Raw genomic sequence first — 55,701 nt, 5'->3', positions numbered from 1 at the left:
CGCCCATAGCGCGTCCGAGGTCCGGGTCGCGTTCAGAAGCAACAGCTGCTCGGCATCGATGTCCCATCCGCTCCAGGTTGCGATGTGCGGCGTGAAAGGCGGCGCCAGCAGCGCCACGCGCCGGGTTTTGGCCAGCGCCGCAAGGGCGGGGCGCAACAATCGCATCTCGCCAATGCCATGTTTCTGGAGCAGCAGCTCGGTCAATGTCGAGTGCGGCCAGCCGCCATCGGGCAGCTCCGCATCCAGCGCAGCGAAACCCGTGCTGAGCGTGCGGCTTGGCGCATGGCCCAACTGGTTGGCTTGCCATACCGCTTGCGCCATATGCTGATCCAGCGCATCGACGATGGATGTTATTTTTTTGTTCGGTAAAGCCATGACAGAGCCTGCCGCGATGACATGCAGCATCTTAACTGTATATGCATACAGCATAGAGGCAAGGCAAGCCGGTGTAAAGCGTCGGCCACCGCGCCCGCTCCCCATTCGGGACGAGTGCTTGGGGAATGACCGAAGCGTTCAAAATTTTGAAAAATCTTGAGGTGAGCGCGAGTTCTCTATAAACTTTCTGTTAGGTAGTGGCTCATTCCAAAAAAAGCCCCGCGAGCCGCCACAGCTCACAGGGCTTTGGAACGTCAACACCAGAATGTCAGCACAGCCAAGATGACTGCCTTGTCGATGCTGATGTGACAACTGAAGCGACCAAGCTTGATCTTTACCGTCATCGCTCACCCCTCCTTTCCGGGGTGAAGATTTCGGCAAAAAGCGGCACCCGAACTGTCCAGGTCCCGGGTGCCGTTTCTCTTTTTACCGACACCCCTTTCGCCTTTCGACGACGCGCTGCTCTGCGCTTGATTGCAGGCAACGGAATCTATTTTACTGGCGCTTTGTAGGGTTATCCACAGGCAGCGCGCGAATGCGCAAGAATTTTGCGGGAACGTGATGTGAATTCAGCCACCCGTGAGTTTGTGCGGGCAGCCCCGCTTACCCGCGTAAGGAAGCCTTTCACTCCCTTCAACATAATTCATAAACGATTATGAGATATGTTGGTCGAGGGCCTTATGGGTCCTGTCTCAGCTTCAGCAATTTGTGATGCGCGGGGCAGCAGCACGCACCTGGTTGCGCCCGCCCTCCTTGGCGGTGTAGAGCGCCGTATCGGCCGCATCGACCAACGATTGCGCGGAGGAAGAATCGAGACCGGGACCGCAAGCTGCGGCACCGACGCTCACCGTCACCATCCCGATCGGACTGCCCACATGCAGCATCTCCAAAGCATGGATGGCGATTCGGAACCGTTCGCCCATCGCGATCGCGCCGGCTTCATCCGTATCGGGAAGCAACACGGCGAGTTCTTCTCCGCCATAACGCACCGCCACATCGCCTGGCCGGCTCCCGGTGCGCAGCAATGCGTCGCCGATCTGGCGCAGACAGGCATCGCCGGCCGGATGGCCGTACTCGTCGTTGTAGCGCTTGAAGCAGTCGACGTCGATCAGCAGCAGCGCCAGCGACGTACCGCCGCGCACCGCCCGCGCAAATTCTTCGGCCAGCGCGGTGTCGAACAGGCGCCGGTTGCCCAAGCCGGTCAGGGCGTCTTGCAGAGAGAGGCGCTCCAGCGTTTTGTTCGTTACCTCAAGTGCGGCCTTGGCCTGTCGCAGCTCCTCCTGCGCCCGTTCACGTTCATCGATGAGCCGGATGAGCCGATAGCCCACCACGCACAGCACCGCCAGCACGACTGCTTCGATGGCCGTGGTGCGTTGCTTGTCTTCGCGCCAGTGCGCCAGCACATCGTCGACAGCCAGGGCGCTGGAAACGATGACGGGATAGTCCGCTAGCCGCTGGTAGTTGTATAGCCGCTCCTTCCCATCCAGCACCGCGGTCAGCACCGTGCTTCCCTGCTCGCCCGTTCTAAGGTAAGCGCGGTAAAGCCGACCCTTGCTGAGGTCGGCTCCGATGAGCGCCGGGTCGTAGGGACGACGCACGATGACCGTGCCGTTATCCATCATCAGGAGAATGGCGCCGTTCGAGCCAATGTCGAACGTGTTCTGATACTGCGCGAAATAGTCGATTTCGATGGTGGCCACGGCTACGCCGGCGAAGGAGCCGTCAGGATGGTTGATGCGGCGCGACACCGGCAAGACCCACTGCCCGGAGGTCACGCTGCGCACCGGCTCGCTGACGTGGGCGGTCGCGTCCCCGTGGCTGGCGTGGTAGCGAAAATACTCCCGGCGGGGTATCGCGAATTTGCCAGTGATGACCGTACGGGATGTCGCCAGGCCTCGACCTTGGCTGTCATAGATCGACACGGTATTTAAAGCCGGGAACCTGACGACTGTGCGCTGCAGCAGCGTTTTGATGTTCGGCTTGGCAGCTTCATCCATGCCGTCGTTTTCCAACGCTTCAACCACGCCCACCAGGGCGATATCGGCGGCCTGAATGGTGTCGTTGGCGTGCTGGGTCAAGGCGCGCGTCATGTTTATCGTGGTCACGCGGGCGCTGTCCAGGCAATCTTGACGCGCCTGCCAGACGCTCCAGCCTTCGGCGCCGACGAAAGAGAGGATTACCAGCGCAACGAAGGCGAAAGCCACCGCCCGGACGGTCCTGGGCCGGAGGTGATGGGTACGCCGGAGCAGCTTGCGCAGGCGCGACAGGGAACCATGCATGTTGAAAAGAGCGGTTAGGGCAGGCACAACATAATGCAATCTCATAGTCGATTATGACTTCTTCCAGGAGGCAACTGAGCAAAATCAAACTTTTTGCAGGCATGCCTTTTTTGCCTGCAAAGCCCCTTTACGCTGAGTCGAGATAGCAGAACCGATCAGAAAAAGAGGGAATCGATGGCGCTGCATGCCCGGTACGCCGATGTGCGCCGCAACGACAAGCGGGTTCAGGTGAAGTTTCTTCGCCACGATTTGCTCTGGAAAACCGATACGCCGCTGACCTCGCCCTATACCGGCAAAGAGATTGCTGGACTCCCTCTGCGCGTGGATGGCAAACCGCTCGTTGTCGGGCCGAGCATCCTCGACATGATGGTGCGAAGCGTGCGGCCGAAAAAGGCCCTGCCGGGACGCGTGCAAGCGCAGGTTCCCGCGGGAGCGCCGGGCGCGGCGATCTGGGAAGTGCGGGATCCACGGACCCTGTGGCGCGATCCGAACGAGCCGCCGCGGCCTCCGAAAGAAGTGGACGACATGATGCGCGATCGCATTCCGGACCACCCGTTCAAGCTGGCGTTGGCAGCGGGTGGGAGTTTTCTGGAAGAGCGCGATGACTTTATCCTCGTGCAGAAGACAACCACGGTGACGCTTGGTGAAGTCGCCTTCAAACTGGCCATCGGCATGGAAGGCAGCCTCGATGCGGCATACCTCTGGATTTCCCGCATCGCCGCGCAGGAGTGGACCGATGACCTGCAACGGGCACACACCCTATGGCAGCACCTCCAGGCGGCTGACGGCGCACTGATCGAGGACAGCCAGATTGCTGCGTTGCGGCCGCTCTCCAGCGTCTCGCAGGAAGTCGAGCGCCAGATCCTGGAGCGCGCGTGCGGCTGGCTGGGCGTGTCCGACGTGGTATCCCGGCGCAAGACCGGCAGGCCAAGCCGGGCGGGCGATGAGGGAAAAATCATCGCCATCACGATTAATGCGGCCAACCAACTCTTCGGCAAGCTGAAGAAAGACTTTCTTGGCCATGCCGCCGACACCGATCTGGCGGACATCGGCCTCATCCAGCTGATCGCGCTGCTTGGCGCGCTGCGCACAAGTGAACTGGACGTCGATGCCGATCTGCTGGAAGCCTATCTCGATGTGATGGCGCCGGACTGGCGGGAGCAGGCAGCCGCTTCCGCCGCCGGCGACGAGCAGGGCGAAGCCGTCACGCCGGACCCGTACGAGGTGCTGGGCGTGGCGCCGGATGCGCAAATGGACGAGATCACCAAGGCCTACCGGCGAATCATGCAAAAGGTCCATCCGGATGTCGCCAACTTCAGCGGCTGGTTCGCCCGTGTGGCCAGCGCTGCCTATCGCACCATCCGCCAGCAAAGAGGGGAACCATGAGCCGATCCAACGAACCGCCGAAACCGCCGGCGCGCATCGGCAAACCGTCCGGGCCCGCTAAGAACGGAACCGCACTGGATCGCATCCGGGCGGCGAAGCCGGCAAAGCCCCTGGCATCAGGGCTGGCGAAAGGCGATCTGCTGCATGCCGCGCTTGCGCCATCGCAGCGCCCCCGGCTGGTCTTCGCATTCGATGCCACCGCCAGCCGCGAATCCGAATGGGATACGGCCCGTCAGGTCACCGATGGCCTATTCTCCGCCTTGCCTGGTCAACTGGATGTGGCGCTGGCGGTGCACGGCGGTGGAAGGGTGCATACGTTCACCGAGTTTTCGTCGGATAGCGCGCTGTTCCGGGACAAGGCGGCGTCGGTCCACTGCCAGGCCGGGCCGACAATGCTGGTGCCGCTGATGGAAAAAGTACGCTCACAAACCGGCGTGAAAGTGCTGATCTACATCGGCGACTGTTTCGAAGAGGATGCCGACGCCGCATTCGCCGCGGCTGACGCGCTACGGCTGCGCGGCGTGAAGGCGATCATGTTTCACGACGCTTCCAGCGGCGATCACCGTGCCCGCACCGTGTTCGAGGAGATTGCGCGGCGCACGGGCGGCGCATGCCTGGATTTTAATGGGGTGCGTCACGACGACCTGCGCGACATCCTGCAAGCGATTGCCGTGCTCGCGTATGGCGGCGTGAAGATGCTCGAGCAAAGGAAGGCGCAGCTTCCCGGCGCGCGCCGGCTGCTTCCCTTTCTCGGTTAACCGGGAAAACACGCGGGTGGCATTCGGCCGCTGCTACTCCTGACCATTCGATTCAGACCCACCAGACGGCGTCTCATCCGCTTTCTCTTTCGGCAGGCCCTGCTGCGGGCTGATGCGGAACTTCTTGCGGCGATCGCCCAATTGCCGGCGCAGTTCGGCCACCGGCAAGTCAGACACTTCGTGCATGCGGATCAGAAGCGACGCGCCCACCGGCATGCGGCGATGGCGAATCTTGCTGATGACCGGCGGGGCGACTTCCAGCGCACGCGACAGCGCGGCGTCGTTCTTCAATCCCAGTCTCTTGATCAAGAAGTCCAGCAGGTTGTCCGGATTGAAGTGGTCAGGCGCAGGGCTTTCATCTGATACATCCATTACGTTCCTCTGAAAAAATCATTGGCAAATATACATGCGTTTGACTGCGCTCGATTGCCATAGCGCAAATCGCCGGCCATTTCCCCCGCATTGTGTCCCCGCTTCCGTCCGTTCCTTTCTCCACGGTTATCACCGCGTGTTTCGCATCCCCAAGAGCAACGCGTAATCCGGCATCCGCCGGTACTCAACGACTAACTGATTGGAGAATTGAAATGACTCATCCCTCTTTGGTGTCCCTCAGCCTGATTTCCATGGGCCGTAACCCGCGCACCTACTTCGACCCGGCAGAAATGGCGGAACTCGAAGCGTCGGTGGCAGCGCAAGGCGTGATCCAGCCCATTTTGGTTCGTCCTTTCGGGGATGCGTACCAACTGGTGGCTGGCGAACGCCGCTATCGCGCCGCAAAAAAGGTCAAGGGTGACGACTACGAAATCCCGGTACTGGTCAAGGATATGACCGACGCCGAGGCTGACGAAGTCGCCCTGATCGAAAACGTGCAGCGTGCGCAGATGTCGCCGACCGAGGAAGCTGTCGCAGCCGCCCGCGTGTTGGGAAGCTGTGCCGGTGACCACGACGAGGCAGCCAAGCGTCTGGGCTGGTCCCGCGCCACGCTGATCAAGCGGCTGGCGCTGACCAACTGTTCGGAAGCGGTTCGCACCGCCCTGAACGAGCGCAAGATCCAGCTCGGTCATGCGGAGCTGCTCGCAGCAGCCGAAAAGGCGGTGCAGGACAAGGCGCTATCGGCCATCCTCGAGCACAACCTGACGGTCGCGGCGGTCAAGCAGCAGCTGCAAAGCATCTCCAAGAGCATGGCAGCGGCGATCTTCGACAAGTCGGACTGCGCTGGCTGCCAGCACAACTCCGACAACCAGCAAGCGCTCTTCGGCGAAGCGGTCAGTACAGGCTCCTGCACCAACGGCGCTTGTTATACCGAGAAAACCGAAGCGGAACTGATCAAGAGGAAGGAGTCGCTCGCCGACGAATTCCCCGAAGTCAGGATTGTGCGACCGGGCGACCAGTACACGATCATCAAGCTGGTTGCTGAAGGCGCTACCGGTGTGGGTGAGGAACAGGCGAAAGCCTGCCGCGCCTGCAAGAACTACGGTGCCGCAGTCAGCGCCATACCGGATGCCATGGGGAAGATGTACAAGAACCAGTGCTTCGATACGGCGTGCAACAGCAAGATGGTCGCCAAGCGCATCGCGGCGGAAAAAGCAGCGGAAAAGGCGGCGGCTCCGGCAACGGAGAAGCAACCGGCAACCGCAGCGCAGTCCTCGGCCAGCACGGCGAAGACCACCGCAGCAGCAACGACCGCTTCCACGACGAAGACGACGACTGCGCCGACCACGGTGCAGGACTCGAATCGCGTCAAGGAATACCGGGTCAAGCAATGGCGCACCTTCACCAAGAAGGAGCTGATGCAAAACCCGGAGAAGAACCTGCTGGTGATGCTGTCGATGGCGGCGACCGGTGAATTCCGGCACGTCAGCAGCGGCAAGCTCTCCGAAGCCCTCGGCAAGATGAGCGGCACTAAAGAAAGCTTCTCGTGCATGGGTTTGACCAAGGCGATCGATGCCGCGGGCACGCTCTCGGAGGAGTATCGCAAGATGATGACGATGGGAATCGCTGCCTCGGCGATGGATGCCATCGAAGAGCGGCGCCTGGTCGAAATCATGCAGTTCCTGGAACTGGACCTGAAAAATCACTGGCAGTTGAACAGTGAGTTTCTGGACCTGCTCACCAAGAGCGAAATCGAGGTGCTGTGTGAAGAAATCGGCCTGAAGGCGGTCCTTGGAAAGAACTTCTCCAAGGTGCTCGGCCAGAAGAAAGACGACATCATCAAAGCCCTGCTGAAGGTGGAAGGTTTCGAGTACAAGGGACGCGTTCCCCGCTCGATGCAATACACCAAGTAACAACCGGGAACGGCAGCCGCCGTTCTCGTTTCCCCTCTCTCCAATGCCCATCCGGGCGCAACGCAATTCAATCCAAAGGAAATCCCATGTTTGTCGCACTCAAGCAGCTGCTGTCCCAAAGCCCGTCCCTGACCATGAGCATTACCGGCCAGGGAAACGACCTGACCGTGGTCGTGATGCCCAAGCCCACCGCAGGCGACTGCGCGGCACTGGCGCAGCCGCTGAAGCTCACCGGCACCGCCGAGGAGCTGGATGCGGGTTTTGTGGAGGCGCTCGCGCAGTTCTCGACCAAGCGTCTTTCGGTCGTGGAACAAGTGGAAGCCACCACGGCAGTCCTGGAAGCGGGCCGCAAGGAATCCGCAGCCAAGGCCGCCAGCGCCATCAAGAAGGGAGCGAAGACCAGCACCGCATCAGCGCCGGCTTCCACCAGCGACGACGATGACGGGCAGGACGACACCCAGAGCACTGCCACCAGCGATGGTGCAGCGCCCGCAGCAACGGCCGATGTTGGCCAATCCGCAATCAACATTTTTGCTTAACAGAGGAAACCACGATGTCTCTCCAAGTCCAAACCCTGACCCGCGTATTTGCCTACAACGGAACGGAACTCCCGTGCCCGGGAAACAACCTCAGCGTCGACGAAGTGCGTGACATTTACTCTGCCACGTTTCCCGAGTTGACCAATGCCACCGTCGAAGGACCTGATAACAAGGGCGACAAGCTCGTGTACAAGTTCGTCAAGACAGCTGGTGCAAAGGGCTAAGCAGTATGGCTCTCATCGATGATTGGGTTCGTCAGAAGATCGACGACGCAAACAACGCGAAGGGGGGCCGTGCTGCTCCCCTTTTTTCTTTTGATCACAAGGAAATGTCGTTATGTTCAAAGGCTACGAAAGCAGTTATGTCCCCCAACAAGGGTCCGGCATTGCAGCCACAACCGCAGTTCCTGCCCCCTTTCTTCTGAACCTGCCACGGCTCGCGCCAACGGTACCGCAGTTCTTCACGCAGGCGACGCATCCTTCGATCGTTCAGTTGGCCCGGCAGCTCAACGCCATCGGTGTCATCCACGACAGTGACCTCCAGCCGGAGGAAACCATCGAGGGCGTCATCAAGAAGGCAATCGGCCGCGGCATCGAGGAAGTTCTCGGCAAGCTCAGCATGATCGAGCTGTCGGTGGACATCAACGATGGCGAGATCGATGAGTACTCTGAGCTAAGCGAAGAGTGCGGAGACAAGCCCGCGGCGGGCCGCTTCCACTTCACGGTGGATGTCGGCGCGATCCCAACGGCTTATATCGGCGAGCGCATCCTGGCGCTGGAAGCAATGCGTCCGGGGCTGGGTGAAACGGTGTACGCCGTGCTGCAGTGGGCCGGGTACGGAAGCATGCTCCTGTTCACGTTCCAGCATGTGTTCGAAAACCTGCCGTTTCTCTACCACTTCGATGAGCGGGAAGACGAGGAAACGGAAGAGGGCGAAGGTGACGACGATGCCGACTCCGATGCCGATTCCGAGTTCGAAGGAATGCCGACGAAGAAGCAACTGCTGGAAGGCCTGCCGCAATGGGTCGGTTCACCGGAACTGAAGCTCACGCCGGCGCAACTGAAACGGATGATCGGTCAGGCTTCGACGCCCGATTGGGCCAAGGAGATCCTGCGATCGACGCTGGCAATTGCCGACCTGTGGGAAGAAGGCGCCTATAAGCTGGGCGAGTTCACCTACCGTGACCAGGAGCCGGTGTACACGCTGGCGGTAGTGCGGTTTAACGAGCAGGACACGATGGGAAGAATCCTCGACGATTACTTCTACATGGCCAATGCTTCAAGCGATTCCTATACGCAGTCCTCGCATTTCGAGCTCGTCGGCCACGACGATATCGAGTGCTTCCGGAGATGGTGGAAGGGAATCCTGAACGGCTTCCGGCTTGTCAGGCACATCGACACGCTGCTGCATCAACTCTGTAACGGCACTTTTCGCCATGGTGGTTAGCTGGCGCCGCTGTACCCTCGACGCTCGCCAAGCCTTCCTTCAACTTCACCCCAAGCCCTCGGTCAACCCGAGGGCTTTTTCTTTGGTTGGGCTGGATACATGAGGGTGCAGCAGTAGGCGCTAACTCTACTTTCGGACGGACATATCAGGGAGAACATCCGGTTCTAGCGTCTGTAGCTGACGCGCCGCGGAGCGGATTATAGCGACAAGAAAAAAGCCCGCGCATGGCGGGCTGGATGGTGCGGCTGCGTGGATCAGGTGGCGTCGCGCTTGGCGAACTTGCGGCGCGATGCGGCCAAGCCGAGAAGGCCAAGACCGATGATGGCAACCGAACCAGGTTCAGGCACGTCGCTGCCTTGGGCCGGTGCGCCAGCCGTGGCGATGTTGAGTACCAGGGACGCATTACTGTTCTGCGCTTTGGCTGCGGAGAAGTCAATGGTGATGCTATGAGCGGTGAAGCTGAAGTTGTCTACGACACTGCCTTCGAACTTCGGGCTATTCGACCCGAGCGACAAGCCAGTGATCACGTCATCGAAACCGCTGAAGACGTATTTGCCGAGATTGGCAAAGGTGTAGTTGGAATTTGGCACACCCGGAGCGGTGATGGTCAGCGTGCTCAAGTCGAAATTGAAGTTCAGTAGCCCGTTGACAGCAGTGAACTCAGGGATGCTGCCGGTGCTGATGACCGCAGACGCCTTGTCCAGCGAAGTACCGGTCGCGGTGATGGTGTCACCGATCAGCGAAGCATGCGCGCCAGTGGAAAAGCCTACGGCGGCCACGAGACCTGCGAAAACCAGTTTTTTGAATGCGTTCATTGAAGCTCTCCAAGTAATTTGCTTTCTCTTTCCTATGCGAAAAGCATGCCAGAAAGTAAATATTTATTTAAATCAATGATTTGGAGAAACTCTTTTCGATGCATGTTGCGGCAGTGTAAATATTTCCGACAGAGAACTTTCTTCCGTCATCCCGCTAAAGCTGCCATCGCGAAGGGATGGCGCTTGCCCGCCTTGTCTTAGCGCTCCCTCTTATCGCCCGGCGTTTCCCATTTCCCCTGTACCTGGTCTATCCGCTCTTTCGCGGAACTCTCTTCAACGCTTTTCTCTGAAAGGTCATCACATGGATGTCAATCTGTATCAAACCACGCCGACATACTCGCTGCTGCACGCGATCCTGATGTATGGCTCGGGCTCCGGCAGCGTCGATCTGGTCACCATCAACAACGTTGTCCAGACCGAGGCCGGTCCGGTCATCGGCGAAGGTCGGGCGGCAACCAAGGCCGGGCTGCTGGATATGCTCGACTGCGTCAAGGAAGCCGTGCGCAAACCGCTCGAGCTGCTGCACCCGAATGTCATCGCGCAAAACGATGGCTGCATGGTGTGGTGGGAAGAAGCGGCGTCGCGGCGCATCGTCTTCCATTCGAAGGAGATCGGCAAACGGGCCGCAGTCGTATCGCATCCGCCGTTGCTGTTCGCCGTGAATGACGGGAGCTGGTACGTCTTTGCTCTCGCGGAAAACAAGCGGCCAACCGCCGACACGGTGCTTCACGTTGCTCCGTACTTCAACGTCTGGAGCGGCGGCTTGATCTGTACCGGGTCGACGAAAACACCCACACGGGAAGACGCGAACAACCCGGATCGCTGGACTCATGCGTTTTTCGAGTCCGCCTTCACCCATCCCAACATCCACGAAAAGAACAAGCTGGTCCTCTGGGAAACCGGTTGCTATGCGTTCTGGCGCGACGTGTTGGATGGGAAGTTCTCTGCATTCCCTAATGAAGTCCTGGTGAGCATGAACGTCACCGTGAAATCCCTGTTAACGAAACTCAAATAAGGAAATCCCATCATGCTTAACCGTATCGATGCAGCACTCCAGTCGGCTACCCCGACTGTCATGGTGCCTCGCCATGAACCGTTCGTCCCGATGGCGCACACTGGCCATCGCTTTCTGGCAGCGGCCGACGGCCTCTGGCTCGAAGCCCGCCGCGCATGGCTGTATTTGCGCTGGAAGCTGGCCAAGCAGTCGCAGGTGGCCATGCCGTACGGCGCGATCGAGCCTGTTGTCCAGGTGCAGAAAGTGCCGGGGCATTTGGTGGAAGACTTCATCGCGTTTGCGAAGGAAGTGTGTCCGCTGGAATGCGCCGCGTGGATCGTCTGGAATGCCGTCACCAACCAGTGCAAGCTGGTGAAGATGGTGCCAACGTCGGTGTCCAATGCCTCGGTGCAGTTCGTCCGGCCGGCGCTGGCGGAAAACGAGCACCTGGTTGTCGATTTGCACTCGCACGGTCGCATCCCGGCGTTCTTCTCTTCTGAGGACAACCGGGATGACTGCGGCGAGTTCAAGGTCGCCGGCGTCTTTGGTCGGGTCGACGGCGAGCTCGAATGCCGCTTCCGTCTGTGCGCCAATGGTCTGTACATCGACATGGGCAAACGCTGGGAGGGGAAATAATGGCTAGCCATCAGTTCCATCCCGACCTGCTCAGGCGTCAGGTCCGCGTCGCCGTCATCGGCGCCGGCGGCACTGGCTCGCAGTTGATGAACAACCTGGCACGGCTGCATCTGGCGCTGCTGGCGCTCGGTCATCCGGGCGGTCTGCATGTCACCCTTTGGGATGACGATGTGGTCAGCGCAGCGAACGTTGGACGGCAGTCGTTCTATCCGGTCGATATCGGTGCGGCGAAAGCCTCCACCATCGTCAACCGGCTGAACCTCGGCTTTCAGTTGAACTGGTCGAGCAGGGTGCGGCGCATCGATGCTGGTAGCGACCTTGACCGGGCCGACATCATCATCGGCTGCGTCGACAACCGCAAAGCCCGACTGGCCATCCTGAAGGCGGCGGATCGTAACCGGGTGCTGTACTGGCTCGATTGCGGCAACCGGCTCGGTGACGGGCAGGTGGTACTGGGCGAAGTCTGCCCGCTACGCGCCAAGCAGCGAAAGGAACTGCGCCTGCCGCATGCGGCCGACCTGTATCCGGAGCTGATCGATCCGTCGCTGGATGCTGAAGACGATGTGCCCAGCTGCTCGTTGGCTGATGCCCTCGAAAAGCAGGCGCTGTTCATCAACACTTTGGTGGCGATGTTTGCCTGTAACGTCCTGACCGAGCTTTTCCGGCATGGACAAATCACGTACCACGGCGTGTTCGTGAACCTGAAGTCGGGGAGGACCTCCCCGCTGCAGGTGAGCGAAGACGTGTGGAAGCGATTCGGCTATGCGGTACCAGCCGCAAAGAAAAGGGCTCCCCGAGCCAAGAAGAAGCCGCAAGGCCAGCCGGCGGAGGCGTGATACCAGCCTCTTCCAGCCAGCCATGCAGCTCCAACCTACCCAGCCCCGGTTCGATTCGTCGACCGGGGTTTTTCTTTTTCGTGTTCGCCCTATCAAAGCCGGACGGCAACCAGAAATTACTGTCGAGTTTGATGAAATGCAAATTGCTTGCGCAAAACATGTGTCGGAGCAATTTACAGATTTAATATTCTTGCATATTGCTAACAGGCTAGTGGACTGTATTTCATGAAACTTTTCCGGGTGGCACAGAACTTGATTAAGCATTGCTAGGCATAACAATTACTCAACGGTAATTGGCTGCAAATTGAGCGGTAAACCCCTTACAGACTGTGCGTGCAAAGCTAACCAAATATCCCCGGAGGTAGCATGAAAAAGTTCATTCAGAAAAGCGTACTGGCAGCAGCGGTAACCGGTGCAATGGCCCTGGCGAGCTCGGCCGCAATGGCGCAGACCTTCCCTGACTTCACGGTCAACGAAGGCTCGGTCGCCGGCGCCACTGCGAATACCTTCACCGCCGATAAAGTCACCGGCAATTACACCGAAGTCATCTCGTTTGGCGCAAACAACTCCTTCAATGTGTCGCTGCTGTGGAATGCCGGCCAGTTCGTGGCCAATAACGGCACCAGCCCGGTCGCTACCCAACTGGGCCAGAGCGGCTCGACGATCGCGCAGCAATATGGCCTGTACGCGCTGTACACCGGCAGCGGCACCTACAACACTGGCGCCGATGGCAAGACGGTCTTCAACTTCACGCCGGGTGGCGCGCTGTCCGTGTACATCGATCCGAACACGAACACGACCTTTGGCCAGCCGTCGAACGGCTCGACCGCCTGGACCACCGGCAGCAGCAGCGACGATTACCTGATCGCCACCGGCACGCCGAAATCTGGCCAGGGCACCCTGGACCCGACGCTGTCGACCTGCGGCAGCAGCAACGGCATCAACTGCGGCAGCTTCGGCTCCTCGACCAGCTTCGCGCTGACCGCACAAGGCAGCCAGTACTTCACCTCGCCGAACCCGTTCTACAACGTGTCGTTCCAGTCCGGCCAGTTCAACAACATCCCGCTGACCGGTACGCAAACCGTCAATGGTTCGATGGACGTCACCTTCGGCAATGCCGTGCCGGAACCCGCCAGCGTCGCCCTGGTCGGTCTGGGCCTGATGGGTCTGGGCCTGTCCCGCCGCAGGAAGCAAGCGTAAGTTCACCCGCGGCTCTTTCGAGAGCCAGTAACACGGCGCCCGGCGAAGACAGTCCCCGGGCGCTTTTTTTAGGTTCATCACCGATTTCCGGGGAACGCTGCGCGGATTTTCAGGAAGAAGTAATAGTCATCACGGTAGCCGTAGGCCATACGCTTGATTACTTTGATCCGATTGTTGATCCCTTCCACCAGATTTGTGCCCAACGGCCAACGCGTGTGCGCCAGAATGCCGGCCAGGTATGGCTTCAACCGCCGCGCAAATTGACAGAGAGGCCCGATCCCGCTGCTGATGGCGCGCTCGTACCAGTCTTCCCAGAAGCGCATCGCATATCCTCTGTGCCGGTAGTTCCATAAGGCTTTCAGGTCGTCTTTCAGTACGTAGACCGTCATCAGTGCCTGATTGGCCGCGAGCAGCTCATTGAGCCGGATCTGGTCATTCTCTCGGATGACGTTCTCGCGATTGCGTAGCAACAGCCAGCGGGACGACTTCACCACCTTGCGAGCAGCGCGGTCGCCACGTAGGCGATTCGCTTCGTCCACCCGTACGCGGTCGATGACCTCGCGACCGTATTTGGCGACAACGTGGAATAGGTCATAGACGATCTCGGCCTGTGGGCAATGCATACGCACTTCCAGATCGTATGCAGTGTTCATGTCCATGACTGCAGCTCGCAGCTGAGCACAGCCTTGCGCGCCAAGCAGCTCAAAGAACGGGCGGATCTCCTCACGCGAACGGCCTCGCCCGACCCATAGCACCCGCTTGCTGGCCGGTTCCACAATGCCCGTGGCATAGCGGTGCCCTTTCTGGATAGCGAACTCATCCATGGCGATGATTGTTACGCCGCTCAAATCGACCGGTCCGAGTTCGCGTTCCAGCGTCCGTAAGTCGATGCGCTTCACGGCCGTCCAGGACAGGCGATAGAACTCGGCGACATGGCGTACTGACATGACCTTGCACAGCCGAGCGACGCTCGCTGCCAGCCGCGTTGTTACCCGTGCATAGGGAGCGAGCCAGTCCAGCCGCTCCAACCGTGGTCCGCAATGCCCGCAAGCCATGCGGAGCCGGGTGACGACCAGTTCAACAGGCACTTCGAACACCGGCAGATCGCGCACCCGCCGTTCAGTCTTGTCATGAACCGCATTGACGCGCCGGCCACAGCCACTGCAACAGCGACGTGAGCGAGTCTTTGGCTCAAGTCGCATGACGCACCAACGCTGTCCAGAGCGGGTTTCCTCCCAACTATCCCGTAAGAGATAGCCTTCCCAGCAGCCAAGCTGCGCAGTTATATCGCGTAATGCCAACTTCTACCTTCCATCCATTATTATTGCGTTATTACAATAACAGTGGACTGGATTGAGGCTTTGGCAGAATTCACTTTCCGACCGGGTCCGGCCATGACCGGACTTTCATAGGGCAAGGCGAATACGCCCGCTTTCACGCTACGAGCAGATATTCAGTTTTGAGAAAGCCGAGTGCCTAAAGCACTCACGTCTTCGAAGTGCATGTTCCAGGAGCTTCTTTGATGGCTAGCCAAACGGTGACAGTTTCTTGGGTATCGCACGCCAAGCCAGTGCCTTTTGTACTTTTTGAGCTAAATCGTGCAATTGAAAGGGTTTGCGCAAGACCATCTCGGAATCAGTCACAGCAGTAATGGCGTGCAGATCAGCATAGCCTGTTGCGATGATTACCGGCAGATCCGGATATACTCTACGAGCGCGCTTTACCAATTCTGCACCTGTCATATTTGGCATCAAGAAGTCGGTAATCAATAAATCGGGCTTGACGGATTCAATGCTGTCGAGCCCCGCTTGGGCATCCTCCGCATGCGCGACCTGGTACCCAAGAATTTCCAAACTTTCGACCATAAACTGTCGAACACGCACGTCATCCTCAACCACCAGAATGCATATGCGTTGATCATTATGGTCGACGTTTACATCACCCCGCAGTACCGGCTCCGCCATGTCTTCAGGTTGAGCAAACGGCAGCCAGATCTCCACTGTTGTGCCGACGCCGACTTCACTCCGGATTTTTACAGTACCACCTGACTGCTGGGCAATTCCATACACCTGGCTCAACCCCAGCCCCGTTCCCTTTCCGTGCGGCTTCGTCGTGAAAAATGGATTGAAGACCTTGCCAATTATTTCCGGGTTGATTCCTTCTCCAGTGTCTGTTACTGAAATCACCGCATAGTCTCGACCAGACGTTAAGTCGACAGTGGCAGGCTTTTTTGCGGTACCGATGATCACCGTGCCGGTATCGCGCATCGCATCCTTGGCGTTGATTGCCAAATTGAGCACTGCCAACTCGATCTGATGCGGATCTGCTTTAACGGGCGAAAGGTCTGCTGCCAATTCCAACCGAACTTGCACGTTGGAACCAAGGGACGAAGACAGCAAATCTTCCACGCCTTCCAAGGACATATTCAGGTCGAACGATTTCAGATTGAGGGGCTGCGCACGCGAAAACGCCAGTAACTGACCTGTCAATTTTGCGCCTTGACCTGCCGCCTTTCGAATCGTATTTACCATCCGCTTTATACGATCATTACCTGTAAGCAAATCAATTAGGTCGGCGTTACCCTGAATGATGCTCAACAGATTGTTAAAATCATGAGAGATCCCACTGGTAAGATGGCCCAAGGCTTCCATCTTTTGCGTTTGCACCAGGGCGATTTGCGCACGCTCACGCTCGGCCATTTCCTGCATTAATCGGTTATTTGCCTGTGCAAGCTCTGTCGTGCGTTCGGCGATGCGACTTTCAAGGGTCTCGTTGAGACGGATACGTTCCTGGAGATCGGCACGGGCCTGGTATTGTCGCCTGCGCGCACGCAGTGTCGATGCTGCGGCGGTACGCAAAGTGTCGGCATTGATAGGGCGCTCAAGCAAAATGACATTGCCTAACTTTTGGATCACGGCGTTCGAACCCGGTCCGGCTTTGCCATTCCTCGGAGACATCAAGACGACAAATGGGAAATCCGACCACGATGGCTGCCGCGCCAGCGTATCGACCAACGGTTCGATGTCAATGCCGTGCAGGGCTTCTTCCACAATCAGTGCAGCTCCAGTCGGCGATTCGAGCTGCTGCAACAACTCGTTGTAGTCAACGCATACTGTGCAATAAGTACCGACCCTGTTCAAAACCTGTTCGATGACCTGCGCATCCCTACCTTGTGGGGCCAAGATGAGGATGCGCTCCTCATCCTTATGCTCCCGTAACATTGTTTTCTTTCTGCACACTCATCATTGGCGTTTCGCCACGATATGTCGGCAGGCCTGTCAACACTCCCTCAAAACCTTCAAGTGCCGCGCCGATCTCAATGCCCTTGGCAGCAAAACGCAACTCATGGATTGATTGTGCGTGGTCATTAGTGCGACTTTTTATAACAGTAATGGCCCGGCGCATAAGTCCGTTAGCTTCGAAGAAGCGAAGCAGCACAGTCGCGTCGCTAAGGTAACTGAGGTCAACTTCGCTGCGCACCTCGCCGATTAGACCGTGCTGACCCAGTACCAAAACAGTCGTAATGCCTTGTTGATTTAAGTACGCCAGCAATTCGTGCATTTGCAACGTCAGATACTTTTCTCCGGGCATCGCCTGCAAATAAGCGTTCAGACTGTCAATAACGATAAAGCTCACACCAATGTTTTCAACCGAATCGCGCAGCATATGGGCAAACTCACCAGGCGCCAGCTCGGCTGGATCAATATGTTTGATCAGCAATTCACCGCTATCAATGTAGGGGCGAATATTCATTCCAAGCGCTGCACTGCGTGCAAACAACGTACCGAGTCCCTCGTCAAACAGATAAAGGGCAGCACGTTCGCCACGTTCGAGAGCTGCTAAGACCGCCTGTATGGAAAGCGTCGTTTTACCGATGCCTGACGGTCCTACAAACAGCGTGCTTGTACCTGGCACCAGTCCTCCACCTAAGAGTTCGTCCAATCCCGAGGAGCCGGTAGAGCGTATTACTGGAGAGAAGTCCCTTCCATGTTCAGCAGCAATAAGGCGCGGAAATACCATAATTCCACCGGTATCAAGAATGAAGTCATGATAGCCACCGCGGAACTTGATGCCCCGCATTTTCACGACATTCAGGCGTCGCCGCTCTTTGCCAAATTCTTGTGCCAATTGCTCTAGTGTAATCACGCCGTGTGCGATGCTGTGCAGTTGCTGGTCACCCGGCTCCGCTGTTTTGTCGTCCAGCAAAATAACAGTACATTTTCGAGTAGAGAAATAATTCTTAATCGCTAAAATCTGACGGCGGTAGCGTAATGGATTTTGTGCCAAAAGGCGCATTTCGGACAAGCTATCGAATACGACACGCGCCGGACTTACCCGGTCCACCTCGTTCATAATGCTCTTCGTCGTTTCGCCGAGTTCGAGTTCCGACGGATGCAGAATTGACTGTTCAGAATCGGGATCAAGACCCACGTCATTGACAAGCTGAAATAAAGACAAGTTGTCAATCGACCACCCATGGCTGTCAGCGATCTCTTGCAATTCTTCCGCAGTTTCGGACAAGGTGATGTACAGGCCTTTTTCGCCGTTTCGAACGCCTTCCATAAGGAACTGAAGGGCCAATGTCGTTTTGCCGGCGCCCGGAGAGCCTTCTACCAAATACACGCGGTTTTGCGACAATCCGCCGCATAAAATGTCGTCCAGTCCTGGCACGCCGGTGCGAACGCGAGGGGATGTTTTGACATTTTTTTCAGAATGCAAGCGGTTACTCATGGGTGATCTTATTTTCCAAAGGGCAATATCAGATCCGAAGCAGAAAGCAAACGGAAAAGAGCGTCAAGCGGTAGATTGTAGCCGGAGTTAGCCGGTCAGCTAGTACACGACCGGCATCCGCTTCGCGCTGCGTAAAAGACCTTGAGAATGTGCCTTTGACGGGATGATCTGAGTCAAACCTGGCTATTGCCTATCGGCATCTGCCAGCAAAACCAGAGAGTCGTTGCGCGGATCAATTCTTGGAGTCGGAAAGCGAGGGTGCGTTCAATACGGCCAATATCAAGTCGTTGAATATGGGCAAAGGTGTAGAACCGGCGCGGAATATTCTCACCTATAGAGTCAAACAGTGCGGACAGATGCCCGCCGATTGGCGTGGCTTTTCATTGAAGGGTTTGATTTGATTGTCCGGTGTCCTGCCAGGAGGGGACACTCAAGAAATCCGCCTGAAGGGCTGCAAGGGGTCGAACTTTCGCATTGCTCCCGGAACCACAGCTGACCGTCCTTGGTTCGTTTCTCATCCCCTCAAATCGGCGAAGAACCTTTTTTTATCTATACCCATTTCACGCCACCAGGCGCGGCACGGCTACGGTATGTCAGCTTCAGGCATTGCAACGGGGGTTTTGCGGTGCGCGTACACCTGCTCCCAAGGCCGGGTTTAGCGACGGCGGCCGTATCATTTTTGCCGATCGCTCAAGCGACTGCCATCGGATGATGTCGCTTCGGATAGGGCAGGCCAGGACCGATGCGCGCGCGGACAAGTCGGCGTTCCAGCTTGTTCCCGCAACCCCATGCATAGACCCAGTTTCCCGGATGCCGCAGTCTTGTGAACGCTTCCGAAGCGAGCGCGCGACGAACATAGGCTGCCGGATCTTCTCCCCATTGCCGCTCCGGTGCGCCGGCCGCCAGCAACTGGCGATACGCGTACGCCGAGCCGCTTTCATCATTCCGGATCTTCGAAAGACTCCGTTCGCTGATCACTTGCCCGGTGCGCGACAGGATTAGCGTCCGTGGCGACGAGCGTCCGAGTAGGCTTGCCGATGACGCCATGTAGATCGAACCGACATGGCCCGGCTTCACGACGTTGCCCTGCGCATCCATGCGCGGTAGCGGATCACAGTAGCTGACCACTGCCCTGATCTTTGTTTCGCGCTGGAGCATGCGGTTAGCGGCCGCGATGAAATACGATTCTCCGTTGCCCTCAACAACGTCGGTACAGACGAAGCGACCCAACTCCACGCCTGTCTCCATATCCGCCTTCAGGTATTTGGAAAGCGCAGCGCTTTGCATCGGCACCGAGAAGATTGCAGCGCCAACCAGTGCCTCGGCCTCGAAGGGCATCTTGCGCATCAAACCGACCCGCAGCCGGGCGGGCGGCATCGAGCCGGCATAGTGATTCGCCACGCAGAATGCCTTCGCATCGGATTCGGATAGCAGCACGACTTCGTGTCGCTCCGGCCGAAATGGTTCGCCGGCTGGCCGGAAGCTCATGCGCCGCCGCGTCCACCGCTGGCAGGCAATCGCCTCTTGGGAGCGGGCTGGCTCGTTGATCGTAATGCTGTCAAAGGACAGGGATAGTTGGCCCATAGGGAACCTGGCACTTGCGCGTGTTAGTTGCTGATCGGCAAAGTATAGCGTTGATACCAACGGTGTCAACAAGCGCCAGCAACGGAGCGCCCACGCTCAGCACGAACCGATATCGGTCAGCGGCTATCGGGCTTTGCCGGCCTTCTTCATCAGGGCGGTGTGCTTTTCTTCTACCAGGCGGCGCAGCACATCGTTGCGGTTCGCCCCGTAGCCCCACTCGATCAGGTCCTGTAGCTTCTGCAACTCTTCGGCAGTACGGAATCGAACCGGAAAGGCAGCGCCGCCGGCGGCCTTGATCTCGTCACCGAGGCGCTGACTACGCTCGGTGCGGGTTCGGTCATAGGTTTTTTTCTCGGCCATGGATCGCGGTCATATAGGTTCGCGCCCAGTATAGCGTTGGTCTCAACGGGGTCAACGTCCACGCAGCCGCTTCTCCTCGTTCCGCCTTCCACTCTCCTGTTGGTCATTCCTTATTCGCCCGGCGAACTCTCGCTTTGGGAAATCACGTCTCGACCCTCAACCCACCCCGTATCCAGGTTCCCGCAAGGACCGGATATGACCTCTCAGGAGAAGCATCATGAACCATTTGCAGTCCGTGACTGCCGGACGATCACAACATGATCTGTTTGGCGAAATCCCTGTTGTATCGAAAGCGGTACGGCCGAAGCTGGCCCCCGTGAAATCGCACAAGTCGGTGCCGGTGTTCTCGGGCGGCCTCTTTGCCCTGAATGACACCGTCTGCCCCGAGCGTTTCAGTGCTGTTTTCCACTCAGGCGGATCGGCATATTTTGACGCCCTTGGCCTGATCACGGCTGGCAAGGATGTTGGCGTCGTGGCCGATCTGATCCGGCCGCGCGTCATGCATCTGCTGAAGGACTACCTGTCTCGCAGCGGGAAGTGCTTCGTTGACTCCGGCGCGTATGGCAGGTTCGCCAAATGGAAGGAGGGGAAGGCAACCACGCCGCTCGCCGATTTCCAGAAGGTTTTTGCTGCCTATGACGCGCTCGTCGACGGCCTGCCCCAGGCGCATCGCTTCAACCTGGCGCTGGTGATGCCGGATGTGCTCGCGCATCCGGAATGGTCGCTGGAACTGCTGCAGGAACATCGCAGCAGGATTGGCGAGTACATCGCCGCCGGCGTCAATGTCATTGTCCCGCTTCAGAAAGGACAGACACCGGCCGGCGTAACGGCTGAGACGGTAGCGGACATCCTTGGCACGCGGGACATCACGCTTGGCATTCCCAGTGCGGCAGCGGCAATGGCGTTATCCGATATCGCCACCATCCGCGGCTTCAGTCGCTTCCACATCCTCGGGCGCGCTTCGATGGGCCTGCCGTTGTTCAGGATCGCGTATGCCTTCCTGGAAAACTGCCCCGGCGCCATGGTTTCCTGTGACGCGAACCAACTGCGCAAGGAGACAATGTCGATCAGCCATGAGCATGGCAGGTTGATCGAGGAGCGCGAAGACGAGGCTTGGGAAGGATCGTTCGATCCGACCGAGCTGATGTACGAGGTGGTGTGCGGCCGCGGCTGGATGACCGAGCGCAGTGTGAAGGCGATCGCCAGCTTCTACGGCGTGCACGAGCCCAAGGCCGTCAGGCTATGGGTCCGAACGCACCGCAGTAGCGCTGAGGGGCTCAGGGACCTGGTCGACGCCATCGATCCGGAGTGGAACATGCTCTGGGCCTGCGGCTTGCACCATGTCTTCGGTGAAGCGGCGTTGAAGGCGCTGTCCGCGCGCATGCGGGCCGTCGCAGTGGCCACCGTGTTCGACGGTGGCGAGCAGCAGGACAACGCGCTGGCGCTGGCCGCGTAGGAGGGGATGATGAAAGTCTCGATCATCACTTCTTGCACCGGTAAGAAAACGGCCTCGCCTCCGAACCAGCTCACGCAGGCTGACTTCGCAAAGGGCGCAAGCCACATCAGAAGCCGGGAAGCCGAGCTGGCGCAGTGGATGCGGCCCGCCGTGGCGCTGTATTCGGGCGAGCAGCATGTGCGTCTGATGCGCGGCGTTCACGCGGCAAGGGAACAGGGCGCGGCGGTCAGCGTCTCGATCCTGTCAGCCGGCTATGGCCTCATCCCGGAGGAGCAGCTTATCGCCCCGTACGAGATGACGTTCAATGGCATGAAGAAAAAGGAAAGCCACGCATGGGCCACCATGCTCGGCATCCGGGAAAGCATCCGTGCGGTGCTGGATACCGACGCGGACCTGGTCCTGATTCTTCTTGGAGAACGCTACCTACAAGCGTGCGGTTTCGACGCCATCACGCAACTGCGCTCACCAACGTGGGCATTGTGTGGAACAGCTTCGGCAAAGCAGTTCTCGCCGGCGTTCCAGCTGGTGAAGCTCAGGCAAAGCGACACCAGTGGCTACGCCTGCGGCAACATCGGGCTCAAGGGGGAAGTCGCTGCCCGCATCCTCGAAAACCTCCATCGCGGGCCGGATGAAGCGATCCGGCATGTCATGGCGCTGGCTGCCTAGTTTTAATCGCGGTACCACGCTCTCGATCTTCACCGATCGGGAGCGTTTTTCTTTTGCGGCACGGCTTGTGCGCCCGTGTTTCGCATCTCCTCGAGCAAGCGCAACTCCGGCCTCGGCCGGAATCACCCATTCACTCTCGGAGAAATCCATGCAAACGAAATATTCAGTCGCAGACATCGAAGCAAACGGAGTACAAGCCAGCGGCACCTTCCACGGAACCCATCGCAAGGGCTGGCTAATGAACATGGACGAGTTCGTGGACTATGCCGGCTATGCCCAACTGGTGATCCCGGTGACGGAAGCCACCGACCTGATCATTGGCGACTGGTCGGCGCAAACCACGGAGGCAAAGCGGCTCCACGCAGTGCTCGAGTTCCAGCGCGATGTGCAGTTCCCGCGCTTCTCGATGAAGAAAGGCGAGAAATGGGGATTCGTCGTGTACAAGAAATGGCACGACGCGCTGAAAGCCATCGAAGCGGGCGAGCGGTTTGCGTTCGCCGGCGGCCAATGCCTCGCGCAGGATGTCGCCATTGTCTATATCGGTCCCGGCAATATCGAGTATTCCCGGGCAGCGGGATACATCAAATAACGCTACAGCAGCGCAATCCGTCTTTAACCCCAACACCGCCCACGATCTTCGGATCGTGGGCTTTTTCTTGCGCGTTCAGAAAGGAGATGCGTCAAAACAGTGCGGCGGACGCGACATTTTCGTAATTATTGAGCACGGTCAATTTATTTACGAAAGGAAACACCAAGAATGGCCGGTTTCCCATGTCGATACATACGCGCTATGTATTGCTTTTCTTATACGAGGAGCGATGTGCGCCTAGCCGTACCTATCCATACCGCATCTGCTGCATCTTTTATAACTTTAAAACTGAAACAAGATGAGAATTGCAAATCTGAAAATTGGTATGCGACTTGCGCTCGCCTTCGCTGCTGTATTGATCCTCATGGCCTCAATGGTGGTGACTGGCATTTGGGAGCTGTCGCGCGTCATGGACGCCAAACAAGCCGTAAAGGAAGACGGCACCAAGCAGCAATTGGTCACCGAGTGGCTGGGCGTCACGAGCGCCAACGCCGTACGCACCTATGCCAGGATCAAGAGCAATGATGCCGAAGACCAGCGGTATTTCGCAGACGGCATGGAGCAAAGCCGCGACCGCAACAACAAGATCCAGAAGCAGCTCGAGGAACTTGTCAAAAGCGAGGAAGGCAAGCGACTGCTTGCCGACATCACAGCGCAGCGCGCGAAGTATCTAGATATCCGCAACAGTCTCTTTGCATTGAAAGAATCGGGCAAGGCGGATGCGGCCGACATCAGTGCGCGCTCGCAAAAAGAGATGCTGCCGGTGATGAATGCCTATCTGAACGCGATGCAGGCTCTTCTCGACCATCAGAAAAAGCGTCTTGAGGAAACCGATGCAGCCATGGAGAAGGTGTACGGTGAGGCGAAGACCCTCCTGATCGGATTTGCCATCGTGGGCCTGGCAGTCAGCGCCATCCTTGGCTGGCTGCTCTCACGCAGCATTACCGTGCCGCTAACCGGCGCCGTCGGCATTGCCGAGAAAGTCGCGTCGGGCGATCTGACTGCCGACATCGAGATCAAGTCCAAAGACGAAGTGGGCGCGCTGATGACCGCTCTCAAGACCATGAATGCCAGCCTGCTGAAGACGGTTTCCGAAGTCCGTCTGAGCACCGACACCATTGCGACCGCCTCCAGCGAGATCGCCAGCGGCAATATGGACCTGTCTTCCCGCACCGAGCAGCAAGCCTCCTCGCTCGAAGAAACCGCGTCGTCGATGGAAGAACTGACGTCGACCGTGAAGCAGAATGCGGACAATGCGCGTCAGGCCAACCAGTTGGCGCAGACCGCGTCGGAAGTGGCCAGGAACAGCGGTGCGGCGGTGTCCCAAGTGGTGTCGACAATGGCGGAAATCGATGCCGCGTCGAAGAAGATCGCCGACATCATCACGACCATCGACGGCATCGCCTTCCAGACCAATATCCTGGCGCTGAATGCGGCGGTGGAAGCGGCGCGCGCCGGCGAGCAGGGCAGGGGCTTCGCCGTGGTGGCCAGCGAAGTGCGCAGTCTGGCGCAGCGCTCGGCCGCGGCGGCGAAGGAAATCAAGGAACTGATCAACAGCTCCGTGGAGAAGGTCGATGCCGGCACGCAGCAGGCGGCGCTGGCGGGCAGCACGATGGATGAGGTGGTGAACAGCGTGCAGCGCGTCACCGACATGATGGCCGAAATCACTGCGGCCAGCGCCGAGCAGAGCGCCGGCATCGAGCAGGTGAATCAGGCGGTGGCACAGATGGATCAGGTGACCCAGCAGAACGCGGCGCTGGTGGAAGAAGCCGCTGCCGCAGCCGCCTCGCTGCAGGAACAGGCGGCAAGCCTGGCACAGGCCGTGAGCGTGTTTCAAGTGTCGAGCAGCGCCGCTGGCTTGGCCGCACCGCACACCGCGCCCCGCATGGCGGTGAAGTCCTCCGTTCCGGCCCGCTCTCTTGCGCGGCCATCGGGCTCGCGCGTGCTGGCCAGCGTGCAGCGCTCGCCTGTGCCTGCGCATAGCGGCGAGGAATGGGCGGAATTCTGAATCCTTCCGCGTGACGAGAAACCGGCCTGAGAGCCGGTTTTTTTTCGCCCGCGCCGCAATGGTTTCGCAAAACTGCAACACGCTTGAAATAATTCGTGTATAGAAACTGCAACTGTGGGAATATTGACGAAAATCAACATAATTAAATTCAGGGATACAAGGGCAATTGGCTGCCGCTGCCATTCGGGTCGGCCGGCGCCATCCCCTCTACTATGAAAACCGCATTGCTTCACGATGACGCCAGTCGGGCCGACGAGGTCTGTCACATGCTGGCCGAGGTGGCGTTGGACTGCGTGCCGGTCACGGCGATCAGCGAGGTTCTGGAGAAGCATCGGCGTGAGCCGTTTCATCTGATCCTCGTGCAGTGGCAAAACGAAAGAGAGGTTCCGGGCCTGGTGCGGCTACTGCGGGAAAGCCTGCCCGCCACCGTGCCGATCTTTTGTCTTTTTCGAGGGGCCGATGAAGAAGCGCTCGTCGACGCGCTCGCGGCCGGGGCGGATGGCTACGCGCTCAAACCGATACGCCGCACGGATCTGGTGCTCAGGCTTCGTGTGCTCATGCGTCAGGCATACCCCTTGTTGGCGGTTGAAGAAAAGCTGCATTTTGGCGATTTCATGTTCGAGACGCGCCGCAGACGCATCACGCGCGCAGGCGAGCCGATCACTGTGACAAGCAACGAATTCGATCTGGCGCTGCTGTTGTTTCGCCATCTCGGCCGGCCGTTATCCCGGGCTTTCCTCATGGAAGAGGTGTGGCGAAGCGAACCGGGCCAGCAATCCCGGACGCTGGACACCCATATGTCTCGCGTGCGCACCAAGCTGCATCTCGTCCCCGAGCATGGCTATCGGCTGGCGACGATTTACGGCTACGGTTATCAGCTGACCCAGATAGCCCCGGACGAAAATACACCAGGCGTGTCCGCGCACACCACGCCCGACTCTGCGACTTCCTGACCTGTATTTCTCCATTTGCTGATCAGCGTTTGCATTTCCTTGTGGCGCATCTCGGTAGGTCCGATCAATCCCTGGCTCTGCCAAGGGCCAAACATCTACCCGACCTCACAAGTAGCTTTCCCATGCAAGGCAATGTCCGCAATCCCCACGCACCCGTCGCAGAAGAGCAGGATTGGCAGCCGGTGTATTCCCGCTGGCGCCATGGCGGCTGGTACGTCCACAATGTCCGCCGTCCGGGCGGTGCCTGCGGCTGTGTGAGCAACAACTACCCTGACGAAAAATGGCGCATCGTCTGCGACCACAGGCGTCGCGATCTTGGCGGTCCCGGCGACCATACGTATCCGACGCGGGATGCCGCCGCGCGGGCCGAGCTTGCGCTGGTCAACGCCATGCACCCACCGAAGTAACTTCTCAACCTCACTGCCCGCGCTTTCCTCACTCGAGGAATGACGCGGGTTTTTTCTTTTCCTGCCTGATTTTTCTTGCTGGTCCCTGTTTGTCATCTCCTTGTCGCAAGTAGAACGCCGGCGTTAGCCGGTTCCGTGACTCACATCCTTAACCTTCAAGGAGAAACGTATGAACATGAATGAACCGCAGCTGTTCGCGGGCGACCAAAACCAGTTGGCTGTTTTCACCCCGATCGATTCGCTGCTGTCCGCGTATCGCAAGGACAGGGAAGACCTGGAGCGCATCGCGTCGTATGTCGCCGGGGAGACCCGCGTCATGCATTACTTCATGGCCGGGGCGCAGATCGAGAATCAGATCAGCAGCATCAGCGCAGCCAGCCTCTTCGAGCTCGCGCCGGCAGTGCGTGAGCTCGATGCCAGTTACTGGTCCCGCGCCATGTCGCTGACTGACGTGCTGGACTCCATGCCGGCGGCCAAGCGCAACGAGTGGAACGAGCAGATCCGCGGCCACAAGACGCCGGCCTTCGAGCCGGAGTCGGTGAAAGCCACCATCGGCGCGTTGCTGGCGCAGCGCTCCCAGTTCTTCGCTGAGCGGGTAGACGGGCTGTTTCGCGCCTTGTCGGGCGAGCATTTGACCAACGCGCCGGAAGGATTCGGCAAGCGCATGATCATCGCCCACCTGCGCTCGCATTACGACACGCTGAACTACGATCGGTCGAACTATATCCATGACTTGCGCTGTGTGATTGCCAAGTTCATGGGCCGTGACGCGCCGTTTGCCAACGTGACCCACGATGACCTGAACAGCATGTACCGCAACCGCCAGTATGGGGAATGGAAATGCTTCGACGGCGGCGCGTTCCGCGTGCGGCTGTACATGAAGGGAACCGCGCACCTGGAAGTTCATCCGGATATCGCGTATCGCCTGAATCAGGTGTTGGCCTGGCTGCATCCGATGGCAATCCCGAACGAGTTTCGTACGAAACCCGCGAAGGCGCCGAAGGATTTCACGATGGTGCATGACCTGGTGCCGTTCGAGGTGCTGTCGGAGTTGGCGCGAGGAAGGGTGGACAGGACGGGCAAGTCGATTTCCTTCTTCTACAACTCGATCAAGCCGAACCATCGCACGGTGCAGGTCCTGCAGTATCTGGGAGGCGTGCCGGGCACGATGGGCAACTGGAGCTTTGACTACGAGGTGCAGCCGGTGCTGGACGAGCTAACGCGCACTGGCCGGATTCCCGACCAGAAAACGCATCAGTTCTACCCGACCCCGGAATGCCTGGCATCGACCGCGGTGGATCTGGCCGATATTGCAGACACCGATACGGTGCTCGAGCCGAGTGCCGGTCTCGGGGGCCTTGCCGAGCATTTGCCGAAAGAGCGAACCACTTGCGTGGAGATCTCCAATCTGCATTGCAAGGTGCTCGAAGCAAAGGGATATATCACGGTCTGCGAGGATTTCCTTCGGTGGAGTCCGCCAATGAAATTCTCGAAAATCGTGATGAATCCGCCGTTCAGCGAAGGCCGGGACGCCGCGCACGTCAGGCATGCCTGCTCCTTCCTTCAGGAGGGCGGCAAGCTGGTTGCTATTCTTCCCGCCAGTCGTCGCAACAAGACGCTGGTGGAAGGCTGGAACCATGAATGGAGCGAAGTCTTCGACAACCGCTTCGAGGGCACGCAGGTCGCAGTCGTGATCCTCGTGCTGACCCGCTAAGGTCATGGAAGGGCTTTGCGCCTTTCCTTGACCGGTATCGTTAACCCAACCCGCCCCGGCGCTCTTTCTTGAGCCCGGGGTTCTTTCTTTTGTGCGGGAATCAGGTTGCGCGATTCTGCGCGGTACTGTGGCTACAATAGACTCAATTGCAACGTCATGCGCGGAGGAACGGAACGATGGATGCCTTGTATGTGACCCTCGGCCTCATTGTCGCGTTTGCGCTGATCCCGGTGTATCTGAATCTGCGCACGGCGCCTGATCAAACGCCGAAACCGTACCATCGGCATGATATGTTGCTCTAGTATGTTTTCAGTAAGGAGGATTGCAGATGGACGCATTAGACATCACGTTGGGAACCATTCTTCTGCTGGCGCTGATCCCGGTGTACTTCAATCTCAGAACACCGCCGGCTGAGAATCCGAAGGCCGAACAGCCCCATACACTGCTTTAAGCCATAGGACGAGGCGAAGCATGAACGCGCTCTACGTCACTCTCGGATTCATTGCTGCCTTCGCGGCAGTAATCGTTTATCTCGACCTCACATCGCCGCTGGAAGAACACCAAGGGCGGACCAGCCAGCCGAAGACTTTGCTTTAGACGAATTTCTTCCGTAGAGCCGGGCCGACCATGCGTCGCGCCCGGCTCTTTGCTTTTCAACATCCGCTTCGGTTTCCATAGCCATGTAACGCATCTCCATCCTGTTAGGCAATCCAGCCTTCTTACATAGGAGAGATTCATGCAAACCATCGAAGTCGGTCGGACCGAGCAGTATCAGACGCTGCAGCTCTTCCGCATGGAAGACATCAGTTAACACTTACCCATAAGGGAGTTTCCAGGCCCTTATGGGCCAGGACTCCTGCTATTTTCTCAAGAAGGAGTATCAAATGAAGCGAGCGGAAATCATCCTCGTGAAGCTGACCAACGGCGATGCAGCCCTGTTCGTGAATGCGGATGCAGTTTTGTCGTCGGAGACCAGTGAAAAAGGCACCGATCCTGCCAAGGTGGCGCCGTATCTTGCCAAGGCCCTTGGTGTCGAATTTCAAACGCTGGAGTTGGCCGCGCCGGCGGAGCCCGAAGACTGGTCGTGGAACGATGTGTATGCATTGATTCCCGACTCGTACAAGGCAACCGAGGCTGTCCAGGTGTTTCAGGGCTATTTTGGCTACGAGGGCACCCAGCTTAATGTCGAGTTCCAAGCGCCGGTCGGCGCCACGGTGGCCGAGAAGGATGCGGCTTTCATGGCGGCGCTGGCCCAACAGGCAGACATCGACTACCACGCTGTCGGGGAGAGCAGTCAGGCGCTGGTGGCCGGTAAAGCCGGTGCCGAATGCGCGAGGTGTGGCAGCCACATGGAAGGCGATTACTGCTCGGATGAAATCTGTCCGTACAGCGAGTGGCCGCAGCGGGTTCCTCTTCAAGAGTTGGAGGCGGAGCGGGCCGACGGTCTGCGTAAGCGGTATGGTGTTCTGCCAAGAGTTCGGGTCTACGCGGAAGTTCACGATGACTCGCACTTCAAGAAGGAAGAGTTCGACGCTGCGCCCTGGTTTGCCCAGGCCACCGAGGAGCAGATCATCAACCTCCACGGCATCGGCTGGAAGGGCGATGAGCCTTCGGACGTAGTTGCGGAATTCTTCGAGAAGAGCAACCGGGGCATTGCGGACCTGTTCGCGTTCTGCCGCGCCACTCACACTACCCGCAACCATGTGGGCTTCGAGTGTTCGGTGGACGAAGACAGCGCCATGGATTGGCTCAAGCTGCATCGGCCGGGTCTGTGGGCGCAGTTGGTCTGAAAAGACAACGATGTAACTATTCAAGCTGGCGCAGCAGTACCACTAGCCGGCCAAGGCTCCCTCTCAAAGGCACATCCATCGGACGTAACTTCTCAAACCATGCCCGGCTCTCCTCTGGAGACCGGGCATTTTTTTGGCTGGCGCCTGGATACAGTGTTTCCGTAACGATTGGCCGCCGGAAGCCCCTAACCAAAGAGCTGGGCCGACCATGCGTCGCGCCCGGCTCTCTGCTTTTCTGCCCCCGCCGCGGCTTCCATAGCGATGTAACGCATTTCCGTCCTGTCAGGGCAATCCAGCCTTCTTACACAGGAGAGATCTATGCAAACCATCGAAGTCGGTCGTACCGAGAAGTATCAGACGCTGCAGCTCTTCCGCATGGAAGACATCACCATGTCGCTGGAGGACCAGGTGGCTTCGGCCACTGAAGTGATCATGGATCTGTTCGCGGCAGGGCATCCCATTGTGGTAGCGACGTCGTTTGGGAAGGACAGCTCAGTCGTCACGTCCATCGTGATGAACGCGGCGAAGACCTTCGCAAGCCAGGGCGGTCGCCCGCTTGTCGTGGCAACCAGCTCGGATACCTTGGTCGAAAATCCGGAGGTCCATGCAATGGCCAAGGAGGAGATGGGCAAGCTGCACGCCTTCGCCGAGCAGCATGGCATCCGCTTCTTCGGCAAGTTCGTCACCCCGCCATTGCTGTCCACCTTCCAGGTGAAAGTGTTGTCGGGGCGCGGTATCCCAAGCTGGGCATCGGGGGGCAACGATTGCGCCGTAGACCTTAAGCTACAGGCGCAAAAGTCGTACCGGAAGAAGCTGTTCCGGGTGCTTGCCGAGAAGGGGATGCGCGAGCCGGTCACCTGTCTCGGCATGCGTATCCAGGAGTCCGAAGTTAGGGCTGCGCGGATGCGGCAAAGCGGAGCAAGGGCCGAAACGCCAGTGCGCAACAAGGACGGAGAACTCGTTCTCTGCCCGGTGCAATACTGGTCGGAGGACGATATCTTCGAGTATCTCGGAGAATGTAGCTCTGGCCTTCGCGAAGCCTACTCGGACTTCAAAGAAACGCTTCGCATCTACGCGCACTCGGCGGGAACGTCGTGTGCGGTTGTGGCGCAAAGCATCTATGAAGGTCGGCAGAAGAAGGGCGGCTGCGGCGCGAGGCATGGTTGTTTCACATGCCTAAAAGCGGAAGACAAGTCGCTTGCGGCAATGATCGAGCTCGATCCGCGCTATGTTTACATGCGAGGGTTGAACCGTCTCAACAAGTATCTGCGCGCCATCGAGAAGGACTGGAGTCGCCGGCATTGGGTGGGTCGCACCATCCAGGAAGGCTACATCCTGATTCAGCCCGATACGCTGCATCCGACCGAGCTTCGCAATCTCACCCGGTACATGATGCAGCTCGATCATGATGAATGGGTGCGGTCCCGCCGCGCAGGAGAGCAACGGAAGTTCACGCTGCTGCCCCTGGAGATGATGATCGCGGTCGATGCATTGCAGTCGCTTAACGGCATTGCCCGTCCCTTCGCTATTTGGGACGACTATCGTTCCATCTACGAGAAGGGCATCCGCTTCGATATCCCGGATGTGGCGCCCTTCAAGGAAACGCCACTGCCGGATGCGAAGTTCCTGTATGTCGGCAAGGACTGGGATAACAGCGCACCGGATTCCGCCTGGACGGGGATGAGGGATGCGTATGTGGAAGCGCTAACGGAAGGAAGCGGCTGCACGCCGGACATCCGTCTGTTGAAGGATGGAAGCGCGGTATGGGATCTGGAGACCGAGCAGGGCTTTACGGTTGATCAGGAATCCGCGGTCATGCTTCTGGACTTCGAGATGGAAAACATGCTGGCCATGTATGACGCTTCCTACAACCGGGGAGGCATCACGCAGGCCTACAAGTTCTATGTGCAGTACGGCGTGATCACCCTCTCGCATGCGCAGCTTGCCAAGCATGACGAAGTGCTGAAGAGAACCGCGTTCAAGGATCGGCTTGGCGCGACCCTGGACTACGACATCAACGCATTGCTGGAAAAGGCGATCCCTTTCAATCAGCTGCCCGAAGCGGCCCGGAAGATATGGGCCAGCAAGGCAACTTCCGACTCCGCACAAACGGAGCTGGAGCTTGCCGCTTAACGTAGTTGCCGCGCCCTGGTCATCTCGATCAGGGCGTTTTCTTTTGCCGCATGGCCCGTATGACAACGGTTCAGGACAGTTTCAGTTTATAAAATTTTATATTGATGCCAATTTGACATTCAGATGCAACGGGTGGGGACCGATAACAAATGGCAACAAATGCCAGGCCGCCGTATGCCTGGTCGAAAATTGAACAATCAACAAGAAGATAAGCACTATGCAATTACTATCCAACATGCGCATCGGGAGCCGCCTTGCTCTCGGGTTCGCCATCGTTCTGGGCCTGTCGATCGTTATCACGATCATCGGCATCGTCAATTTGAACACTGTGTCCGACGCGGCCGAGAAGATGCTCGATGAGCCGATCAAAAAGGAGCGGCTTGCCAGCGACTGGAGCAGCAATATCTCCGTTGCCGTTGCCCGTACCTCGGCCATCGCCAAGAGCACCGATACCTCACTGGCGCCGTTCTTTGCCAAGGCGGCCGAAGAAACCACCAAGAGCAGTGCGGAAATCCTCAAGAAGCTGGAGCCGATGCTCAACAGCGCCAAGGAGAAAGAACTCTACGCCAAGGCGATTGAAGTCCGGAAGACCTATCTGAGCAGCCGCGATCAGGCTATCAAGCTCAAGGAGGCGGGCAAGCTGGACGAAGCCAACGCTGTGCTGGACAAGACGTACCTGCCGGCGGCGCAGGCGTATCAGGATACGCTCCGGGAGTTCGTCAGCATGCAGCGTTCGCAGTTCGATGAGCTGGCGGGAGATATCGCAAAGTTGCGGCAACAGAGCCGCAACCGCGTGATGTTGCTGGCGCTGCTGTGCGTGGCGCTCGGTATCGTCTGTGCCGCATGGCTGACCCGCAGCATTACCCGCCCGTTGAACGCGGCGGTGAAGGGCGCGCAGCGCGTGGCCGACGGCGATTTGACCGGCCTGATCGACGTCACGACTGGCGATGAGATTGGCCAGCTGCAGCAGGCACTGAAGAACATGAACGGCAATCTGCTGAAGATCGTCAGCGACATCCGGGTCGGCACCGAAGCGATCGGAACGGCGTCCGCGGAAATTGCCTCGGGCAATCAGGACCTGTCCTCGCGCACCGAGCAGCAGGCCGGCTCGCTGGAGGAAACCGCTTCTTCGATGGAGGAACTCACCTCCACGGTCAAGCAGAACGCCGACAACGCCCGTCAGGCCAACCAGCTTGCCGAGTCGGCTTCCGAGGTTGCCGAGCGCGGCGGCGCGGTGGTGTCGCAGGTAGTGGGCACCATGAGCGAGATCGAGGCCGCATCCCGCAAGATTTCCGACATCATTGGCACCATCGACGGCATCGCTTTCCAGACCAATATCCTGGCGCTGAATGCGGCCGTGGAAGCGGCGCGCGCCGGCGAGCAGGGCAGGGGCTTCGCCGTGGTGGCCAGCGAAGTGCGCAGTCTGGCGCAACGGTCTGCGGCCGCGGCGAAGGAGATCAAGGACCTGATCGGCGATTCCGTGGCCAAGGTCGACGCCGGCACGCATCTGGCGGGTGAGGCGGGCCAGACCATGGAGGAAGTGGTAGCGAGCATTCGCCGCGTGACGGATATCGTGGCCGAGATCTCGGCGGCGAGCAACGAGCAGAGCGCCGGCATCGAGCAGGTGAATCAGGCAATTGCCCAGATGGATCAGGTCACGCAGCAGAATGCCGCGCTGGTGGAACAGGCGGCCGCGGCCTCCGAGTCCATGAGCGACCAGTCGCAGCAGCTGTCGCGGGCAGTCAGCCAGTTCAAACTCAGCAATGAACCGGTGCTGGCGCGTGTCGAGCGTACGGCAAGCGCACCTGTGACGCGCAAGGCAGTTCCCATAGTCACTGGCAGGAAGGCGTCCTCGAAGGCCGTGGCAGCGCCTGCGCCGCGCCTCCGATCGGCAGTTACGCCTGCCGCGTCTGGCGGAGACTGGGAAGAGTTCTGATCAACAGAACATCGTGGAGCGCCCTGATCGAAAGGTCAGGGCGTTTTTCTTTGTGCGCCGGCGGAATTAGAACAGATGGTTGATGCCGAAGGCGAGATCGCGCTGCCGATCATGCCCATAGGCGAGCAGGGCATTGGACATGCGCGCCTGGTCGACCATCGCATAGAACTTGGTGCGCTTGGAATACGCATAGGTCGCGGACAGCAGATACAGGTTCCTGGAACCATCCGCCGTGTTGCCGTTGGCGAGCACGCCGGAGAGCTTCTGTCGATACGCTGCGGCAGTGAGTTCGATGGAAGGATAGAGGGCATAGTTCACGCCGGCCCACGCGTGCCGGTTGTGCGTGTCTCCACCCGCGGCCAGCACGTTGGCGGTTTCATCGACGAATCCAGCCGAAACCCTGGCTTTGCCGAAGCGGTATGCGCCGCCTGCGGTCCAGTGCGTTGTCTTCGGGTTCGACAGACTGCGCCGGTCGGTATAGGCAGCGCCGGCCGAGACATGCCCATCGTTGTAGATCATGGCGAGGGATCGCGCTGAGCCTGCAGCCGTCGACCCTGCCTGCTCCCCGAGCGACCACTCGGCAAGCGTGTAGACCGGGCCGAAGGTGCCGATGACCTTGATGTCGTTGTCGAACCAGACGCCGGCCGTGGCTGGCATGATCGGATTGATGCTCGAATACTGGAACGAGAGCGGATCGTAGCCATACATCGTCATGAACGCATTCGTGTACTGGTGTCCCAGGTCCAGCATGCCGAGCTTGTGGCCGACCCCCACGGAAGCCGTGCGCAGGAAGAGGCGCCCAACAGGATTGTTCAGTGCGCCGGTGCCGCTGTTGAAGCCGCTCTCCAGCGTGAAATGGGTGTTCCAGCCGTTGCCGAGGTCTTCCGTGCTCTTGAACCCGAGGCGATTCGAGTTGTAGGTGCCGTTCGAGCTCATGGTGGTCTTGCTATCGCCGGCAGCGTTGACGTTCGTCTGATTGCGTAACCCGGCATCGATGGAGCCGTACACTTCGACGGCTGACTGCGCATACGGGGTGGCGCAGGCGAGGAGGGCTGCCGTCAGAACGGCATACGAGTGCTTCATTCCAAAATCTCAATTGCTGATTGCATATTCCCGAAGGCCAAAAACACAAGAGCCAGTCATTCGCGCGAAATGACTGGCTCCTGGCCCGATAAAAGTTTCTTATCGGAAACCGAATTATCATTGCTTGATTAATTTCCGTCAAGAAATAACAGTTTCGATGTCTGGTTCTCGGTACGGTATGCGCACAACGCAGCCAGGAGAATGTCGAACAGAAGCGGAGACTGCTACACTGCGTGCCTTTCCATTTAGAAATTAAAATCAATAAAGCGATGGGTATTTTTCAGGTGCTTGCGCATGCCGGTCTGTCGCTGAAAGATCGGGAAAACTGGGTTGCCGTTTTTGATTTGCGTCCGGAATTCCGGGGCGCTTTCGACACCAACCGGGTCGGCAAAGTGAAGGGGACATGTTTCTACATCACGCCGAGGAAGCTGGCCATGCCCGCCGAGTTGCTGATCAAAGGGTTGGGGTACGAACTGTTGTATCTGCCGTCCACTGATGGGGCAGGCAATAGGCGCTATCCCGGCTTTGACACCACCGGCCTGTCAGACGGTGAGTTGGCAGCGTTCGTCATGCACCTGCGCGAAGCGATAGACAACCGCGTTGCCACGGAAGCCTGAGCCCTTCCAGAGAATTCAAAGCACCAGGGTGAGCAGCACCATCGTTCCGATGCCGATGGCGAAGAGCTGGCGCCGCTGGCCTTCGTCGATGCGCAGCCCACGGCGAGCGAGAGAAGCTTCAACGATCGTAAAGCCATCAAAGGGCGGCAAGGGTATCAGGTTGATGGCGGCCAGCAGCAGGGAGGCCTTGGCGGCGATCAGCGTCGCCCATGCCGGCATGAGCCAGTAGGCCAGCAGCAGGAACAGACCGAGCAGGAGAGAGGCCGCAGGACCGGCCGCAGCGGCGACGGCGCGCGCCTCGAGCGAAGCTTTGGCGTAGTCCTTGCTGATCGCCATGCCGATGAGCGGCAGCAGGCGGAATTCGTCTTCGCCGGTGCGGAACAGCACCGGCCCGGTGCCGATGACGATCCGATCGACGCGCATGCCCAGGCGGCGCATGGCCCACGCATGGCCATATTCGTGGATCACCAGCAGGAAGGCGAAGATGAACCAGATCAGGCCCAGTCCCAATGCCAGCTTCAGGAAAGTCATGCTGTCCGCCCATGTGTTAAACGAATTGCAATTGATTATACAGAAGACAATGTTGTTGCCGACCGTTAACCACCGTGCGAGATGCAGGGTTATTGCGAAGAAACGAACTGTGTGCGAGAAGGCGCGTCAAACGCGACCCGTTTCCGTTACCTTCACTGCCTCTTCCTGAGTCGGCTTGCCTTCACCAGGCAACCAGTTTTCTTTAGTTTAGATTTGGCTTCACCCGCAATGAGACCGCGACAACGCCCTGCTGATATCTATCTCCGCTTCCTGCAACTCACTGACTCCATCCGGGAATTGCCGATGTTGCCCGCCCTCGATCCGCTGGAGGAGCGCATGCTGCAAATCATTGCGCGCATGGATACGGAGGGTGGCCGGCTTTCGGTACGCGACATGATGGCCCGTGCAGAGCTGGGCGCTCCGGCGACCATTCATACGCGGCTCAAGTCCATGCGCGAGAAGGGATGGATCGCGCTGGCCGATACGGAAGACATGCGGCGCAAGCAGATCGAGCTCACGCAGGCGGCATTGCTGTACTTCGACAAACTCTCGGGCTGCCTGATTGAGGCGGCTTCCCACGAACGCTGATCTCATAAAAGAGACGTAGTTAAGCCTCGTCGCGCAGCCCGCTACCGATGCGGGCTTTCTCATTGCCGCGCCATTTCCGCTTCTTGTTCGGTGTTTCTCATTTTCGAGAGTCCGGCCTACGCAATAGGCCTTCTTTCTATGGAGTGAGAGATGGAACAAGTAACGTTGTTTGTCACCAGCGATGCCTTCGATCCGTTCGCGTTCGATAAGGTCATCATTGGTTTTTCAGGCGGTAAGGACTCGGTCGCGTGCGTTTTGCACGTCCTCGAGTTGGGCATCCCGAAGGACCGCATCGAGCTTTGGCATCACGAGATCGATGACGGCGACACCGGTCAGCTGAAGATGGACTGGCCATGCACGCATGCCTATGTCCGCGCATTTGCCGATGCGCTCGGTATTCCGTTGTACTTCAGTTGGCGCGAAGGCGGGTTTGCGCGGGAACTCCTTCGGGAAAACGCATTGACCGCGCCAACGCTGTTCGAAACACCGACCGGCCTGATGAAGGCTGGCGGCATCCGGGGCACGCCGTCTACAAGACGGAAATTCCCTCAGCAATCGGCCAACCTGTCTACTAGGTGGTGCTCGAGCTCGCTCAAAATCGATATATGTTCAATGGCGATCGCCAACCAGGACCGGTTCACCGGCAAGCGCACTTGCCTGGTTACCGGCGAGCGCGCGGAGGAAAGCACAGCGAGGTCGAAGTATGCCGAGGCCGAGCCGCACAAGACCAGCAATGGCAAGCGCATGGTGTGGCAGTGGCGCCCAGTCCATAAGTGGTCAGAAAAGGAAGTATGGGCCATCATGGAACGCCATCGCATCCGGGCGCATCCCGCGTATTGGCTTGGCTGGAGTCGGTGCAGCTGCCAGACCTGCATCTTCGGTAGCCCGTCGCAATGGGCAAGCGTCGCGCAGATTGCTCCGCACAAGATCATCCAGATCCGAAAGCACGAGCAGGAGTTTGGCGTCACGCTTCGGCGCGATGGCGACATCGATAAAGCCATTGCTCGCGGCACGCCGTATGCGATGGATCCGGAGCATGTGCGCGTGGCGATGTCCGAGACGTACGATCTGCCGATCTTCATGGAGGAATGGGCGCTGCCGGCTGGCGCCTACGGTGAAGCGGCCGGTCCAACATGACCTGCCTGCTTCGATAACCGCTACCACCCGCGCCTCTCACCAGGCGCGGGTTTTTCTTTGGCCGTCCTGATTCCAGATCCGTGTGCGGCATTCATCTTCACCAAGAGAACGAGTCTCTTGCTTTCCCCATCACGACAAGGAGCGCAAACTCATGCAACACGAATCTGAAAACCTCGAGCTGTTCATTAAAGTGGCCGCCGACTCCATTGGTGCGCTGCGCAAGGTCGACGTCATGCGCGTGCTCGAATCGAACCCGATGCGAACGCGGCCGCTGGCCAACTACATCTGCCGGCACCGGCCCGATCTCGCCCAGGAGGTCGCCGAAGTCATGGAAGAAGAACTCGGCATCCGCGACTGGCGGGATCAGGAAGCCATCCAGGCGTAAGCCGATATCCCCAATCAACCTGCACAGCGCCTCTTCCAAGGGGCGCTTTTTATTTTTTTCCCGCCCTATCCCATCTTCTAATTCCATGAAAGTCATCTCGACTGTGCAAGTTCAACTCTCACAGGAGATTTTCATGTCTGCCGCAACAAGCCAACCCGAGTTCATTTCCAACTACCAGGGCGTGTCCGACTATCGTGTTGCCGGCTTGCAGGGGCGCGTGTCATGGCGGCCACTCAATGCCCCCTGTCAGGCGTTCTATTGCAGTTCGGACGATCCGCAGCTGCTCGGGACCGTCGTCAACGGCACCGATCCGGTATCGGACGCGATCCTTGGCTTCTTCCAGCGCAAGCAGGATCAGCTGTGGGAACAGGTGTATGACGCAGAACGCTTCTACCTGAAATCGCTCACGACCGCGAAATGGTATCCGCGGCTCGGCTGGATACGCTGCGAACCGGCTGCCATTTGATGCAACGGTTCTTTCTGAGCGGGCCATTCAACCACGCGCCTCGGACATCCCCGAGGCGCTTTTTCTTTTGTGCTTCCGTGTGGCGCATCTCCCTCCTGCCACGCCAACGCAAGGCGTGCATCCCTTAACCCACTCAGGAGCTTGTTATGCCACTCACCGTCGTTTTCAAAGATCCCATCGTCCTGCCATCCGTGTTTCGCCTTCCCGCCAGCTTCACGGCGAAGAACAGCGGCCGTATCTCGATTTACGCCATCGGCCGGGACAAGGAGCGCAGCGTCTCCATCGCCCGCATCGCCCGTCCAGGTCTTGCCATCGTTCCGGAGTTCTTCTCCGTCTATGTCTGGACCGACACGCGCGGTGAAGTCTGTGCCGGCGATTTCGCCACCGGCAAGGAAACGCGTGACTTTGCCGAGCAGATTGCGGCCAAGACCAAGCATCCCATTGTTCCAACCAATACCCTGGTGCTGTACTCGCCCGTCGAGCAGGGCTACTGGCATAACAAGGAAGGCTGGATCGACAATCCGCTGCACGCCACGCTGTATGACTCGTATGACCTGACGCCCGCAACGATTGCGGCGCTGCAGGCCAGTACACCAGGTGCAGTCGCCGTCAGCCTCTTTGAGGCGGAAATCAAGGAACCGGCCTTGTCGCCGGAATCTTCTGTGTGTGCTTGCGCAGCCGCGCACGCTTAACCAACCGACCCCGTATCCAATTCCAATGGATGCGGGGTTTTTGTTGAAATTTTTCCAAGGGAAATTTCCTACATGGCATTCAGCATCTCACTGACTTGTCAGCAAGATCAGCATCGGTAGCGTGGAAGCCAGTTTTTCGCGGTGAGTCGATCTGGGCCTTCAGAAGAGGGCCGGCTTTTTCGAAGGCCAACGCTATGGATGCCGCTACCCGGGCGAAACGCGCCAACATCAAGAAACCCACTTCCATGGAGGATGCGCTGATGAACCGTAGACGACTGCAAGACATGATGGAAGGGGCTGTGCTGAGCGATGTCCAGGCGGCATGCCTGCTGATGGAAGAATCCGGGCGTCCCTGCGGTGTACGTACGCTGCAGCACTGGCTCAAAGGCGACGCCAGCAAGGTATCGAACCGCTGCCCGGACTGGGCGGTGCTGGCGCTGGAACAGGGGCTCAAGAAACGGTTGCCGTCATGATGCGATGCACAAATTCCTACGGCCAGATCAGTATTTGTCTGACTGACGCCGAAGCGCCGCACCTCTACTATTGAAACGTCTCCTCCACCCTCCCAAAGGATGGATTCCACCCGCTCCCCTTCACGGCGAGCGGGTTTTTTTATTGCTCAAGCGCAATAGCGTGATGCGATGTACATAGACACAACCATAAAATGGAGGCATCATCTTGTTACAAAATCTATCCCCACAGGGGTGGCAGCGAAGACGACAGGGAAACCCGCATCGGCAACGGTCGCGGGTTTTTTCTTTTGCGGAAGTAACGGACAAAAAAAACCCGCTCACGGGGAGCGGGATAATCCATCCTTGGGAGGGTGGAGGAGACAGGTGTAACTATAGCGGCCGCTCCTCCGTGAATCCAATTCCCATTGGCAATAGATGATATATGCGCCCTGAATAACAGTAGGGCTACTGAAGGGACCGGGCGATCTCATAGCGGCTCTTGCCGGCGCGCTTGGCACTGTAGAGAGCGGTATCGGCTGAAGCGATTAACCGTTCCATGTCATCGCCGTTATCGGGATAGAGCGCCATCCCGATGCTGCCGCTGATCTGCACATCGCCTTCCGGCATTGCAAACGGCTCGCGCAGCACATTGAGCAGCTTCTCCGCCGGGCGCTCGGCATCGCGAACGTCGCAAACTTCGGGGAGCAACACAATAAATTCATCGCCGCCTATCCGGGCGACGGTGTCCGCGCGGCGTACGGCGTTGCGCACGCGCTCCGCCACCTGCACCAGGAGCCGATCGCCACAGGCATGGCCGTACCGGTCGTTGACTTCCTTGAAGCCGTCCAGGTCCATATACAGCAGCCCGACCTGGCGCTGTTGGCGTCGCGCCTGTTCCAGCGTGTTTTCGAGCCGGTCCAGCAACAGGCGTCGGTTCGGCAGACCGGTCAACGCATCGTGCTGCGCCTGCTGCTCCATCAGGCGTCGACTTTCATCGACCGCCTTGTAGAGGAGGCGGACCTCCATCGTGTTGCGTATCCGGGCATCCAGCTCGACGAAGTCGTAAGGTTTCATGATGAAGTCCCTCGCGCCGGCCTCGAGCGCCGCGATCCGACTGTGCTGGTCGCCTGTCACCACGATCACTGGCAGGTAATGTTCCGGGTCGGCCGCTCGTAACTGTTTCATGACCTCCAGCCCGGTAATGTCGGGCATGTGCATGTCCAGCAGGATCAGGTCGTAGCGGTGAGCCCGGTGCATGGCGGCCACCGCACGGCCATTTGTCGTAGTGGAGATGCGCCGGTAGCCGTTGGCGACGAGCAGTCCGGTCAGCGCAGTGACGTTTCCCGGCTGATCGTCAACGATCAGGATGTGCCCGTCGTGGATGGCGTCAATACCTATCATGTCTGGAAGACCGATTTCGATGGAAGTGGGGCGCAGGGAGTACCAAGATGCGCCTTGCTCGTTTGTTGATTTTTTGCAATGTATCATATTGTTACAAATTTTAGACGCATTGCGCTACATCAATACCGCGACCGTTGTCAGAACGCCAAAAACCACAAAGCCCACCGTTTGACGGGCGGGCTTCGTGGTCGCAAGTTGAGCCGTGAGGCTCTTTTCCTTCAACTCAGGAGAGGGAAATCGGTAATTCTGTCAGGACGGTTCGTGTTGCGCGTCGTGTGAGTCGTATTAAACCGGAAATGTTGGCCTGGTGCAAGAGCTTTGCCGGGAAACATGCGTTTTCTGTATCAAAAAAATACAATATAAGTGCGTGTTGTTGTAAGTGCACACCCGACATATCCAAAGTACAAAGACAATTTCCCTCTCGGGGAACGTGCATTCGCACTCAACGTCCCAGCGACGATCCTGCTGAACCTGGCCACTTCCGCCAGCTGCGCCAACCCGCGCATCCAAGGTCTCATTAGAGACTTTTGAACCTGGCTACTCCTGCCAGCGACAACCACGACCCGGATCGGACCTTTGTCCTTTCCGGGTTTTTCTGTTTCGGGCCGTGCCGCGCCGGTCCTCTCCTCACCGTTCTCCCGATTACAAATCCGCGTTCGCCATTTCGAGGTGCCTTCACAACAGAGGAGTCTCGATGAAGCCTTACCCTTTGAGTGACCGGCCGAAGCGGTTCGACCCGCGTGCTCCGATGTGGGGCAACGTGGGCTACGCGGTACTGGCAACCGCTGCTATCGGCATGGTTTTCTATCTCAACTTCGCAACTTAACTTCCCAGGCCCACCGATCAAAAGGTGGGCCTTTTTAGTTTTATCGCTGTATTAAAACGATACATGAGACATATAATAGCGCCGGTATATTCTTGACCATGCTGCGAAAGGAAAATGATGGGTTGGCTCTTTGTTTTGATTGCTGGCTTCTGCGGTTACCAATACTTGGCGAACAGTCCGACTGTCGCCTCCGGCATCCAGACGGTGAAGTCCGTGGCGAATTCCGTTCAGGCCGTTTCATCGTCGGCAAAGAGCATGGCTGGCGCCGGCTTTGATGAAGCGAAGGCCACGACCGATCTGCTCCCCGCGGACGTGAAGTCCAAGATGCAAAGCGCCGCGCAATAAGTCTCATCGTCCCTGCCATCGCGCACGCCCTCCTTGTCCGGTTGCGGGCAGCCGGATGCCACCGGCAATCTGAAATACTGCTTCAACCAATGAGGGATGACACCATGCTCGAGCGCCAGAGCGTCGACTTGACTATTGGGATGGAGCTGTTCACGCGCGACGGCCGCAAGGTCGGTAACTCACGCATCATGAGCGAAGAACAGCATCCGGTCCGTCGCCAGGCGGTCTTCGGCATCACCACCGAACAGGGAAGCAGCATGATTCTGACGGAGCCGCAGATCGACGCCCTGTTTTACCGCAGCCGGCAGTAGCCCAGAGTTTCCCGACAGGCCCCGCATCGCAAGATCGCGGGGCGTTTTCATTTTGGGGCTCTCGAAAGGAAACGCCAGCACCGCTTGCTGCGCCGCGTTCTTACATTTTCGTGTCGCTCATTTCCTTGGCACCAGGTGAACAGGTCACCTGCATTCCACCAACGAAGGAGCACACATCATGGCACATCAGAAGAAGAACGAGCCGCTTTGGAAGGTACTGGTTTTGGTCCTGGCGCATATCGCCGTGGCCACTGTCTGGTTCATCGGAATTGGCATGGGCGCATACGTCCTGTCGATTTTTGTTGAATGGTTGGCTGGGGAAACCCACGTCAGCAAGTTCATCATCAAGGCACTGGAAGGCCTGGAGAATTTTGTCGCAGTTCTGGACATCCTTCTCTATGCCGTCTATTTGCTGACTTCCATCAAGCGAGAAATCATGGAGTTTTTCAACAATGAAGACGACAACGACTCAGGCACTGGTGAACATCGCGAAGGATAGCCCCCGGCTATTTTTCGCTCCCCTCGTGGGTGTCATCCAGGGCATCAAGTCCGAGTTCCATCGCAATAACACCGCAGTCGCGGTCGACGTGCAGCGTAGCCTTACCGCTCCCTTGCACAAGTAACCGCCCACAAGCCCCGTTTCTCATGACGAGAACGGGGCTTTTTCTATTTCCTGCTTGATAAGCTTGGCGATCTGGACTATCGTATGTGCATCAGTATTATATGTTTGCGTTAAAAGGAGGCTGAACATGCCCAAGCTGCTCAAAGAAGTGATCGCCATCGCCAAGGCCAGCCCGCGCCGGTATTTCGCTCCGCTGGCCGGTGCGATCGCCGCCGTCCAGGCCGAATGGGCCAAAGGCAAGCCGCGCCCCTGATGTTGGCATCCGGCGCAGATCGCGCCATGAAAAATAAAGCCCGCATCGATGTGCGGGCTTTTTCCATATGTGACTGCGGAACCTGATATAGCGGGGAGACGTTAGCTCCTTCAGTAGGAAATTGTCCCGCTGACCGTAATGGTCCCCTTGCCCGTCGACGCATCCTGCGTCCCTTGTAGCGTCCCGGTGCCCCGTGCATTCAAGTAGCGGCCGGTGCCGCTGGTGATCGAAAACATCACGCCGCTCATTTGATATGCCGCGCCATTATTGATGGGAATGAACGAGCCCGCGTATGTGCCGCTGACTGTGTCCCCGCTGGTCGCCGTGAGCGTCAGCGTGCCGCTGGCATACAGTCCCGTTGGCGAAGGGAAGATGCAGTCCGCCGCGACGAACGCGACCTTGCCCAGTTGCGTAAGTATCCCGGTACCCGCATTGAGACCCTGGAAGGGGCAGGTAGCGTTGCCCGTAGGGTCCATGGAGCCGACAAAATTGATGGTGCCGTTCAACCCGGCGTTGGTCGGTCCCGCCATCGCGGCGTGTGGCGCCACGGCCGCAACGCCGGCAAAAGAGAGAACGCAGGCGAGCAGGCCATTCTTTACTTTCATGAGACATCCTTTGTCTGGGTGGAAGGTCAATGAAGCGAAAAAGCGAACAGGCCTTACGCCAGATGAGCGACATGGGCCGTTGTCGAATTGCTATTCACCATATCCGAGGCGTCGGCGGTGATGGTTGCGCAGCCGTAACTTCTCTGCACGATAAATTTGCTCAAGCGCTATCTGGCGACCTCAGTTGCTTTTTCAAGCGGCAGCAACGAACAGGCCATTGCACGCTTCGCAGCGCACCTTGATGCCAGACTTGGCCCAGATGGCAGTCTTGCAACCACAGACGTATTTCGTCCGATTGCTCGTGTTTGCCTTCTTCGCCGCACCCGCAGTCGCCGGCCGCTCGACATCGAGGCCAGATTCAATTGGCGGCGCCGAATAGAGCGGAACCGCGCTCTCCACCCCGGCATCGCTACCTGGTGCATACGCTTGCGATGCTTCCATCTCCAGTGTCTCTTCCGGCGCGTTCTCGGCTTGCGCCGGCGACGGCACTGAGATAGGGGAAATCCTCACCGTGGTGTCCGCCGCGAACTCGTATTCCTTCGCCGTCTGCACCGGGAAGCGATCGTACCAGACGATGCCGAATGACGACTGGAGCAGCTCCTTGCAGGCGCGGATGAACAGGCCGTCCGGCAGGATGTAGTGCGACATCTTCTCGCCCGTAGTCTTGCCGCCTGGTGTTCCCGTGTGACTTGGCATGAGCCCGACCGCCTGCATCTTCGCGGCGAACTCCTGGTCGTGGTAGCCGCGGCGGGGCGGGGTGCCGAAATGCTGCTGCCATTGGTGGACCTGCTCGTGCGCGAGCGTGCTGAGCACATCCTCCACCGGCCGCGTCGCGAAGTATTCCGGATTCAGCGCGATCTCGTCGGTGCGGATGTTGTCACGCTTGACGAAGCGCTCATGGCTGAAATACCCCATCGAGCGTGAATTGCGCTGCAGCGTAAACAGGCATCCCGGCAACGCGCCGCCGAACAGCCGCTCGTTGAAGAAATCGTAGGCATGCGATAGCTCGCCGTAGTGTTCCTGAGTTGGTGGGGTCATCTTGCGCATGGCTGTGGATTGTGCAATCCAAATGTCGAGACCCGATTTTATCAATACAAAAACGGTACAGAGAGATGTTTTGTATCCTTTCTGAGTATTTTATGTTGACGTACATAACAGGTAACTTTAAGATGCTCGTCGGAAACAAATTCTGCCGCTTCGGATGGTCCGGCGGCCGCACAACTTCACTACTCAGGAATACCCATGAAAAAGACCCTTCTTACCCTGGCGCTGGCCGCAAGCGCGCTGACCTCCTTCGCTGCGCAGCCGGCCATGGACCCGGAAGCCGCCCAGGTACTGATGAAACTGAAGCAAAGCTATCCGTCCACCACGTTCGGCAATATCGAGAAGTCGCAGCTGCCGGGCGTGTTCGAGGTCACGATGGGCAAGAACATCGCCTACACCGACAAGGATGGCCGCTATTTCCTGTTTGGTTCCGTCTATGACATGCAGACCCGCCAGGACCTGACCGCGCCCAAGCGCGAAGCCCTGAACAAGATCGATGTCTCGAAGCTGCCGCTGGCCGACGCGATTGTCACCAAGCGCGGCAATGGCGCGCGCACCATTTACCTGTTCTCCGACCCGGACTGCCCGTTCTGCAAGCGCCTCGAGCCGGAACTGGCCAAGGTCGACAACGTCACGATCTACACCTTCCTGTTCCCGATCGACTCCCTGCACCCGGATGCGCGCAACAAGGCCGAATCGATCTGGTGCTCGAAGGACCGTTCTGCCAGCTGGAGCAGCGCGATGATCACCGGCCAGTTGCCGGAATCGAAGAAGTGTGCAAACCCGGTCGAGCGCAACGTGGCGCTGGCCGAGAAGCTGAATATCCGTGGCACGCCGTACCTGATGAGTGCCGATGGCCGCTCGCTGCCGGGCGCCGCGCCGGCGGAGAAGATCAACGCCTGGCTCGAAGGCAGCATGTAATGCGACAGGCGCGGGCAACTCTATTGGCCGCGCTCGCCGCGGCCGCCATCGTGCACCCGGTTGCTCACGCCGAGCAGCTGGGCACCTACGGCAATACGTGGGACATCGCCGAGCCAGACGCGGTCGACTCGATCAAGAACCGCCTGAAGAAGATGGACAAGGGCGGCAAGATGAAGCAGTTCTGGGAAGACTACCGCGACAAGCAGCTCGACGGGGTCAACAACCCGCCAGCGGTCGCCGGCATCACGAAGGTCAAGGAAGCCAAGACCTACACTTTCGATCCTACCTATACCTTCGCGGAAACCGTCAAGGACAACCTCGGCAACGTGCTCGTCCCGGCCGGCACCAAGATCAACCCGCTGGACTACACCCAGCTGTCGAAAGCCATTGTGTTCATCGATGGCCGCGACGAAGCGCAAGTCGCCTATGCCAAGCAGCGCACCGACGCCAATCCGAAAGACAAGGTGGTGCTCGTCGGCGGCTCGTACGTGAATCTCACGCGCGAATGGAAGCGCCCGGTGTATTTCGATCAGCGCGGCATCCTGGTCAACCATTTCCATATCAAGCGTGTGCCGTCCGTGCTGACGCAGCGCGGCAAGCTATTGCAGATTGAGGAGTTGGCACTATGAAAAAACAACTGGCGGCATGGCTGCTGGCTGCATGCGCGATGCTGCCCAGCGTCGTGAAAGCGGACGACCTCTGCACCGGCAAATTCCCGAACCTGATCACTGAAGTCTGCTGGTCCTGCGTCTTCCCGATCAAGATGTTCGGCAGCACCACGCTCTACAGCGGCGGGCAGGAGGATTACCAGTCCGGCCCCACGAATGCCATCTGTTCCTGCACCAACGGCGGCACCCCGAAAGTCGGTGTGCCGACCTCGTTCTGGGAAATGGACATGATGACCGATGTGACGGCCACGCCTGGTTGCTTTCCGATGCTGGGCGGCGCGCGGGTCAATATCGGCGTGAACTCGGATGCCTTCGGCACCGACAAGAAGCTCCGGCCGGGCGCGAAGGTGTCCAGCAAAAGCTCCTTCCGGCAGGTCAACCTGTACCTGAATCCGGCAATGTATGTGCTGGGCGCGGTGCTGGATGACGCCTGTCTGGACAATCGCGGCATGGACGTGCCGTGGGTGTCGTTCGCCGATCCGACCCACAACGACGATGAACTGGCCGGCATCCTGACGCCGTATGCCTTCCCGTTCGGTAGCCTTCTCGCCATTGGCGCGAACACGGCCGATGCGGTGGCTGCAACTGCGGGATTCCCGATCAAGGAGATCTTCTGGGCGGCTGGCGCATACGGGCAGATGTACCCGCTCACCGGCAACAACAACAGCCACATGAGCAATGAGCAGTCGGCCCGCCTGCAGACGGCGCGTGTGCTGGCCAAGCTGCACGCGGCTGGTACCCAATGGACCGCCGCCGGCGAGAACGCGATGTGCGGCTACACCCCGCAGATCATCATGGACAAGCGCCAGTACAAGTTCCAGCGCCTGTCGCCGATCCCGCAGACCACGAAAATCAATGGCCACTGCTGCGACCCGATCGGCCGCTCCACCATCCTGTCCGAGTCCGGCACGCAAGCGCCGCTACCCAACATGAGAGATTTTTCCTATGCGATTTTCCGTAAGCGCGATTGCTGCAGCGGCGTCACTCCTACTCCTTAGTCTGGCTGCGCCAGCCGGCGCGCAAGGTCTGCCGTCGGACGCCGAAATCAAGGCGCAGATGGCCAAGCAGCGCTCGGCCACCATGGAAGCGCTGAAGATGGCACCGGGGCAGAGCACTCAAGCGGGCGGCTTCAAAACCGAAGTGCCGAACGTCGCGCCCAAGCCGCAGCGCACCCAGGACCTCGACGCGCTGGTCAAGCAGTATCAGGACGGCAAGCGCGTCGATCTGCCGAAGGATTCCAATGACCTGATCGTCTTTGTGTCGTTCTCGATGCCGCCCGACATCCTCAAGGAGCTGGCGCGGCAGGCAAGGGAGAGCGGCGCGGTGCTGGTGCTGCGCGGCTTCAAGGATGAATCGCTGGCCGAGACGAAGCAGGCGGCACTGATCCTGAACCGGGCTGGCGCGGAATGGGATATCCATCCGGAACTGTTCAAGACGTTCAAGGTGGACAAGGTGCCGACGTTCGCGGTCGCCGCGGCCGGCGCCAGCTCGGTGCTGGAGGAGGGTTGTGCACCGGAGACGAGCTATGCGACCGTCTCCGGAAACATTTCGATCCAGGTGGCGCTGGACACGATCCGCCGCCGTGCAAGCAAGCCAATCGCGGCGCTGGCGGAAGCACGGATCGAGCGCATGCGTCACGCCGCACGTCCCGGATCAGTGGTGAGGTAACCGTGCAGCCGATCCGTTGGTGACGACCCAGACCGGCAACGATGGCACCTATGCGTTCCAGCTCCCGTCCTCGGTACTGAACTTCGTCGTCGAGGTGAGCACGGCGACCGGCGCGATGATGGCTGACGAGGCTACCGGTCAGGACATCGCGCTGCCGGCAGGGATGAAACTGCGCAGCGTCGTGAATCTGGCCGCAGCCGCCACGACCACCTACAAGGCAGCGGTGTCGCCGTTCACGGAAATGGTGGCGCGTGCGGCCGAGAGCGCCGGCGGCGGCAAGTTGACGAGCCAGGCAGTGCAACAGGCGAAAGAGGGCGTGCGCACGCTGCTCGGCTTCGATCCCGAGACGGTGCAGCCGGTCAACGCCAATAGCGACGCGGCTGCCGGCGCCAGCGAAGACGAGAAGAACCAGAGCCTGATGCTCGCGGCGATTTCGCAGATGGCCAAGGACAGCAGCCTGAACTGCGCACAGACCGCGCCGGCCGACCGCATCGCCTGTGTCGTGGACAAGGTCGCCGGTTCGGTGACCATCCAGAACGGCGTCACGGTGCTGGATGCTTCCAGCCAAGCGCCGCTGCGCGACGCGCTCAACGAAGTCGCCAGCGATGCGACGATTAACCATACCGGCAAGACCACCCCCGTTGGCATCCCGCTGGCCGCGCCCGCCTCCACGCCGAACCCGTCCTCCACGGATGCCCAGCCATCGCCGACGCAAGCGCAGCCGGTACCGACCCCGGCCAACCCCGTCGAAGCCGCGAAAGCCTTGTTCGGCAGCCTGCGCACCAACCTGCAATCGATCAATGCCGACAACGCGCTGACCAACACCATCAGCCAGATCAAGACCGATCTGCAAAACGGCGTGGCACCGGCAGGCGGCAATGTCGCGGACACGTTCGCACTGGCCCAAAGCGCGATCGCCTACCTGAATAGCTACCAGGCCAACCCGGCGATGCCGACGTCGCTGATTGTCACGGGCAACGTCGCGCACACCGGCAGCTTCGCGCCCTATGGCCAGCCGATTTCGAATGGCTATGGCAACTGCGAGGTACAGGCTTCGCCGCTGTCCATCACCTGTAACGTGATCACCGACGCTGCTCTGAGCGACCCGAACTATGTCTATGTGCCGCTCGGTCCGCAGACCCAGACCTATCTGAACCGCACCATCACGCTGACCCCGCAGGCCGATGGCATTCATTTCGACTATGCCGCCAGCACGCAAAAGGGATCGGTGACTTACACCTGGGATAACGCCACCCATACCTACGTGAAGGGCGCTCCGATCGTGAATCCGGTCGGTAATGCCGCACAGGGCACGCTGACCTATGCGCAGACGGATGCCAGCCTGGTGCAGCTGTCGCTGCATGGCACGATGCCGGGCCGCTTTGATCACACCGGCGCGGTGATCGATGACAGCGAAAACTGGGACTTCGACGCAACCCGCGCCGATCTGGGCAACAACGTCTACCAGTACAACTTCGGCGGCAAGTTCGCAGCGCTCAAGGGTGGCCAGACGGTTGGCACGATGAATGTGGATCCGTCGTCGCACCTGCGCCTGAACATGGTCAACGGCGTGGTGGCGCAGGACAACGCCAACGAGCTGTATCTGGTGATGAACGGCGGCACCGGCACGACTGGCGCCAACGGCAAGCTCACGCTCTCCCGGACCCAGGCCGACAAGAATGGTCTGTCGCTGATGCCGACGAGCCTGGTCTTCCAGGGCGCGCTGCAAAAGGATGGCGTGACTGTCTTTACCGGGAACGTATCGATCGCACGCCAGAACTATAGCCAGTTCGATACCTTTGCCCCGGTCACCGCGAGCAACTTCCCCGTGGACGCCGCGTTCGTCAGCGGTCAACTGTCGGTGCCGAACCGGCCGAAGATTGGCCTGAACGTGGGCGTGACCCGTCTTGCGATCGACGCGACCAACATGACGGCGCAGTACAACGACGGCACCTCGGTCGTGAATGCCACCGTTACCGCCAGGGCCGGCGCTGCGCCGCTGGTCAAGGTGCAGAGCAGCTCGGGTGTGGCGTTCTCGTTCACCGACACGACGCAGAACGTGGACGTGACCAAGGATGGCGCGACGGTTGCAAAACTGGACCTCGGCAAGGGCATCGTCTACTACGCCGACGGCGCTTACGAGTCGCTGAAATAAGCTTTCAGCTTTCCCCCACGAGCCTGGCGCGCAGCTGCGCCGGGCTTTTTTATCGCCTAAACATGCGTATCCTTTTCCTTTCCTGCCTGCTGGCGAGCGTGACCGCGGCGGCGCAGACGACCGAATCCGGCCCGGTATCGACCAAAGTGCCTGCTTCCGGATGGGCGGCGTACGCGGACGCCGACTGCTGGCGCGCGTATGACGCTTTCCCGTTCAGCCAGCTCGAGGGCGACTGGTCGAAGAACTATTCGCCGCGAAACGGCCGCAACACCTTTTTCCAGCGCGACCATGCGGCCTTCGGTGTGGCAAAGGATGGCTGGCGCCTTGGCTGGGAATTTCGCCAGGATGCCATCCTCCAAGCCGATCGCGCGACGCTGGACGCGGTGCGGCTGTATCGCGAGCGCCAGCGCCCCACTGGCCCGGTGACAGTCCCGCTGCAGGCCGATTACACCGCGCTGCAAGCGCAAGGCATCCGCGTCGGCCGGGAGTTCATGGGCCCGACCATCGCCGGCCGGCCGAGCCGCATCGATATCAGCGGCGCGTTCTACACCGGCCAGAAATACCGCGAAGTGAATGTGTCCGGTTCTGTGAGCTACAGCCAAGCCGACACTTATAGCTTCAACGCCAGTCACCACGACGCCGACACGGGCGCGACCTTTCCTTTCATGAACGGTGACACGAACGCCAAAGGGGCCAGCCTGTCCATCGGGGCGACGCTGCCGTTGACGCAACGGCTCACCCTGCAGGTCCAGGCCGACGATATCTATAGCGGCCTGCGCTGGACGAAGCTGCCGGTGACGGATGAAACGGCCAATTCGAATGTCACCTCGTACGACAGCAATGGCTATGTGAATTACCGGCCGCTCTTGTCCGGGAAGAACCAGCAAGTCGACCGCGACATTTCCTTTCCGCGCTATACCGCGGCTACCTTGTCCTATGATCTGGACAAATGGGGCATGTCTGCACAGGTGGCGCGATATGCGGACGTATATATCCCGACGTTCTCGGTATCGCGGCGCTTTGGCGCGACGACGGTGAAGCTCAATGCGGAAACACGCTTCAACGCGATCGGTATCGGCGTAGACAGCGGCTACTTTCACTTCCTCGCGCAGACCGATACGCTCAACCTGAGCAAATCGAAGTCGCAGCGGATCTCGCTGTCTTTCGCGCTGCCATTCTAGGCAGATCGATAAAATCCACTCTCACATGCGCCCCGGCATTTCCCTGGCCAATCGTCATTCGGATGGCCAGGGGGCAGCTAGACGCAGATCAGCCAGATTTTCTGCAGCTCATTCCGACAAGAACAAGTCCACATACCTTGCCGGAAATGCCGGGCACCGTATGCTTCAATATCGTTGCTGCCAAATCGCGCTCGCCCATCAGAACAAACACCACGGCCAAAGCATAGGCCGCGAAGATCGCGAACCCGACTAGCCGTAAGGACCGGCGCGCAATATCCCAGCGTGCCCAAACGGCATCACAGCATGGAGCCACTGAAGCGCTTTTTTTGCGCCTATGGACGCTCTTTTTATCTGGTTTGTCCTCGTGTGGGCGTCGAGGAAATTGCGGTGAGAGTGTAGAAATTGCCCGTGTGGGCGTTGACGTGGGAATGGAAGAGGAAGGCGGGGATCGGTCACTGTCGGGGTCGCCGTCGCCGGCGCCGTCCCCATCCTCGTCGTCGCCGCCATCTTCTGGAGCGGCATTACCGAGGCCTTCGGAAAGCACCGTGCCTTGGTCCTGACTGGCAGACGTCTCGTAAAGCGCGGTGGCGGACCGGCGTTCATTAAAGACAGCGCGCGTGTCGCGGCTGCGCAGTCGGCCACCGCGCCCCTCCAAAATATCCCGTGCAAAATCGAGATAGGCCTTACCCATCGGTTGGGCATTCCTGTGATGATTTTGTTGGTTCATATCCTGACTTTGTGGTTAGGCGAAGATGCGCCATATTGCAATCAATGGCGCAGGCAATTTTAAACTATTGCCTACCTAGAGATCCGCTAAAGCTAGCGCCTGCTTCACCCATGAATACCGTCCCGTACGCGAAGTTTTGTACGACTTAAAAGAGAAACCCCGGCTTCGCATGTGCGAAAACCGGGGCGGAGGAGGTTCGGATCAGGCAGAGCGGGCTCCCTGGTCCATCAGACGGCTGCGTGTGGCGAGCCACTCACGGGTATCCATCGTTTCGCTCCAGTTGGAGACGGTCCTGCCATTGATCCAGTGGCGAAAGGCCACGCGATACACGTTGGGTTTGACGGAAGGCACAGCGGTGTACTCGTACTCATTGAAGCCGTTGCCGTCGATGTTGATGACGGAGACGGTCTGGACGTTAAACAGCCAGTTGTAGAAGTCGCAGATCATCCGTACGGCGAGGATCAGCGAGACGAGCGCGAGCTGGCGGGCTTTCAGGACAGCGTTGTACAACATGGGGTTTCTCCTGGTTGGTGCCGAAACGGCGTTTGCGATACCAGGAGATGTCGAACACCGAAGTGGAAGACTTTTCAGCTCAAACGGTGAGAATCTACAGGGACTGTCCCGGCGGGAAAGCAAGTTCGCGAGTGACCCTGATTCACCATACAACAGGGGACGGACCCAGATAGTGACGGAAAGAAATCATCCTCTGTAGAATCATTCTATTTCCATTCCGGAACATTGAAATCCGATTTTAAAAGGACACACGCGGTGCTCGACCAGTTTCAAGCTTGGCTAGAAGAAGTTCAGAAAAGTGCAGTTGACTATAAGGTGACAACAGCCAAGGAGCGCGGCATTGCCAATTGGAAGAAGGTAATTTGGACGTCGCCCATGAAGAACGCAGCGATCAAGGCGAAATTCTCTGAGATGGCAGGGAAGGTGGGTATGCCCGGTCGAGACCAGATCAAGTGTCGGCCTTCCAGAAAGGCCGGCGAATGGCTTTATGACTTGGTCTGGAGAAGATTCGACCAGGAAGGCAATCTTGTTGAGGTAATTCTAGCCATGGAAATTGAGGTCTCATACATGCAGGAATGTACAAAGCGGTATGACTTCAACAAACTTCTTCAGGCTGATTCCTCCTACAAGGTTTTTGTGTTCCAACAGAAGACGAAAGAAGACGTTGAGGCGGGGTTGCAGCGTTTGAAGTCTGCAGCCGCGCAGTATCGTTTCCGGTCTGATTCAGAGTTTCTCCTGTGTGGCTGGTCGACACTCAAAAACGAGTTCATCTTCGATCGATTCCATGCACGAAGAGAGGCGGACCTGGTAAGTTGACAGCGTTCTCTGACACCCAAAAATATTGCAGATAGGGACGGGGTGGAAACGCGCTATCTCTCCCTGCCATGGAACAAATGCCGAGGCATTCCCGGAGCCTTATGCACACTCGAGAGATTGATCGAATCCGGTTCAGACGACAGCTAAGCGGGTCGACAGAATCTCTTTACCATTGCCTTCCTGAGCCAAAAATGCTTGGAGCGGATGCCGGAAGTCTTGAGGGCTTCGGCGTCCGTTAATCCAGCAAGATGGTCGATGAACTGCGCGGCCTGTTCATCGATTGATGCGTATTGTTTGTTGGCGCAGATCGCATCCTTGCCTTGTCCCCAGAGCGTATCCATCGGATTGAGCTCGGGTGCCCGCTTCGGCAGCCATAACAGCTGGATACCGAGTTCTGCGGCCACGGCTTGGGAAGACAGGGCCGTATGGCTGCTATCACTATCCAACAGCAAGGTCACCTGCCAACCCCGGTATTGCCGGTGCAACTGGTGCAGGAACGCTTGGAAGTCGTCAGCCCGCTGTCGGTACCGGAGTTGGAACACGCGGTGGCCGGTGGCCAGGTTCATGCAGCCAAAGACGGTGCGCCGCGCATTCCAGCCAGTGAGCAGCACCCGCGCCGGCACCCCGCGCGGTGACCACATGGCGCGCAGCGGTGGGAAGAGCAGCAGATCGGTTTCATCCTCCACCAGCACGACACTGCGCGGCGGTAAGTTGCCAAGCACGCGCCGGATACGAGACTTTTTTTTCGCGCTGAGCATCGGCCGCCAACACGTAGCGCGGTCGCTTCCACACATAGCCCAGACGATGCAGCACCCGCCTGACCGTCGCATCACAAAATGCCTGGTTCAGATGCTGCCGCAACTGGTCCTGGAGTAATGACACCGTCCAATGCGTGGCGTGATACCCGCACTGTGCCGGCGGCATCTGCAGCAACTCCTGCAGGAAGGCGTCCACCGTGCGGTCCGCACGGCGTGGCCGTCCGCGATGGACGCGATCTGCCAGAGCCGTGCATTGCCCCGCATGGCGATAACGGGTGACCCAATTGTGAATGCTCTGGCGCGTCACATGCAGCGCCGCAGCGACTTCGTTCACGGGTTTGCCTCGCCCGCATTCCAGCACAGCAAGGCTGCGCCGATACTGCCGTACATCATGCGTACGGCGCAGTGTTTCCACCAGTCGGCGCTCTTGCGCCCTGGTCAACCTGAATTCGCTCATGGCGCGCTCCTCTTGCCGTGGCCATAAACCAGTCTAGGTCAAAATCTTTATATCGCCATGCTTAGAGGCATTGCGGCTCAATGAACAGATATGCCAGGCCGATTCTTGCGATAGCACCCTACTAACAGCGTTATTTTGTTGAGCACTCCAGATTGAGGAGCTCTCTTACAGTGGCCACCGATCGCGCAAGGTACTAAGGTCATTACGGAGTACGTTCACAGAGTCGAGGACTTGCTTCAATTGTTCAAGTGAGTAGCCAACCGATCTCTGGTTTGGCGATGTAGGCATTCCGATCACGTTGACGACCCGCTCGACAGTCGTATCAACTCCCCAACGGCCGTGAATAAGCTCATTGCGCAATTTGCGCAGTGTATCGGCTTGATCGAGCCAGCCAGTGTAAGCGGTGTGGCCCTTCGAACCTGCGGGAAGCAGTTGGTCGACAGATTCGCGAAGAAACCCTAAACGTTCGTTGAAGGTGGAATATTCGTGCTTGCGCGTGAGCTGCTCAAGGAGTGCGCCGCCCTCAATCCAAACGATACACAGCCCGAGTTCCATCTCAAGGCGTGAAAACTCGAACAGAATTCTTCCGAGGATGGTTGCCGC

At 58.8% G+C, this 55,701-nt stretch carries 60 protein-coding genes (2 of these 60 running past the window's edge); 41 read left to right on the top strand and 19 right to left on the bottom strand.

The window, feature by feature from the left end:
• Both imuA and JJB74_RS25135 read right to left on the bottom strand, forming a co-directional pair.
• Positions 1 to 375, bottom strand: partial view of a translesion DNA synthesis-associated protein ImuA gene (gene imuA, locus JJB74_RS25140; RefSeq protein WP_200596638.1) — the 5' portion only. Its footprint begins 372 nt before the window's first position; 375 of the gene's 747 nt are visible here — the first part of the coding sequence; its start codon is at positions 373 to 375; its stop codon lies off the left edge, out of view.
• Positions 376 to 1,073: 698 nt separating this feature from the next.
• Positions 1,074 to 2,579 carry a sensor domain-containing diguanylate cyclase gene (locus JJB74_RS25135; protein ID WP_200596635.1) on the bottom strand — a complete coding sequence of 502 codons (1,506 nt, stop codon included), beginning with the start codon at positions 2,577 to 2,579 and terminating at the stop codon, positions 1,074 to 1,076.
• Between the two features lie 249 nt (positions 2,580 to 2,828).
• Here JJB74_RS25135 and JJB74_RS33995 point away from each other — a divergent pair, with 249 nt between their 5' ends.
• Together JJB74_RS33995 and JJB74_RS25125 are read left to right on the top strand one after the other, a co-directional pair.
• Positions 2,829 to 4,040 carry a J domain-containing protein gene (locus JJB74_RS33995; RefSeq protein WP_325170172.1) on the top strand — a complete coding sequence of 404 codons (1,212 nt, stop codon included), beginning with the start codon at positions 2,829 to 2,831 and terminating at the stop codon, positions 4,038 to 4,040.
• Positions 4,037 to 4,798, top strand: a complete 762-nt coding sequence (locus JJB74_RS25125) for a hypothetical protein (RefSeq protein WP_200596632.1) — start codon at positions 4,037 to 4,039, stop codon at positions 4,796 to 4,798. The genes JJB74_RS33995 and JJB74_RS25125 overlap by 4 nt, the downstream gene beginning before the upstream one ends.
• A gap of 33 nt (positions 4,799 to 4,831) precedes the next feature.
• On the opposite strand, the gene JJB74_RS25120 is transcribed toward JJB74_RS25125, so the two are convergent.
• Entirely contained in the window at positions 4,832 to 5,170 is a 339-nt protein-coding gene (locus tag JJB74_RS25120; RefSeq protein ID WP_200596629.1) for a hypothetical protein, read from the bottom strand.
• A 92-nt stretch (positions 5,171 to 5,262) separates the two neighbouring features.
• On the opposite strand from JJB74_RS25120, the gene JJB74_RS25115 reads away from it, so the two are divergent.
• The 4 genes from JJB74_RS25115 (at position 5,263) to JJB74_RS25100 (ending at position 9,068) form a co-directional block, all read left to right on the top strand.
• Complete coding sequence (locus tag JJB74_RS25115) at positions 5,263 to 7,083, top strand: PRTRC system ParB family protein (protein WP_325170171.1); 1,821 nt, start codon at positions 5,263 to 5,265, stop codon at positions 7,081 to 7,083.
• A gap of 86 nt (positions 7,084 to 7,169) precedes the next feature.
• Positions 7,170 to 7,622 (top strand): PRTRC system protein E, encoded by a 453-nt coding sequence (locus JJB74_RS25110; protein WP_200596626.1) that lies wholly within the window; start codon positions 7,170 to 7,172, stop codon positions 7,620 to 7,622.
• Positions 7,623 to 7,636: 14 nt separating this feature from the next.
• Entirely contained in the window at positions 7,637 to 7,846 is a 210-nt protein-coding gene (locus JJB74_RS25105) for a PRTRC system protein C (protein WP_200596623.1), read from the top strand.
• A 112-nt stretch (positions 7,847 to 7,958) separates the two neighbouring features.
• On the top strand, positions 7,959 to 9,068 hold the full coding sequence (locus JJB74_RS25100; RefSeq protein ID WP_200596621.1) for a PRTRC system protein F: 1,110 nt from the start codon (positions 7,959 to 7,961) through the stop codon (positions 9,066 to 9,068).
• A gap of 254 nt (positions 9,069 to 9,322) precedes the next feature.
• On the opposite strand, the gene JJB74_RS25095 is transcribed toward JJB74_RS25100, so the two are convergent.
• Complete coding sequence (locus JJB74_RS25095) at positions 9,323 to 9,883, bottom strand: PEP-CTERM sorting domain-containing protein (RefSeq protein WP_200596618.1); 561 nt, start codon at positions 9,881 to 9,883, stop codon at positions 9,323 to 9,325.
• Positions 9,884 to 10,184: 301 nt separating this feature from the next.
• Between JJB74_RS25095 and JJB74_RS25090 the strand changes: the two genes are divergently transcribed.
• The 4 genes from JJB74_RS25090 to pepA all read left to right on the top strand — a co-directional run bounded on the left by JJB74_RS25090 (position 10,185) and on the right by pepA (position 13,549).
• A complete protein-coding gene (locus JJB74_RS25090; protein WP_200596615.1) occupies positions 10,185 to 10,898 on the top strand; it encodes a PRTRC system protein B in 714 nt (237 codons plus the stop codon).
• A 12-nt stretch (positions 10,899 to 10,910) separates the two neighbouring features.
• Positions 10,911 to 11,513: a PRTRC system protein A gene (locus JJB74_RS25085; protein ID WP_200596612.1), complete on the top strand. Its 603-nt coding sequence runs from the start codon at positions 10,911 to 10,913 to the stop codon at positions 11,511 to 11,513.
• On the top strand, positions 11,513 to 12,349 hold the full coding sequence (locus JJB74_RS25080; protein ID WP_200596610.1) for a PRTRC system ThiF family protein: 837 nt from the start codon (positions 11,513 to 11,515) through the stop codon (positions 12,347 to 12,349). The genes JJB74_RS25085 and JJB74_RS25080 overlap by 1 nt, the downstream gene beginning before the upstream one ends.
• 366 nt (positions 12,350 to 12,715) lie before the next feature.
• The gene (pepA, locus tag JJB74_RS25075; RefSeq protein WP_200596607.1) at positions 12,716 to 13,549 is read left to right on the top strand and encodes a flocculation-associated PEP-CTERM protein PepA; all 834 of its coding nucleotides are present in this window, start codon (positions 12,716 to 12,718) and stop codon (positions 13,547 to 13,549) included.
• Between the two features lie 77 nt (positions 13,550 to 13,626).
• On the opposite strand, the gene JJB74_RS25070 is transcribed toward pepA, so the two are convergent.
• From JJB74_RS25070 to JJB74_RS25050, 5 genes are all read right to left on the bottom strand, one after another.
• Positions 13,627 to 14,850 (bottom strand): ISL3 family transposase, encoded by a 1,224-nt coding sequence (locus JJB74_RS25070; protein ID WP_200596604.1) that lies wholly within the window; start codon positions 14,848 to 14,850, stop codon positions 13,627 to 13,629.
• A gap of 225 nt (positions 14,851 to 15,075) precedes the next feature.
• Complete coding sequence (locus JJB74_RS25065) at positions 15,076 to 16,770, bottom strand: ATP-binding protein (RefSeq protein ID WP_200596601.1); 1,695 nt, start codon at positions 16,768 to 16,770, stop codon at positions 15,076 to 15,078.
• Positions 16,754 to 18,280 (bottom strand): ATPase domain-containing protein, encoded by a 1,527-nt coding sequence (locus JJB74_RS25060; RefSeq protein WP_200596599.1) that lies wholly within the window; start codon positions 18,278 to 18,280, stop codon positions 16,754 to 16,756. Before JJB74_RS25060 ends, JJB74_RS25065 begins: the two co-directional genes overlap by 17 nt.
• A 690-nt stretch (positions 18,281 to 18,970) precedes the next feature.
• On the bottom strand, positions 18,971 to 19,768 hold the full coding sequence (locus JJB74_RS25055; protein ID WP_200596596.1) for a Mom family adenine methylcarbamoylation protein: 798 nt from the start codon (positions 19,766 to 19,768) through the stop codon (positions 18,971 to 18,973).
• Positions 19,769 to 19,987: 219 nt separating this feature from the next.
• Positions 19,988 to 20,224, bottom strand: a complete 237-nt coding sequence (locus JJB74_RS25050) for a hypothetical protein (protein ID WP_200596593.1) — start codon at positions 20,222 to 20,224, stop codon at positions 19,988 to 19,990.
• A 217-nt stretch (positions 20,225 to 20,441) separates the two neighbouring features.
• On the opposite strand from JJB74_RS25050, the gene JJB74_RS25045 reads away from it, so the two are divergent.
• The 13 genes from JJB74_RS25045 to JJB74_RS25000 all read left to right on the top strand — a co-directional run bounded on the left by JJB74_RS25045 (position 20,442) and on the right by JJB74_RS25000 (position 33,876).
• Complete coding sequence (locus JJB74_RS25045) at positions 20,442 to 21,680, top strand: hypothetical protein (protein WP_200596591.1); 1,239 nt, start codon at positions 20,442 to 20,444, stop codon at positions 21,678 to 21,680.
• 6 nt (positions 21,681 to 21,686) lie between these two features.
• Positions 21,687 to 22,346 carry a DUF6884 domain-containing protein gene (locus JJB74_RS25040; RefSeq protein ID WP_234484840.1) on the top strand — a complete coding sequence of 220 codons (660 nt, stop codon included), beginning with the start codon at positions 21,687 to 21,689 and terminating at the stop codon, positions 22,344 to 22,346.
• Positions 22,309 to 22,935: a hypothetical protein gene (locus tag JJB74_RS33450; RefSeq protein ID WP_234484839.1), complete on the top strand. Its 627-nt coding sequence runs from the start codon at positions 22,309 to 22,311 to the stop codon at positions 22,933 to 22,935. Before JJB74_RS25040 ends, JJB74_RS33450 begins: the two co-directional genes overlap by 38 nt.
• Before the next feature lie 298 nt (positions 22,936 to 23,233).
• Entirely contained in the window at positions 23,234 to 24,943 is a 1,710-nt protein-coding gene (locus JJB74_RS25030; RefSeq protein WP_200596587.1) for a methyl-accepting chemotaxis protein, read from the top strand.
• A gap of 212 nt (positions 24,944 to 25,155) precedes the next feature.
• The gene (locus tag JJB74_RS25025; RefSeq protein ID WP_200596584.1) at positions 25,156 to 25,896 is read left to right on the top strand and encodes a response regulator transcription factor; all 741 of its coding nucleotides are present in this window, start codon (positions 25,156 to 25,158) and stop codon (positions 25,894 to 25,896) included.
• A gap of 122 nt (positions 25,897 to 26,018) precedes the next feature.
• Positions 26,019 to 26,303, top strand: coding sequence for a hypothetical protein (locus tag JJB74_RS25020; protein WP_234484838.1), 285 nt, complete (start codon positions 26,019 to 26,021; stop codon positions 26,301 to 26,303).
• A 169-nt stretch (positions 26,304 to 26,472) separates the two neighbouring features.
• Positions 26,473 to 28,017: a DUF4942 domain-containing protein gene (locus tag JJB74_RS25015; protein ID WP_200596580.1), complete on the top strand. Its 1,545-nt coding sequence runs from the start codon at positions 26,473 to 26,475 to the stop codon at positions 28,015 to 28,017.
• A 176-nt stretch (positions 28,018 to 28,193) separates the two neighbouring features.
• Positions 28,194 to 28,319 (top strand): hypothetical protein, encoded by a 126-nt coding sequence (locus JJB74_RS33755; RefSeq protein ID WP_267913195.1) that lies wholly within the window; start codon positions 28,194 to 28,196, stop codon positions 28,317 to 28,319.
• A gap of 26 nt (positions 28,320 to 28,345) precedes the next feature.
• Positions 28,346 to 28,468 carry a hypothetical protein gene (locus tag JJB74_RS33750; protein WP_267913194.1) on the top strand — a complete coding sequence of 41 codons (123 nt, stop codon included), beginning with the start codon at positions 28,346 to 28,348 and terminating at the stop codon, positions 28,466 to 28,468.
• Positions 28,469 to 28,488: 20 nt separating this feature from the next.
• On the top strand, positions 28,489 to 28,614 hold the full coding sequence (locus tag JJB74_RS33745; protein ID WP_267913193.1) for a hypothetical protein: 126 nt from the start codon (positions 28,489 to 28,491) through the stop codon (positions 28,612 to 28,614).
• A gap of 287 nt (positions 28,615 to 28,901) precedes the next feature.
• Entirely contained in the window at positions 28,902 to 29,807 is a 906-nt protein-coding gene (locus JJB74_RS25010; RefSeq protein ID WP_200596578.1) for a hypothetical protein, read from the top strand.
• A 318-nt stretch (positions 29,808 to 30,125) separates the two neighbouring features.
• Positions 30,126 to 31,940 (top strand): adenine nucleotide alpha hydrolase family protein, encoded by a 1,815-nt coding sequence (locus tag JJB74_RS25005; protein WP_200596575.1) that lies wholly within the window; start codon positions 30,126 to 30,128, stop codon positions 31,938 to 31,940.
• Positions 31,941 to 32,157: 217 nt separating this feature from the next.
• Positions 32,158 to 33,876, top strand: a complete 1,719-nt coding sequence (locus JJB74_RS25000; protein ID WP_200596572.1) for a methyl-accepting chemotaxis protein — start codon at positions 32,158 to 32,160, stop codon at positions 33,874 to 33,876.
• 66 nt (positions 33,877 to 33,942) lie between these two features.
• Here the strand turns inward: JJB74_RS25000 and JJB74_RS24995 are convergent, their stop codons facing one another.
• Positions 33,943 to 34,959 (bottom strand): porin, encoded by a 1,017-nt coding sequence (locus tag JJB74_RS24995; protein WP_200596571.1) that lies wholly within the window; start codon positions 34,957 to 34,959, stop codon positions 33,943 to 33,945.
• Between the two features lie 233 nt (positions 34,960 to 35,192).
• On the opposite strand from JJB74_RS24995, the gene JJB74_RS24990 reads away from it, so the two are divergent.
• Entirely contained in the window at positions 35,193 to 35,576 is a 384-nt protein-coding gene (locus JJB74_RS24990; RefSeq protein WP_200596568.1) for a hypothetical protein, read from the top strand.
• A 15-nt stretch (positions 35,577 to 35,591) separates the two neighbouring features.
• Here the strand turns inward: JJB74_RS24990 and JJB74_RS24985 are convergent, their stop codons facing one another.
• Positions 35,592 to 36,107, bottom strand: a complete 516-nt coding sequence (locus JJB74_RS24985) for a M50 family metallopeptidase (RefSeq protein WP_200596565.1) — start codon at positions 36,105 to 36,107, stop codon at positions 35,592 to 35,594.
• A 228-nt stretch (positions 36,108 to 36,335) separates the two neighbouring features.
• Here JJB74_RS24985 and JJB74_RS24980 point away from each other — a divergent pair, with 228 nt between their 5' ends.
• The 6 genes from JJB74_RS24980 (at position 36,336) to JJB74_RS24955 (ending at position 39,848) form a co-directional block, all read left to right on the top strand.
• The gene (locus JJB74_RS24980) at positions 36,336 to 36,695 is read left to right on the top strand and encodes a winged helix-turn-helix domain-containing protein (protein ID WP_200596562.1); all 360 of its coding nucleotides are present in this window, start codon (positions 36,336 to 36,338) and stop codon (positions 36,693 to 36,695) included.
• 150 nt (positions 36,696 to 36,845) lie between these two features.
• On the top strand, positions 36,846 to 37,832 hold the full coding sequence (locus tag JJB74_RS24975; protein WP_200596560.1) for a phosphoadenosine phosphosulfate reductase domain-containing protein: 987 nt from the start codon (positions 36,846 to 36,848) through the stop codon (positions 37,830 to 37,832).
• A gap of 151 nt (positions 37,833 to 37,983) precedes the next feature.
• Positions 37,984 to 38,217: a hypothetical protein gene (locus JJB74_RS24970; RefSeq protein WP_200596557.1), complete on the top strand. Its 234-nt coding sequence runs from the start codon at positions 37,984 to 37,986 to the stop codon at positions 38,215 to 38,217.
• A gap of 133 nt (positions 38,218 to 38,350) precedes the next feature.
• The gene (locus JJB74_RS24965; protein WP_200596554.1) at positions 38,351 to 38,683 is read left to right on the top strand and encodes a hypothetical protein; all 333 of its coding nucleotides are present in this window, start codon (positions 38,351 to 38,353) and stop codon (positions 38,681 to 38,683) included.
• 146 nt (positions 38,684 to 38,829) lie between these two features.
• A complete protein-coding gene (locus tag JJB74_RS24960) occupies positions 38,830 to 39,375 on the top strand; it encodes a hypothetical protein (protein WP_200596552.1) in 546 nt (181 codons plus the stop codon).
• Between the two features lie 260 nt (positions 39,376 to 39,635).
• Complete coding sequence (locus JJB74_RS24955) at positions 39,636 to 39,848, top strand: hypothetical protein (RefSeq protein ID WP_200596549.1); 213 nt, start codon at positions 39,636 to 39,638, stop codon at positions 39,846 to 39,848.
• A gap of 444 nt (positions 39,849 to 40,292) precedes the next feature.
• Here the strand turns inward: JJB74_RS24955 and JJB74_RS24950 are convergent, their stop codons facing one another.
• Positions 40,293 to 41,315 (bottom strand): diguanylate cyclase domain-containing protein, encoded by a 1,023-nt coding sequence (locus tag JJB74_RS24950; protein ID WP_200596546.1) that lies wholly within the window; start codon positions 41,313 to 41,315, stop codon positions 40,293 to 40,295.
• 952 nt (positions 41,316 to 42,267) lie between these two features.
• Here JJB74_RS24950 and JJB74_RS33740 point away from each other — a divergent pair.
• From JJB74_RS33740 to JJB74_RS33735, 4 genes are all read left to right on the top strand, one after another.
• Positions 42,268 to 42,399, top strand: a complete 132-nt coding sequence (locus JJB74_RS33740; protein WP_267913192.1) for a hypothetical protein — start codon at positions 42,268 to 42,270, stop codon at positions 42,397 to 42,399.
• Between the two features lie 104 nt (positions 42,400 to 42,503).
• Positions 42,504 to 42,710: a hypothetical protein gene (locus JJB74_RS24945; protein WP_200596535.1), complete on the top strand. Its 207-nt coding sequence runs from the start codon at positions 42,504 to 42,506 to the stop codon at positions 42,708 to 42,710.
• A gap of 178 nt (positions 42,711 to 42,888) precedes the next feature.
• Entirely contained in the window at positions 42,889 to 43,209 is a 321-nt protein-coding gene (locus JJB74_RS24940; RefSeq protein WP_200596534.1) for a hypothetical protein, read from the top strand.
• Positions 43,210 to 43,459: 250 nt separating this feature from the next.
• Positions 43,460 to 43,585 carry a hypothetical protein gene (locus JJB74_RS33735; RefSeq protein WP_267913191.1) on the top strand — a complete coding sequence of 42 codons (126 nt, stop codon included), beginning with the start codon at positions 43,460 to 43,462 and terminating at the stop codon, positions 43,583 to 43,585.
• A 110-nt stretch (positions 43,586 to 43,695) separates the two neighbouring features.
• On the opposite strand, the gene JJB74_RS24935 is transcribed toward JJB74_RS33735, so the two are convergent.
• Both JJB74_RS24935 and JJB74_RS24930 read right to left on the bottom strand, forming a co-directional pair.
• Positions 43,696 to 44,190 (bottom strand): hypothetical protein, encoded by a 495-nt coding sequence (locus JJB74_RS24935; RefSeq protein WP_200596532.1) that lies wholly within the window; start codon positions 44,188 to 44,190, stop codon positions 43,696 to 43,698.
• Between the two features lie 192 nt (positions 44,191 to 44,382).
• The gene (locus tag JJB74_RS24930) at positions 44,383 to 45,228 is read right to left on the bottom strand and encodes a SprT-like domain-containing protein (RefSeq protein ID WP_234484837.1); all 846 of its coding nucleotides are present in this window, start codon (positions 45,226 to 45,228) and stop codon (positions 44,383 to 44,385) included.
• Positions 45,229 to 45,432: 204 nt separating this feature from the next.
• On the opposite strand from JJB74_RS24930, the gene JJB74_RS24925 reads away from it, so the two are divergent.
• From JJB74_RS24925 to JJB74_RS24900, 6 genes are all read left to right on the top strand, one after another.
• A complete protein-coding gene (locus JJB74_RS24925) occupies positions 45,433 to 46,155 on the top strand; it encodes a DsbC family protein (protein ID WP_200596528.1) in 723 nt (240 codons plus the stop codon).
• A complete protein-coding gene (gene traW / locus JJB74_RS24920; protein ID WP_200596527.1) occupies positions 46,155 to 46,784 on the top strand; it encodes a type-F conjugative transfer system protein TraW in 630 nt (209 codons plus the stop codon). The genes JJB74_RS24925 and traW overlap by 1 nt, the downstream gene beginning before the upstream one ends.
• Positions 46,781 to 47,821, top strand: a complete 1,041-nt coding sequence (locus tag JJB74_RS24915; protein ID WP_200596525.1) for a TraU family protein — start codon at positions 46,781 to 46,783, stop codon at positions 47,819 to 47,821. Before traW ends, JJB74_RS24915 begins: the two co-directional genes overlap by 4 nt.
• Entirely contained in the window at positions 47,769 to 48,491 is a 723-nt protein-coding gene (gene trbC / locus JJB74_RS24910; RefSeq protein ID WP_200596523.1) for a type-F conjugative transfer system pilin assembly protein TrbC, read from the top strand. Before JJB74_RS24915 ends, trbC begins: the two co-directional genes overlap by 53 nt.
• A 19-nt stretch (positions 48,492 to 48,510) precedes the next feature.
• On the top strand, positions 48,511 to 50,646 hold the full coding sequence (locus JJB74_RS24905) for a hypothetical protein (RefSeq protein WP_200596522.1): 2,136 nt from the start codon (positions 48,511 to 48,513) through the stop codon (positions 50,644 to 50,646).
• 62 nt (positions 50,647 to 50,708) lie between these two features.
• The gene (locus tag JJB74_RS24900; protein ID WP_200596520.1) at positions 50,709 to 51,827 is read left to right on the top strand and encodes a hypothetical protein; all 1,119 of its coding nucleotides are present in this window, start codon (positions 50,709 to 50,711) and stop codon (positions 51,825 to 51,827) included.
• A gap of 88 nt (positions 51,828 to 51,915) precedes the next feature.
• On the opposite strand, the gene JJB74_RS24895 is transcribed toward JJB74_RS24900, so the two are convergent.
• Positions 51,916 to 52,554 (bottom strand): hypothetical protein, encoded by a 639-nt coding sequence (locus tag JJB74_RS24895; RefSeq protein WP_200596518.1) that lies wholly within the window; start codon positions 52,552 to 52,554, stop codon positions 51,916 to 51,918.
• A gap of 201 nt (positions 52,555 to 52,755) precedes the next feature.
• Positions 52,756 to 53,067 (bottom strand): hypothetical protein, encoded by a 312-nt coding sequence (locus tag JJB74_RS24890; protein ID WP_200596516.1) that lies wholly within the window; start codon positions 53,065 to 53,067, stop codon positions 52,756 to 52,758.
• A 255-nt stretch (positions 53,068 to 53,322) separates the two neighbouring features.
• Here JJB74_RS24890 and JJB74_RS24885 point away from each other — a divergent pair, with 255 nt between their 5' ends.
• A complete protein-coding gene (locus tag JJB74_RS24885) occupies positions 53,323 to 53,883 on the top strand; it encodes a hypothetical protein (protein ID WP_200596514.1) in 561 nt (186 codons plus the stop codon).
• A gap of 143 nt (positions 53,884 to 54,026) precedes the next feature.
• Here JJB74_RS24885 and JJB74_RS24880 read toward each other — a convergent pair whose 3' ends face one another.
• The 3 genes from JJB74_RS24880 to JJB74_RS24870 all read right to left on the bottom strand — a co-directional run.
• Positions 54,027 to 54,641 (bottom strand): transposase, encoded by a 615-nt coding sequence (locus tag JJB74_RS24880; protein ID WP_200596512.1) that lies wholly within the window; start codon positions 54,639 to 54,641, stop codon positions 54,027 to 54,029.
• Positions 54,559 to 55,098 carry a helix-turn-helix domain-containing protein gene (locus JJB74_RS24875; protein ID WP_200596509.1) on the bottom strand — a complete coding sequence of 180 codons (540 nt, stop codon included), beginning with the start codon at positions 55,096 to 55,098 and terminating at the stop codon, positions 54,559 to 54,561. The genes JJB74_RS24880 and JJB74_RS24875 overlap by 83 nt, the downstream gene beginning before the upstream one ends.
• 165 nt (positions 55,099 to 55,263) lie before the next feature.
• A protein-coding gene (locus tag JJB74_RS24870; RefSeq protein ID WP_200596506.1) for a hypothetical protein crosses the window boundary here: on the bottom strand, positions 55,264 to 55,701 show its 3' portion. The gene runs 33 nt beyond the window's last position; the window shows 438 of its 471 coding nt (coding positions 34–471); its start codon lies beyond the right edge, outside the window; the stop codon is at positions 55,264 to 55,266.

Origin of the sequence: Noviherbaspirillum pedocola, from assembly GCF_016632335.1 — a bacterium.
GTDB lineage: Bacteria > Pseudomonadota > Gammaproteobacteria > Burkholderiales > Burkholderiaceae_D > Noviherbaspirillum_A > Noviherbaspirillum_A pedocola.
Note: the sequence above shows the minus strand (reverse complement) of the source record. Positions and strands in the feature narration are given on the sequence as shown.

Coding starts and splice junctions, on each gene's coding strand:
- JJB74_RS33995 (WP_325170172.1), top strand. CDS start 2,829: ATGGCGCTGCATGCCCGGTACGCCGATGTGCGCCGCAACGACAAGCGG.
- JJB74_RS25125 (WP_200596632.1), top strand. CDS start 4,037: ATGAGCCGATCCAACGAACCGCCGAAACCGCCGGCGCGCATCGGCAAA.
- JJB74_RS25120 (WP_200596629.1), bottom strand. CDS start 5,170: ATGGATGTATCAGATGAAAGCCCTGCGCCTGACCACTTCAATCCGGAC.
- JJB74_RS25110 (WP_200596626.1), top strand. CDS start 7,170: ATGTTTGTCGCACTCAAGCAGCTGCTGTCCCAAAGCCCGTCCCTGACC.
- JJB74_RS25105 (WP_200596623.1), top strand. CDS start 7,637: ATGTCTCTCCAAGTCCAAACCCTGACCCGCGTATTTGCCTACAACGGA.
- JJB74_RS25100 (WP_200596621.1), top strand. CDS start 7,959: ATGTTCAAAGGCTACGAAAGCAGTTATGTCCCCCAACAAGGGTCCGGC.
- JJB74_RS25095 (WP_200596618.1), bottom strand. CDS start 9,883: ATGAACGCATTCAAAAAACTGGTTTTCGCAGGTCTCGTGGCCGCCGTA.
- JJB74_RS25090 (WP_200596615.1), top strand. CDS start 10,185: ATGGATGTCAATCTGTATCAAACCACGCCGACATACTCGCTGCTGCAC.
- JJB74_RS25085 (WP_200596612.1), top strand. CDS start 10,911: ATGCTTAACCGTATCGATGCAGCACTCCAGTCGGCTACCCCGACTGTC.
- JJB74_RS25080 (WP_200596610.1), top strand. CDS start 11,513: ATGGCTAGCCATCAGTTCCATCCCGACCTGCTCAGGCGTCAGGTCCGC.
- pepA (WP_200596607.1), top strand. CDS start 12,716: ATGAAAAAGTTCATTCAGAAAAGCGTACTGGCAGCAGCGGTAACCGGT.
- JJB74_RS25065 (WP_200596601.1), bottom strand. CDS start 16,770: ATGTTACGGGAGCATAAGGATGAGGAGCGCATCCTCATCTTGGCCCCA.
- JJB74_RS25060 (WP_200596599.1), bottom strand. CDS start 18,280: ATGAGTAACCGCTTGCATTCTGAAAAAAATGTCAAAACATCCCCTCGC.
- JJB74_RS25055 (WP_200596596.1), bottom strand. CDS start 19,768: ATGAGCTTCCGGCCAGCCGGCGAACCATTTCGGCCGGAGCGACACGAA.
- JJB74_RS25050 (WP_200596593.1), bottom strand. CDS start 20,224: ATGGCCGAGAAAAAAACCTATGACCGAACCCGCACCGAGCGTAGTCAG.
- JJB74_RS25045 (WP_200596591.1), top strand. CDS start 20,442: ATGAACCATTTGCAGTCCGTGACTGCCGGACGATCACAACATGATCTG.
- JJB74_RS25040 (WP_234484840.1), top strand. CDS start 21,687: ATGATGAAAGTCTCGATCATCACTTCTTGCACCGGTAAGAAAACGGCC.
- JJB74_RS33450 (WP_234484839.1), top strand. CDS start 22,309: ATGAAGCGATCCGGCATGTCATGGCGCTGGCTGCCTAGTTTTAATCGC.
- JJB74_RS25030 (WP_200596587.1), top strand. CDS start 23,234: ATGAGAATTGCAAATCTGAAAATTGGTATGCGACTTGCGCTCGCCTTC.
- JJB74_RS25025 (WP_200596584.1), top strand. CDS start 25,156: ATGAAAACCGCATTGCTTCACGATGACGCCAGTCGGGCCGACGAGGTC.
- JJB74_RS25020 (WP_234484838.1), top strand. CDS start 26,019: ATGCAAGGCAATGTCCGCAATCCCCACGCACCCGTCGCAGAAGAGCAG.
- JJB74_RS25015 (WP_200596580.1), top strand. CDS start 26,473: ATGAACATGAATGAACCGCAGCTGTTCGCGGGCGACCAAAACCAGTTG.
- JJB74_RS33755 (WP_267913195.1), top strand. CDS start 28,194: ATGGATGCCTTGTATGTGACCCTCGGCCTCATTGTCGCGTTTGCGCTG.
- JJB74_RS33750 (WP_267913194.1), top strand. CDS start 28,346: ATGGACGCATTAGACATCACGTTGGGAACCATTCTTCTGCTGGCGCTG.
- JJB74_RS33745 (WP_267913193.1), top strand. CDS start 28,489: ATGAACGCGCTCTACGTCACTCTCGGATTCATTGCTGCCTTCGCGGCA.
- JJB74_RS25010 (WP_200596578.1), top strand. CDS start 28,902: ATGAAGCGAGCGGAAATCATCCTCGTGAAGCTGACCAACGGCGATGCA.
- JJB74_RS25005 (WP_200596575.1), top strand. CDS start 30,126: ATGCAAACCATCGAAGTCGGTCGTACCGAGAAGTATCAGACGCTGCAG.
- JJB74_RS25000 (WP_200596572.1), top strand. CDS start 32,158: ATGCAATTACTATCCAACATGCGCATCGGGAGCCGCCTTGCTCTCGGG.
- JJB74_RS24995 (WP_200596571.1), bottom strand. CDS start 34,959: ATGAAGCACTCGTATGCCGTTCTGACGGCAGCCCTCCTCGCCTGCGCC.
- JJB74_RS24985 (WP_200596565.1), bottom strand. CDS start 36,107: ATGACTTTCCTGAAGCTGGCATTGGGACTGGGCCTGATCTGGTTCATC.
- JJB74_RS24980 (WP_200596562.1), top strand. CDS start 36,336: ATGAGACCGCGACAACGCCCTGCTGATATCTATCTCCGCTTCCTGCAA.
- JJB74_RS24975 (WP_200596560.1), top strand. CDS start 36,846: ATGGAACAAGTAACGTTGTTTGTCACCAGCGATGCCTTCGATCCGTTC.
- JJB74_RS24970 (WP_200596557.1), top strand. CDS start 37,984: ATGCAACACGAATCTGAAAACCTCGAGCTGTTCATTAAAGTGGCCGCC.
- JJB74_RS24965 (WP_200596554.1), top strand. CDS start 38,351: ATGTCTGCCGCAACAAGCCAACCCGAGTTCATTTCCAACTACCAGGGC.
- JJB74_RS24960 (WP_200596552.1), top strand. CDS start 38,830: ATGCCACTCACCGTCGTTTTCAAAGATCCCATCGTCCTGCCATCCGTG.
- JJB74_RS24955 (WP_200596549.1), top strand. CDS start 39,636: ATGAACCGTAGACGACTGCAAGACATGATGGAAGGGGCTGTGCTGAGC.
- JJB74_RS24950 (WP_200596546.1), bottom strand. CDS start 41,315: ATGATACATTGCAAAAAATCAACAAACGAGCAAGGCGCATCTTGGTAC.
- JJB74_RS24945 (WP_200596535.1), top strand. CDS start 42,504: ATGCTCGAGCGCCAGAGCGTCGACTTGACTATTGGGATGGAGCTGTTC.
- JJB74_RS24940 (WP_200596534.1), top strand. CDS start 42,889: ATGGCACATCAGAAGAAGAACGAGCCGCTTTGGAAGGTACTGGTTTTG.
- JJB74_RS33735 (WP_267913191.1), top strand. CDS start 43,460: ATGCCCAAGCTGCTCAAAGAAGTGATCGCCATCGCCAAGGCCAGCCCG.
- JJB74_RS24935 (WP_200596532.1), bottom strand. CDS start 44,190: ATGAAAGTAAAGAATGGCCTGCTCGCCTGCGTTCTCTCTTTTGCCGGC.
- JJB74_RS24930 (WP_234484837.1), bottom strand. CDS start 45,228: ATGACCCCACCAACTCAGGAACACTACGGCGAGCTATCGCATGCCTAC.
- JJB74_RS24925 (WP_200596528.1), top strand. CDS start 45,433: ATGAAAAAGACCCTTCTTACCCTGGCGCTGGCCGCAAGCGCGCTGACC.
- traW (WP_200596527.1), top strand. CDS start 46,155: ATGCGACAGGCGCGGGCAACTCTATTGGCCGCGCTCGCCGCGGCCGCC.
- JJB74_RS24915 (WP_200596525.1), top strand. CDS start 46,781: ATGAAAAAACAACTGGCGGCATGGCTGCTGGCTGCATGCGCGATGCTG.
- trbC (WP_200596523.1), top strand. CDS start 47,769: ATGCGATTTTCCGTAAGCGCGATTGCTGCAGCGGCGTCACTCCTACTC.
- JJB74_RS24900 (WP_200596520.1), top strand. CDS start 50,709: ATGCGTATCCTTTTCCTTTCCTGCCTGCTGGCGAGCGTGACCGCGGCG.
- JJB74_RS24895 (WP_200596518.1), bottom strand. CDS start 52,554: ATGAACCAACAAAATCATCACAGGAATGCCCAACCGATGGGTAAGGCC.
- JJB74_RS24890 (WP_200596516.1), bottom strand. CDS start 53,067: ATGTTGTACAACGCTGTCCTGAAAGCCCGCCAGCTCGCGCTCGTCTCG.
- JJB74_RS24880 (WP_200596512.1), bottom strand. CDS start 54,641: ATGCTCAGCGCGAAAAAAAAGTCTCGTATCCGGCGCGTGCTTGGCAAC.
- JJB74_RS24875 (WP_200596509.1), bottom strand. CDS start 55,098: ATGAGCGAATTCAGGTTGACCAGGGCGCAAGAGCGCCGACTGGTGGAA.